The organism is Flavobacterium daejeonense DSM 17708, assembly GCF_000425425.1.
Classification (GTDB): Bacteria; Bacteroidota; Bacteroidia; order Flavobacteriales; family Flavobacteriaceae; genus Flavobacterium; species Flavobacterium daejeonense.
The window spans coordinates 1-41,617 of sequence record NZ_AUDK01000032.1 but is presented as its reverse complement, the minus strand read 5'-3'; the positions used below and the strand labels follow the sequence as shown (position 1 = coordinate 41,617).

General features: G+C 34.6%; 35 protein-coding genes and 2 pseudogenes. 19 read left to right on the top strand and 18 right to left on the bottom strand.

Annotation, left to right across the window (positions count from 1 at the left end; all coding sequences use genetic code 11):
* Window positions 1–117 (top strand): annotated as a pseudogene (locus H599_RS21485) (IS91 family transposase); the annotation flags it as partial.
* A 223-nt stretch (window positions 118–340) separates the two neighbouring features.
* Here the strand turns inward: H599_RS21485 and H599_RS0116905 are convergent.
* From H599_RS0116905 to H599_RS0116865, 8 genes are all read right to left on the bottom strand, one after another.
* Window positions 341–799, bottom strand: coding sequence for a MarR family winged helix-turn-helix transcriptional regulator (locus H599_RS0116905; RefSeq protein WP_026715212.1), 459 nt, complete (start codon window positions 797–799; stop codon window positions 341–343).
* Window positions 796–1,215 carry an SRPBCC family protein gene (locus H599_RS0116900; protein ID WP_026715211.1) on the bottom strand — a complete coding sequence of 140 codons (420 nt, stop codon included), beginning with the start codon at window positions 1,213–1,215 and terminating at the stop codon, window positions 796–798. The genes H599_RS0116905 and H599_RS0116900 overlap by 4 nt, the downstream gene beginning before the upstream one ends.
* A 567-nt stretch (window positions 1,216–1,782) precedes the next feature.
* Window positions 1,783–3,012 (bottom strand): ATP-binding cassette domain-containing protein, encoded by a 1,230-nt coding sequence (locus tag H599_RS0116895; RefSeq protein WP_026715210.1) that lies wholly within the window; start codon window positions 3,010–3,012, stop codon window positions 1,783–1,785.
* A gap of 284 nt (window positions 3,013–3,296) precedes the next feature.
* Window positions 3,297–4,067, bottom strand: a complete 771-nt coding sequence (locus H599_RS20000) for a patatin-like phospholipase family protein (RefSeq protein ID WP_051590790.1) — start codon at window positions 4,065–4,067, stop codon at window positions 3,297–3,299.
* A gap of 134 nt (window positions 4,068–4,201) precedes the next feature.
* A complete protein-coding gene (locus tag H599_RS0116885; protein ID WP_026715209.1) occupies window positions 4,202–4,639 on the bottom strand; it encodes an acyl-CoA thioesterase in 438 nt (145 codons plus the stop codon).
* 151 nt (window positions 4,640–4,790) lie between these two features.
* Window positions 4,791–6,074, bottom strand: a complete 1,284-nt coding sequence (locus tag H599_RS0116880; protein ID WP_026715208.1) for a serine hydrolase domain-containing protein — start codon at window positions 6,072–6,074, stop codon at window positions 4,791–4,793.
* 367 nt (window positions 6,075–6,441) lie between these two features.
* Window positions 6,442–6,831 (bottom strand): DUF1398 domain-containing protein, encoded by a 390-nt coding sequence (locus H599_RS0116870; RefSeq protein ID WP_026715207.1) that lies wholly within the window; start codon window positions 6,829–6,831, stop codon window positions 6,442–6,444.
* A 47-nt stretch (window positions 6,832–6,878) separates the two neighbouring features.
* On the bottom strand, window positions 6,879–7,715 hold the full coding sequence (locus tag H599_RS0116865; protein WP_026715206.1) for a mechanosensitive ion channel family protein: 837 nt from the start codon (window positions 7,713–7,715) through the stop codon (window positions 6,879–6,881).
* 305 nt (window positions 7,716–8,020) lie between these two features.
* On the opposite strand from H599_RS0116865, the gene dnaK reads away from it, so the two are divergent.
* The 13 genes from dnaK (at window position 8,021) to H599_RS0116800 (ending at window position 30,318) form a co-directional block, all read left to right on the top strand.
* The gene (dnaK, locus tag H599_RS0116860) at window positions 8,021–9,901 is read left to right on the top strand and encodes a molecular chaperone DnaK (RefSeq protein WP_026715205.1); all 1,881 of its coding nucleotides are present in this window, start codon (window positions 8,021–8,023) and stop codon (window positions 9,899–9,901) included.
* 274 nt (window positions 9,902–10,175) lie between these two features.
* Window positions 10,176–11,246: a magnesium/cobalt transporter CorA gene (gene corA, locus H599_RS0116855; protein ID WP_026715204.1), complete on the top strand. Its 1,071-nt coding sequence runs from the start codon at window positions 10,176–10,178 to the stop codon at window positions 11,244–11,246.
* Window positions 11,247–11,285: 39 nt separating this feature from the next.
* On the top strand, window positions 11,286–13,379 hold the full coding sequence (gene pta, locus H599_RS0116850) for a phosphate acetyltransferase (RefSeq protein WP_026715203.1): 2,094 nt from the start codon (window positions 11,286–11,288) through the stop codon (window positions 13,377–13,379).
* A gap of 82 nt (window positions 13,380–13,461) precedes the next feature.
* Window positions 13,462–14,646 (top strand): acetate/propionate family kinase, encoded by a 1,185-nt coding sequence (locus H599_RS0116845; protein WP_026715202.1) that lies wholly within the window; start codon window positions 13,462–13,464, stop codon window positions 14,644–14,646.
* A 101-nt stretch (window positions 14,647–14,747) separates the two neighbouring features.
* Window positions 14,748–17,492, top strand: a complete 2,745-nt coding sequence (locus tag H599_RS0116840) for a helix-turn-helix and ligand-binding sensor domain-containing protein (protein ID WP_035141833.1) — start codon at window positions 14,748–14,750, stop codon at window positions 17,490–17,492.
* 245 nt (window positions 17,493–17,737) lie between these two features.
* Window positions 17,738–20,740, top strand: a complete 3,003-nt coding sequence (locus H599_RS0116835) for a SusC/RagA family TonB-linked outer membrane protein (protein WP_026715200.1) — start codon at window positions 17,738–17,740, stop codon at window positions 20,738–20,740.
* 18 nt (window positions 20,741–20,758) lie between these two features.
* A complete protein-coding gene (locus tag H599_RS0116830; RefSeq protein WP_026715199.1) occupies window positions 20,759–22,234 on the top strand; it encodes a RagB/SusD family nutrient uptake outer membrane protein in 1,476 nt (491 codons plus the stop codon).
* Between the two features lie 17 nt (window positions 22,235–22,251).
* Window positions 22,252–23,028: a LamG domain-containing protein gene (locus H599_RS19995; RefSeq protein ID WP_081810594.1), complete on the top strand. Its 777-nt coding sequence runs from the start codon at window positions 22,252–22,254 to the stop codon at window positions 23,026–23,028.
* A 94-nt stretch (window positions 23,029–23,122) separates the two neighbouring features.
* Window positions 23,123–24,508 carry a glucoamylase family protein gene (locus H599_RS0116820; RefSeq protein ID WP_026715198.1) on the top strand — a complete coding sequence of 462 codons (1,386 nt, stop codon included), beginning with the start codon at window positions 23,123–23,125 and terminating at the stop codon, window positions 24,506–24,508.
* A 10-nt stretch (window positions 24,509–24,518) separates the two neighbouring features.
* Window positions 24,519–25,217, top strand: coding sequence for a carboxylesterase family protein (locus H599_RS0116815; protein WP_026715197.1), 699 nt, complete (start codon window positions 24,519–24,521; stop codon window positions 25,215–25,217).
* Window position 25,218: 1 nt separating this feature from the next.
* On the top strand, window positions 25,219–27,495 hold the full coding sequence (gene bglX / locus H599_RS0116810; RefSeq protein WP_026715196.1) for a beta-glucosidase BglX: 2,277 nt from the start codon (window positions 25,219–25,221) through the stop codon (window positions 27,493–27,495).
* Window positions 27,496–27,563: 68 nt separating this feature from the next.
* The gene (locus H599_RS0116805) at window positions 27,564–28,352 is read left to right on the top strand and encodes a glycerophosphodiester phosphodiesterase family protein (RefSeq protein ID WP_245600542.1); all 789 of its coding nucleotides are present in this window, start codon (window positions 27,564–27,566) and stop codon (window positions 28,350–28,352) included.
* 34 nt (window positions 28,353–28,386) lie between these two features.
* A complete protein-coding gene (locus H599_RS0116800; RefSeq protein ID WP_026715194.1) occupies window positions 28,387–30,318 on the top strand; it encodes a discoidin domain-containing protein in 1,932 nt (643 codons plus the stop codon).
* A gap of 39 nt (window positions 30,319–30,357) precedes the next feature.
* Here H599_RS0116800 and H599_RS0116795 read toward each other — a convergent pair whose 3' ends face one another.
* The 4 genes from H599_RS0116795 to H599_RS0116780 all read right to left on the bottom strand — a co-directional run bounded on the left by H599_RS0116795 (window position 30,358) and on the right by H599_RS0116780 (window position 33,885).
* The gene (locus H599_RS0116795; RefSeq protein WP_051590788.1) at window positions 30,358–31,458 is read right to left on the bottom strand and encodes a PAS domain-containing sensor histidine kinase; all 1,101 of its coding nucleotides are present in this window, start codon (window positions 31,456–31,458) and stop codon (window positions 30,358–30,360) included.
* Between the two features lie 199 nt (window positions 31,459–31,657).
* Window positions 31,658–32,518, bottom strand: a complete 861-nt coding sequence (locus H599_RS0116790; protein ID WP_026715192.1) for a hypothetical protein — start codon at window positions 32,516–32,518, stop codon at window positions 31,658–31,660.
* Between the two features lie 22 nt (window positions 32,519–32,540).
* The gene (kdsA, locus tag H599_RS0116785; protein ID WP_026715191.1) at window positions 32,541–33,359 is read right to left on the bottom strand and encodes a 3-deoxy-8-phosphooctulonate synthase; all 819 of its coding nucleotides are present in this window, start codon (window positions 33,357–33,359) and stop codon (window positions 32,541–32,543) included.
* Between the two features lie 97 nt (window positions 33,360–33,456).
* A complete protein-coding gene (locus H599_RS0116780) occupies window positions 33,457–33,885 on the bottom strand; it encodes a hypothetical protein (RefSeq protein WP_035141829.1) in 429 nt (142 codons plus the stop codon).
* A 292-nt stretch (window positions 33,886–34,177) separates the two neighbouring features.
* Here H599_RS0116780 and H599_RS0116775 point away from each other — a divergent pair, with 292 nt between their 5' ends.
* Entirely contained in the window at window positions 34,178–34,735 is a 558-nt protein-coding gene (locus tag H599_RS0116775) for a YeeE/YedE family protein (RefSeq protein ID WP_026715189.1), read from the top strand.
* 3 nt (window positions 34,736–34,738) lie between these two features.
* Window positions 34,739–35,152: a DUF6691 family protein gene (locus H599_RS0116770; RefSeq protein WP_026715188.1), complete on the top strand. Its 414-nt coding sequence runs from the start codon at window positions 34,739–34,741 to the stop codon at window positions 35,150–35,152.
* Between the two features lie 76 nt (window positions 35,153–35,228).
* Here H599_RS0116770 and H599_RS0116765 read toward each other — a convergent pair whose 3' ends face one another.
* The 6 genes from H599_RS0116765 to H599_RS0116740 form a co-directional block, all read right to left on the bottom strand.
* Entirely contained in the window at window positions 35,229–35,504 is a 276-nt protein-coding gene (locus H599_RS0116765; RefSeq protein WP_026715187.1) for an ATP-dependent Clp protease adaptor ClpS, read from the bottom strand.
* Between the two features lie 46 nt (window positions 35,505–35,550).
* Complete coding sequence (prmA, locus tag H599_RS0116760; RefSeq protein ID WP_026715186.1) at window positions 35,551–36,384, bottom strand: 50S ribosomal protein L11 methyltransferase; 834 nt, start codon at window positions 36,382–36,384, stop codon at window positions 35,551–35,553.
* Between the two features lie 107 nt (window positions 36,385–36,491).
* Complete coding sequence (tpiA, locus tag H599_RS0116755) at window positions 36,492–37,244, bottom strand: triose-phosphate isomerase (RefSeq protein WP_026715185.1); 753 nt, start codon at window positions 37,242–37,244, stop codon at window positions 36,492–36,494.
* A gap of 41 nt (window positions 37,245–37,285) precedes the next feature.
* Entirely contained in the window at window positions 37,286–37,807 is a 522-nt protein-coding gene (locus H599_RS0116750; RefSeq protein ID WP_026715184.1) for a TlpA family protein disulfide reductase, read from the bottom strand.
* Between the two features lie 275 nt (window positions 37,808–38,082).
* A complete protein-coding gene (locus H599_RS0116745; protein ID WP_026715183.1) occupies window positions 38,083–39,186 on the bottom strand; it encodes a BT_3928 family protein in 1,104 nt (367 codons plus the stop codon).
* Between the two features lie 2 nt (window positions 39,187–39,188).
* Entirely contained in the window at window positions 39,189–39,740 is a 552-nt protein-coding gene (locus tag H599_RS0116740) for a DUF1599 domain-containing protein (RefSeq protein WP_035141828.1), read from the bottom strand.
* Window positions 39,741–39,813: 73 nt separating this feature from the next.
* Between H599_RS0116740 and folP the strand changes: the two genes are divergently transcribed.
* The 3 genes and pseudogenes from folP to H599_RS19990 form a co-directional block, all read left to right on the top strand.
* A complete protein-coding gene (gene folP / locus H599_RS0116735; protein WP_026715181.1) occupies window positions 39,814–40,638 on the top strand; it encodes a dihydropteroate synthase in 825 nt (274 codons plus the stop codon).
* 1 nt (window position 40,639) lies between these two features.
* On the top strand, window positions 40,640–41,278 hold the full coding sequence (locus H599_RS0116730) for a hypothetical protein (protein ID WP_245600541.1): 639 nt from the start codon (window positions 40,640–40,642) through the stop codon (window positions 41,276–41,278).
* A gap of 117 nt (window positions 41,279–41,395) precedes the next feature.
* Window positions 41,396–41,617, top strand: a pseudogene (locus tag H599_RS19990) (IS5/IS1182 family transposase); the annotation flags it as partial.

The window sequence follows — 41,617 nt, the reverse complement described above, 5'->3', positions numbered from 1 at the left end:
CCTAAATGTCCCTGTTGTAAAATAGGCAATTTACACCGAATAGCGGTTTTTGACCAGCGCGGTCCGCCTGCTTGGTATCTTGGCAGTAGCCAAAATTCCAGTCCCTATGAAAGTTAATTTTATGGGTAAGGGAACTTGTGTCCATAAGTGAAGGAAAACACGCCAAAAAACCACCCCAAATACACCACAAAAAAAAGAGGACACTTAATCCTCTTGCTATTCTCTCTCAAAACTTTTCGATAAATCCATAGTGCTGGCGGAATTTCAGCGGTTCCGTTCAACACGAGTTTCATTGTTCGGCTTACAGCCGCAACGAAACTCTAGCTGTTAGGTGCAGTTTTTATTTTTTCTGTTCGAGTAAAGTTAATAATTGTTCGTTAAAGATTTTTGTCTTTTCGTCAAGAGCTGCAAAAAAAGTCTTATCAAATGATTCAACTGTCTTTACTGCCTTTTTGATAATTTTCTTTCCATTTTCAGTAAGTCCAACTGTTTTGGCTCTTGTATCAGTCAAATGTTCTTGTCTTTGTAAAAGCCCTTTTGTTTGTAATGTTCTTAAAACTGTTGAAGTTGTCATTGGGTCAATTTTTGTATGCGAAGACAATAAAATTTGCGTAACTTCTTGTTTGTGCAAAGTCAACCAATGAATACTTGCCAATAAAACAAATTGTGAATGTGTCAATTCGTAAGGTTCTAATGCTTTTTTGATTTCTCTTTGCCATAGATTTGTCACTTGCCACAATAAAAAACCTGAACTTTCTTCTGGTTTTTCTACGCTGAATGTATTGTCATTTTTTTTCATAAATTTTTTGCAGTTTCTATTTGTGTTTGCATATCTTCTGGCAGTGTATTAACAATTTTTTGTGCTACAATTTTTATCCATAAAAAACTCAAAAGTCCTTTTACTGTCATTGTTGTTGTCAGTTTTAGTCCTTCTGTTGTTTCTTCAAAAGTGTGTTCTCCATACATTTTAGCCAAAGGAAATTTAGTAAAGTCTGTGAAACTTTTATTTTCGGACGCTTCTACTATTCCAATTTTAAGTTTTGGTCCGCCTTTTGGTTGAAACATAAAATGATTTCCTTTTTCAAACTTGCCTTCTAATTTTGCAAATTCAACTCCGTCGTCCCAGGTATGCCAATTATTGACATCTGCAAAGAGTTTCCACATTTGTTCTTTGGTGACTTCTTTTGTTACGATTGAATGAGATTTTGTCCACATATTTTCTTGAAATTAATGATTAAATAAATTTATAAGCGCAAATATAATAAGTGTACTTATAATATGCAATTTTATTTTTAATTCAAGTAAATTCTATTGGATTATTATGTGGCAGCGTGTCGCTCTAAAATTGTACCTAACGTTATGCCCGCTAAAAGAAGTGCCTTCCTTCAGTGGCTTTTAAAATATAAAATAATTTTTACAAAATTGACTATTGTTAGCAGAAAAGCACAAAGGCATTTTTTTTAGCGGGCTGTTGGGTGCAGTTACTGTTTCTAGCCTTTTGCTGAAATCAGTAGCGTATTATTTAACAAATATAAAAATAATAGATGTATTACAAATCATCAAAAGGACTTTTTATTTGTTGAATACTTTTCGTGTTTAATCGGTTTCAATAGCAATAGCAATTTCAATAACAATAGTAAATTTTCAAGTTTGCAGTACTGCACGTCAAAAAAAAGAAATTCTGAAACATTCCGACGTTTAGAAACAGAATAAAAAAAATCCGTTTAAAAGTTAGACTGTACACAAATCGGATTAGTATTAAAAAATTATAACAGAACAGCCTTATTTGATAACGCCAATAGAACCTTCCTCGGAAGGAATTAATTCGAGAATGGAATTGGGGGCCAAATTCGGTTCGATGCGGTGTGAAACATAAACAATGGTCATGTTCGATTCCTGCTTGAGTAAATTAATCAATTGGCACACCAGGGCTACGCTTTCGTCGTCTAAGCCTTCTACGGGTTCGTCCAAAATTACCAACGGCGGGTGTTTTAATACGGAGCGAACAATCATTGCCAGACGTTGTTGTCCTACCGAAAGGCGTTTGAACATCTTGTTTTTAAGGTGTTTCATCCCAATTAAATCCAGCCATTCGTCGGCAATTTTTTTATGTAGTGTCGTTGGCAGATCATACAATCCGATGGAATCAAAAAAACCGGAAAGTATCATTTGTTCCAAAGTGTGATTTCGGGTAAACAAACTCGTCATATTGGTAGCAAAATAACCGATGTTTTTCTTGATGTCCCAAACGCTTTCACCACTTCCTTTTTTGCGCCCAAAAAGGTATAAATCCTGTCCGTAACCTTTGGGATTATCACCGTTTATCAGTGATAAAAGCGTGCTTTTTCCGGAACCGTTTGGGCCTATTAATTGCCAGAATTCACCCTGGTTGATAGTCCAGTTGATGTTTTTGACAATGGGACGTTCCTGATAACTTACCGAAACATTGTTCATTTGAATCAAAATTTTTTCGGTTTGTTCAAAAGCATGCGGCGGATGCGGAATTCCGGACTGACTTATGATTTTGTTTTCGTGCGCTTCGTGTGAAATATTTTCCAATACAAAAGCATCCGAATTGATTTGTCGGTTATTGGAAATAAAAGGCAGTAAATCGGCTGAGCGATTGATGAGTTGGATAATGGTAATATGTGAGGCCATTTCTTCCAGTGCTTTTGCCAACTCAACTCTGGAGGCCTGATCCAAATGATCCATCGGATTGTCAAAAATGATAAAATCCGGTTTTTGGTCAATGCAGTATTGCAGGAATTTCTTTTTGCGCTGTCCGGAAGAAAAAGTACTCAGTTTCCGGTTAGAATCAATAGCTGTTAATTCGATGTATTGAAATTCTTTTTGGATAAACTGATCGATGGCGATATCCGAAAATAAAATTCCTTTTAAGGTGTTGAATGGAGTTAATTCATCTTTGGCATTTCCGGAAAGAATGTTTTCTATAAATTCTTTTTTATTGATTTGATTGGAAAGTAAAATGTTCCAAGGGGTAGCAGTTTGCATTAAAAGGTGTCTTTTTTATTGACTGCAAAGATAGGAAGTTTTAAGTTTTAAGTTATGAGTTATGAGTTATGAGTTATGAGTTGTGAGTTGGAAAGCAGTGCTCAGATAACAGATAACAGATAACAGATAACAGATAACAGATAACAGATACCAGATAACAGATACCAGATAAAAGATAAAAGATAAAAGATAAAAGATAAAAGATAACAGAAATAGATTACTTAACTGGCTCTAAGTTTCAACCCACAACTCAAAACTGACAACAGCCAACTGGCAACAATCAACTAAAATTGAATATCAAGTGCTTTTATTTTATGTTCCAATGTCAATGCGTATTGATAACTGTATCGGAAGATTTCGTCGGCATTTTTAAGGTTATAAAGACTGAATTGGGTCATGTTTGGCGGTTCGAAATACAAATGACAGCTGTGTGTTTTTTGTTCAACCGAACTTTTCATGGCCAAATGAAAACAGCGATCCAGAATATTGTTCATGTTTACTTTTTCGACTTCTTTTTTGATGGAATTCACATAACTGCCAATGATTACATCACATTGACCTAAAAGTGGTTCGATAGGGAAATTGTTCATCACACCGCCATCTACATACAAAGTGTCATTGAAATGTACGGGTTGAAATAATAACGGCATACAGGAAGAAGCCATAATAGCATGGGACAGGTTTCCGGAAGTGAAATAAACCAATTCGCCTTTTAAAATATCAGTTGCGGTAATATACAAAGGAATGTCTAAATCTTCGAAGGAATTATGCGGAAAACAGTCCAGATAAATGTCATGAAAGCCTTTCATGGCAAAAAGTCCCTGTCGTTTAATTAACAAATTAGAAAAACTAAAAATTTGACCTTTTTTCAGAATATTCAAAATCTCAGTTGCCGTATAACCGGCTGCATAAAAAGCGCCTGCAATGGCACCCGCACTGGTTCCGGAAACAATAGAAGCTTTGATATCAAATTCTTCTAAGGCTTTTAATAATCCTAAGTGGGCAATTCCTCTTGCGCCGCCACCGGAAAATACAATCCCAATTTTAGTTTTCATTTTTTGGTTTAAGGTTAAGAGTTAAAAGTTAGGCGTTTAATGTTTGTTTTAGCTTATTGAATTACTATTGCTATTGTAATTGACTATTGCTATTGTAATTGACTATTGCTATTGTTATTGAATTTTGCCATTGCCTAAGATTCAATAAAATCTTCGCTTTTAGGAATACTCAATAACGCATTAATGGCAATTTCCGGAACAGGATCGATGAGTTTGCGTAATTTGGTATCCATCCAGGCGCCATCGACCGTAAGTGTGGCACAAAGCAAATTGTCTTCGGTGCGAAATTCATGCGCAATCGACCAGCGCGAAGCATCGGCACGCATTTTAGCAATGGTAGTATGGATATAAACGGAATTTCCCTGAGTGATTTCTTTTCTAAAAACACATTCTTCTCTAAAAAGTACCGGACCAAAATGCATTTTTTGGAACACTTTTAGATTCAGTCCCAGACTGTCTAAGATTTCCATACGGTGTTGGGCGGCACAATCATAATACACACTGTGACGAACGTGAAAATTAGGGTCTAAATCAGCCCAGCGAAAAGTAAGGTGTTTGCTGAAAGAAGTCATATTTTGTTTTAAATAAAGTAACTTCCTGTAAATTTAGGGAATTCTAAATTATATAAAAGTAGACAACCTTATTTTTTAACAAGCTATTAAAGAATAAAAAAGCGGTTCCTAATTTTTTAGTAACCGCTTTTGAAGTTGTTTTTTTGATGCATTAATCATCGATAGCCTGTTCGGCCAAGAGTTGGAATTTCCAACCTGTATTATCAGATGTTTTTTGTGTTTGTTTCAGAATAATTCCAATCAAATCCTCTTTTGGGTCGGCAAAATATTGGGTGTTGAAATAACCGCCCCAGTTGAAAGTTCCTGTGCTGCCTTGTCCGCCCAAATCTTCGCCCATTTGGTTGAGAATTCTGAAACCTAATCCATGCCCGGCATCGGTTTTGCCCCAAATTTCACCTATTTGATTGCTCAGCATAAACTGAATGGTTGTTCTGCTCAATAAGCGAACACCGTTTAATTCGCCTTTATTTAGGAACATTTGCAGGAAAGTTGCATAATCTTTGACAGTACTGGAAAGTCCGGCACCTCCTGAGAAAAAGCTTTTGGCTCCTTTAATAGGATAATTGACATCATAAAAAGTATTGGGAAACGAAATCCATTTATCGTTTTCTTTAGTTTGAATGGTAACCAATCGGTTCGCTTTGGACTGAGGTAGGTAAAAATAGGTGTCATTCATGCCTAAAGGTTCAAAAATATGGGTTCGGTAATATTCATCCATTGGCATTCCTGACATCAATTCAATAAAATAACCAATGACATCCAAGCCTTCACTGTAAGTGAATTTTTCGCCGGGATTGTGGTGCAACGGAAGTTTGGCTAATTTTTTAACGCTTTCGCCAATGGTGATTTTATCTGTTGTAAATAAATCGGTTACGCCGGCATCTTTGTATATTTTTTTAAAACGCGCATTACTGTCAATTTGACCATAGCCAATTCCGGAAGTGTGGGTGATAAGGTCGCGAATGGTAATTTCTCTTTTGGCGGCTTTCGTAGTATATTTTCCGTCAGGATAAACCGAATCTAAAACCTGCGGATTTTTGAATTCGGGAATGTATTTCGAAATGGGGTCATCCAATTTGAATTTGCCTTCTTCCCAAAGCATCATCACAGCGGTTGTAGTAATGGCTTTCGTTTGGGATGCAATTCTGAAAATAGCATCGGTATTGAGTTTTTTAGAACTGGCATTATCGGCCATTCCAAAAGCTTTCAGATACACAATTTTGCCATGGCGGGCAATTAAGGCTACCGCTCCCGGAATTTCCGAATCAGCAACAGCTTTGTTAAGCATATTGTCGATACGCGCCAGTCTTTCGTCTGACATGCCAGCGCTGGCAGGAGTAGCTTCAATGAGTTTTGGGGAATTTTTAATGGATTTAGTTTGAGCGTAATTGCTAAAACTGGAAATCGTAAAAAGTAAAATAAAAAGGTTTTTCATGGTTGGTTTTTTTAGATTTAATCTGTGCTAAATCTGTTTGGTTTGTTTTATTAATTTTCTTTTTTGCTTGATCAAAAAAAAACAAAAAAATATTCATGCTTTAATACTGCTTTTTCGGTATTCATGAATCTTTGATTTCAAGTCTTACGCTTCCTTGTCGGTCAAATTAGTTTTCGAATGCTAAAAGAAAAAAAACTCGTCCCGAAGTGTCGGGACTCAGACAGCTTTTCTTTTTACGCATTCTTCAAACATTTGACACTCGACTGCGGAAGCTAAGGGCACTCGAACATTAACGGTTTAATTTTAATCTGAGGAAATCTGTTAGATCCGCTTTATCTGTGTTTTGATTTTTAACAATAAAATGTTATTACTCTGGGATTTTTTCAATCAGAATAGGATTTTTGGCGCTGTCATAATAAGTACAGGTCATTTCGATGATATCTACACGCCATTTGGCAATACCGCAAATGGCGGCATGCTGACAAAAAGTAGGATAATCGGTTTGTCCGTCCTGATGCATGACCAGAAATTCGATAAAACGTTCTTTGTTAGCTGATGGAGCTACTGCAATGGCATCATATTTTTTTTCGGTGCTTACACTAAAGTCGTTCGTGCCAATATAAGCCACGCTGCCGTCAGTAACAATGGTGTCATAACCTTTTACGCCTAATTGGATTAAATCCTGAATGTAATTGGGAAAATCAGCTCCTGATTTTACTTTGGCGTGAGCCGCTTTGATTTGTTCTATGGTAAACATGTTTGTTTTTTGTAGGTTTTCAAATTTAATGTAAAAAGAGGTATTGTTTATTTTTTAATAGTAATTTCTCTTTGTGGAAAAGGAATTGAAATTCCTTCCTGATCAAAACGTTTTTTGATGCTTTGCAATAAATCGCAGTACAAAATAAAACCGTCGCTGTGATTTTTGGTCCAGGCCCAGGCTTTCAGATTTACACTGGAATCGGCCAGGGCGATGACTCTGGCAACCACAAGAGGGGTGTTGTTCAAAATATTTTCAGGAGTTCGGGTGTCAATAAACAGCGGATGTTTGGCTACTTCTTCCTGCATAATAGCAAGCGCTTTTTCGATGTCGTCTTCGTAGCCAATTCCTATTTCGATGCCTTTGCAGCATTTGGTATCCTGCATATTGGTGTTTTGAATAATTCCGTTACTGATGACCGAATTTGGAATAATAATCCGATTGTTTTCAACATCTCTTAAAACCACCTGTCTCAAATTGATGTCTTCTACAATTCCGGTATAATCATTTATGGTAATACGGTCGTTGATGCGAAAAGGTTTGAAAATGACCAAAAAAATTCCACTCATGATATTGCTCAATGCCTGTTGTGAGGCCAAACCGGCGATTAAAGAAATAACTCCGGCACCAGCCAATAGTGAATGTCCGATGATTTTGAATTCGGGAATTTGAATTAGTGCAAAAGATATCCCCAGTATGTAAATAATGGTAATGATAAGGTGTTTTAAGAATTTGAATCCGGTAACATCAAAATCTTTGTGTTCAAGTCCTTTGTACATAAATCGTTTCAGGATTCTGTCAACAATGGCGCCCAAGACGAATGTACATACTAAAATCAGGATTATGGTGATAAGCAGTTTTAAGTCGGTTTTAAAGTTGAGCATGGGGCGATTTTTTTTTAGATTTTAAAAATAAGAAAATGTGATGAAATTTTCAGCTGATTTTTTGTTTAGTGAATTTTAATTTTTAGTTCTGATTGCTATTGAGATAGGGCTACATTAATAATATGACAGTCTGAAATTGGGTTTTGCACTTCTGTCAGCGTATTAAAAATGTCATCTTGTCAGTAGTTTTTGTGTCAATTTTAATTATTTATGTCAATTTACCGCAGGCTTTTATATTGGCACAAAGATTGACTTATGCAGCATGAGTTATAAACTAGTATATTAAAATTTAAATATAAATAAAAATGGGTAAAATAATCGGAATTGATTTAGGTACGACCAACTCTTGTGTTTCTGTAATGGAAGGTAGTGAGGCAGTTGTTATTCCTAATGCAGAAGGAAAAAGAACTACACCATCTATCATCGCTTTTGTTGAGGGTGGAGAAATTAAAGTGGGTGATCCTGCAAAAAGACAAGCAGTAACTAATCCAACTAAGACTATTGCTTCTATCAAACGTTTTATGGGACACACTTTTGCTGAAACAGAAGCTGAAGCAAAAAGAGTTCCTTACAAAGTAGTAAAAGGTGACAACAATACACCACGTGTGGATATTGACGGTCGTTTATATACTGCTCAGGAATTGTCAGCTATGACACTTCAAAAAATGAAAAAGACTGCTGAAGACTATTTAGGTCAAACAGTAACTGAGGCAGTTATTACTGTTCCTGCTTATTTTAACGATGCACAACGTCAGGCTACAAAAGAGGCTGGTGAAATTGCTGGTTTAAAAGTTATGCGTATCATCAATGAGCCTACTGCTGCTGCATTGGCTTACGGATTAGATAAAAAAGGAACAGATCAAAAAATTGCTGTTTACGATTTAGGTGGAGGTACTTTTGATATCTCTGTTTTGGAATTAGGTGACGGAGTTTTCGAAGTATTATCTACAAATGGAGATACTCACTTAGGAGGTGATGATTTTGACCAGGTTATCATTGACTGGTTAGCTGACGAATTCAAAGCTGAAGAAGGAATTGACTTGCGTCAAGATCCAATGTCGTTGCAACGTATTAAAGAAGCTGCTGAAAAAGCTAAGATTGAACTATCATCTTCTGCTGAAACTGAAATTAACCTGCCATACGTTACAGCTACGGCTTCAGGACCAAAACACTTAGTGAAAAAATTATCTCGTTCTCAATTTGAGAAATTAGCTGATTCTTTAGTAAAACGTTCTATGGAGCCTGTTGCTAAAGCATTAAAAGATGCTGGTTTATCAGTTTCTGATATCGACGAAGTAATCTTAGTAGGAGGTTCTACTCGTATTCCAAGAATCGTTGAAGAAGTGGAGAAATTCTTCGGTAAAAAAGCTTCTAAAGGAGTTAACCCTGATGAGGTTGTAGCTATCGGTGCTGCTATCCAAGGTGGTGTACTTTCCGGAGATGTAAAAGATGTATTGTTACTTGACGTTACTCCATTATCTTTAGGTATCGAAACTATGGGTGGTGTAATGACTGTTCTTATCGAGGCAAACACTACTATCCCAACTAAAAAATCTCAAGTATTCTCTACTGCTGCTGATTCTCAACCATCTGTTGAAATCCACGTATTACAAGGAGCCAGAGCAATGGCTGCGGATAACAAAACAATTGGTCGTTTCCACTTAGATGGTATTCCACCAGCACCAAGAGGAGTTCCTCAAATCGAGGTTTCTTTTGATATTGATGCTAATGGTATTATCAAAGTTTCTGCTACAGATAAAGGAACTGGAAAATCTCACGATATCCGTATCGAAGCTTCTTCTGGTTTAACTGCTGAAGAAATCGAACAAATGAAAAAAGATGCTGAAGCTAACGCTGATGCTGACAGACAAGCTAAAGAAAGAGCTGAAAAACTGAACGAAGCTGACAGTACTATCTTCCAAACTGAATCTCAATTGAAAGAGTTAGGAGATAAAATTTCAGATGAAAACAAAACAGCTATTGAATATGCTTTAACTGAATTGAGAATGGCTCACCAATCTCAAGACTTAGACGCTATTCAAAAAGGTTTAGACAACGTAAACGCTGCTTGGAAAAAAGCAACTGAAGCTATGTACGCTCAAGGAGAGCAAGGTCAGGCAGCTGCTGCTGAGCCACAAGCTGAAGGTGATAACGTTCAGGACGTAGATTACGAAGAAGTGAAATAAGTATTAAGACCCAAGGCTTTAGCCGAACGGAGCATAGCTAAATTAGTACTAAGTATTAAGAAAACCGTTCCTGAAAAGGAGCGGTTTTTTTTATGTCTTATTTTATCGAAAAGGAAGTTGTAAAGTTGGAAAAAAAGCCTAAAACATGATTTATCTCATAAAATGAACAGGAATTTCAAATTACTTTTGTCAGTGTTAATCTATGTTTTTAAATTGTTAAGTTGTTATTCTGTGCCAAAAGTTTTTCGTAATATTACTGTTAAATGATTTTTGTATGAGAAAAATAAAATATAAAAAAACCAGAAAAGTACAATTGAATCAGCTGGAATATACCGGAAAACATAAGCGTTCAGAATCGGAAATGCAGTTGTTTGTCTATGACGAGTCCTCTTTAAAAGAGAATCCTAATATTGTGCTTTCCGATTTTCAGCACAGCATTGATTTGACTAAAAACAACTGGTTGAATTTACACGGTTTGAATGATATTAGTATTGTTGAAGGAATTGGTGATTTTTTTGATATTGGAAATTTTTTGCTTTCAGATATTTTAAATACAACGCGGCGAACAAAATTAGAAGAAACAGCTACCAGTTTGTTTTTTAATATAAAATCCATTTTACCAACAGAGAATTCAGATAATATAACGGTAGAACAAATTAGTTTTTTGTTAAAAGAAGGCGTTTTAATTTCATTTCAGGAAAAACGAAGTGATTTTTTTACGCATATCCGGGAACGCATTCGAACTAAAGTAGGTGTGATTCGGACTAAAAAAATCGATTATTTGTTGTATTTGCTTTTGGATGCCGTTATCGAGAATTTTTACATTACCATTGAAAACGAAGAAGACAAAGTCGAAGAATTATTGGTGCTGGCTAAATCCAGTGACAATCCGGATATTTTGGTGCGAATAGAAAAACACCGCGACAATTTTAATTTTTTAAAGCGCTCCATTGTTCCGTTGAGGGATTCTTTAACCGGAATTAAAAGTTTGCAGGAAGATATTATTTGCAATGTTATCGAAGACGATTCTTATGTGTATTTTTCCAGATTACATCAAAAAAGTTTAGAACTTCTGGAACAAATCGAATCGGATATGGGGATGCTGGAAACCGCTTCAAATTTCTTTTTTTCGTCCCAGGGACACAAAATGAATCAGATTATGAAAACCCTGACGATTGTTTCGGCCACTTTTATTCCGCTAACTTTTATTGCAGGTATTTACGGGATGAATTTTGAAAATATGCCGGAATTAAAATTCCAAAACGGTTATTTTATTGTTTTAGGAGTTATGTTTTTGTTGGTTTTGGTCATGGTGGCTTATTTTAAAAAGATAAAATGGTTTTAAAAAGATAAAAGAAGAATCAGAAATTAAAATATAAAAATAATGAACAAAGCTATTTATATCGCAACTTCCGAAAGTAGTAGCGGAAAATCTATTATTACTTTAGGTTTAATGAGTATGCTGATTGGTAAAACGGCAAAAGTGGGCTATTTCAGACCCATTATTGAAGATTTTGAAGATGGAAAATTAGACAATCATATCGAAACCGTGATTTCTTATTTTGGTTTGGATATCAAATTTGAAGACGCTTATGCCATTACCAAAAGTCAGCTTATTAAAAAGAAAAATAAGGGAAAAATAGGCGATGTTTTGGATTTGATTATCGAAAAATTCAAACATTTAGAGGAACGTTTTGATTTTGTTTTGGTGGAAGGAACCAGTTTTAGCGGGGAAGGAACTGCTATTGAATTGGATATGAATGTTTTGATTGCTAAAAACCTGAGGATTCCTGCCATTATTGTCGGTTCGGGAGTGGGGAAAACTTTAGAAGAATTCCTCGATGGAGAATATTTAGCTTATGATTCGTTTAAAAATAAAGAAGTAGAAGTTTTGGCTTTTATTGCTAATAAAATTCAACCTGAAAATTTACAATTAGCCGAAGAAGGTTTACGCAGTGTTTTACCCAAAGAAGTTTTGGTGAGCGCTATTCCGGTGGTTTCCAGTTTGAATAATCCTACGGTTAAAGAAATCGTGGAAGAATTGGATGCCAAAGTGCTTTTTGGAAAAGATTATCTGAATAACGAAGTGGGCAATTATAGTGTGGGCGCCATGCAGCTGCGTAATTATTTGTTGCATTTGAAAGAAAATGCTTTGGTAATCACTCCGGGAGACCGTGCGGATATTATTTTAGGGGCTTTGCAGGCTAATGAATCAGCTAATTATCCAACTATTTCCGGGATTGTTTTAACTGGAAATATTTTGCCGGAAGATACCATTTTAAAATTAATTGACGGTTTGCATAGTGTGGTTCCGGTTATTTCGGTTGAAGGAGGAACCTATCGAATTACCAATCAAATTGGTTCCATTCAATCTAAAATATATGCCGGGAATAAACACAAAATTGAAACTTCCATCAGCACTTTCGAAAAATATGTGAATCTGGATGAATTAGCCAATAAATTAAGTGCTTTTGAGGCCGAAGGAATGACGCCAAAAATGTTTCAGTATAATTTGGTTAAAAGAGCCAAACAACATCGCAAACATATTGTGTTACCTGAAGGAAATGACGATCGGATTATTATTGCCACTTCGCGACTTTTGGCAATGGATGTGGTGGATATTTCGATTATTGGAAATAAAAAACAAATCGAACAGAAAGTTGCCGAACTGGGAATTGTATTCGATTTTTCGAAAGTAAATATTATTGTGCCAATCGAATCGGAATTTTATGATGATTATGTAAATACCTATTATGATCTTCGAAAAAGCAAGAATGTTTCGATGGCAATGGCGAGAGATTTAATGGAAGATGTGTCTTATTTTGGAACTATGATGGTGTATAAAGGCCATGCGGACGGAATGGTTTCGGGAGCTGCTCATACCACCCAGCATACCATTTTACCGGCATTGCAGTTTATTAAAACCAAACCGAATTCGAGTGTTGTTTCGTCCATCTTTTTTATGTGTCTGGAAGACCGTGTTTCTATTTTTGGAGATTGTGCAATCAACCCAAATCCAACAGCGGAACAATTAGCTGAAATTGCCATTTCTTCTGCTGATTCCAGTTTGGCTTTCGGAATAGAACCCAAAGTGGCGATGTTGTCGTATTCATCAGGTTCATCCGGAAAAGGAGATGAAGTAGAAAAAGTGCGCACCGCCACCGAAATTGTCAAACAAAAACGTCCTGATTTGAAAATTGAAGGACCCATTCAGTATGATGCAGCGGTAGATATGGGTGTTGGAAAAAGTAAAATGCCAAATTCAGAAGTAGCAGGGCAGGCAAGTGTGTTGATTTTCCCGGATTTAAATACCGGAAATAATACCTATAAAGCAGTACAGCGGGAAACCGGAGCTTTGGCTATTGGTCCAATGTTGCAGGGATTGAACAAACCGGTAAATGACTTAAGTCGAGGTTGTACAGTTGATGATATTATCAATACCGTTGTGATTACGGCCATTCAGGCACAGGGATTATAAAAAAGTTTAATCGTTTAACTGTTTAATTGGTTTGCATTAAACGGTTAAACAATTAAACTGTTGAACAATTAAACGATTAAAAATGAAGATAGTTATCATAAATTCAGGGAGTTCCTCTATAAAATACCAATTGATTGATATACCGTCCAAAGAAGTAATTTGTAGCGGTATGATTGACAGAATTGGTTTGGAAACTTCGAATTTTAGTTATAAAACCAATAAAGATGCTTTGGAGGAAATTTTGCCTATTCCCAATCACAAAATTGGTTTAGAGAAAATAGCACAATTATTACTCGATGAAAATATAGGAGTAATAAAAAGTACAGAAGAAATTGACGCGGTGGGGCATCGTGTGGTTCACGGTGGTGCCAGTTTTTCGGATACGGTTTTGATTACCGAAGAAGTCAAAGAAAAAATCAAACAGCTTTTTGAACTGGCTCCATTGCATAATCCGGCTAATTTAGAAGGAATTATTGTAGCGGAAGAAGTTTTTCCTGCTGCGAAACAAATCGCGGTTTTTGATACGGCTTTTCATCAAACGATGCCCGAAGTTGCTTATCGTTATGCCATTCCTAATTATTTGCTGACAGAAAACAAAATAAGAGCTTATGGCTTTCACGGAACTTCTCATAAATATGTTTCTGAAAAAGCGATTGCTTTTTTAGAGAAAAACAGCAAAATAATTACAGTTCATTTAGGAAATGGTTGCAGTATTACCGCTGTAAAAGACGGAAAAAGTGTCGATCACAGTATGGGGTTTGGCCCTATGAACGGTTTGATTATGGGAACCCGTTGCGGAGATATTGACCAATCGGTGATTTTTTATATGGTTAATACCTTAGGTTATAAATTGAACGAAGTCAATACGGTTTTGCAAAAACAAAGCGGAATGCTGGGACTTACCGGCTATAGTGATTTAAGAGATATTGAAGCGAATGCTCAAAAAGGTGATGTCAATTGTCAATTGGCACTGGATATGAATGTCTATCGCATTAAAAAATACATCGGAGCTTATGCGGCGGCAATGAACGGCGTAGATGCTATTGTGTTTACAGCCGGAATTGGCGAAAATTCGACTTATATCCGAAAATCAGTTTGTACGGATATGGAATTTTTAGGAATCGAATTGGATGACGCAAAAAATGCAATTCGTTCTAAAGAAATCAGAGCAATCAATACCGATAATTCCAAAACTAAAATTCTGGTAATTCCTACCAATGAAGAGCTTGAAATTGCTAATCAGGTGTATGAATTAATTTTAGCTTAGCTTTTTTTCAGATTTAATAGTAAAGGCTTCTCGAAAGAGAGGCTTTTTTTTGTATTTATCTATCATAAATCTAATTATATTTGGGTATAAAACCATGTATTTTGAAAACAAACCTACTTAAATTACTATTTCTGTTTTGTTTATCCTCATCATTTTATGCGCAGGAGTTGCTCCCTTTTGTAGAAAATTATACGAAATTAAATTACGAAGGAGACAATCAAACCTGGAGTGTGGCTCAGGGAGAGGATGACGCAATGTATTTTGCCAATAATCATTATTTGCTGAGATATGATGGGGTAAAATGGGAGAAAAATATGTTACCAAATAAAACTGTTATACGATCCATTATGGTGAAAGGCAACAGGATTTATTCGGGTTCGTATAAAGAATTTGGTTACTGGGTAAGAAAAAATGCGAAAATGGATTACGTCTCAATTTCTAATAATAAACTGATTTTTAGTGACCGTGATAACGAAGAAATCTGGAAGATATTTGAATTTAATAACAAAATCTATTTCCAGTCGTTTAATGCGCTTTTTCAATTTGACGGCAAGAGAATAAAGAGTTTTAAATTTCCTTTTTTGGCTTCATATTGTTTTGTGATTAATAATCAATTGTTGGTGGCAGCAGTAGATAAAGGAATTTATGAATTTAAGGATTCTCAGTTTTTCAAAATACAAAGGTGGTCGTTATTAGAGAATAATGTGATTCATTCGATTGAAAAGCATCAAAATAAGATTTATTTTTTTACGAAGAAAAAAGGGATTTATGTTGACGAAAATGGTGTTTTAACTGCCTGGAAATACCCACTAAATGAAATTTTAAAAGGAGCCAGTATTAATGTTGCCAAGTTTATTAAAAATAACCGATTAGTAGTAGGAACGGCTAATAGAGGGGTTTATATTTTTGATTTAAATACCGGTTCTTATCGAAATATCAACAGGAATAATGTATTGATGAACAGCTCAATTTTGAGCATAGCCTTAGATAAAGAGAACGATTTATGGCTAGGTTTAGACAATGGAATTGCTCATGTGGAAGTCAATTCTCCGGTGTCTATTTTTCATGATAATTCCGGGACTTTGGGTTCAGTATATTCTGTAGTTAAAACAGATAAAGGTTATTTAATGGCTTCTAATTATGGTGTTTTTAAATATGAAGGGGATGTTTTTTCTTTTATTCCTAATTCTCAGGGACAATCGTGGAATATCAGTAAAATTGATAATAAATATTTGATTGGACACGACGAAGGTACTTTTGTTTACGAGAATGGTACTTTTTCTAAATTAAACGGTGTAAACGGAGGTTGGAATTTAATAAAAAGCAGTATTAATAATTCTTATTTGCAGGCAAGTTACAGCGGTGTTTATGTTTATGATGATTTGCAAAATTCAGATCATAAAGTGATGATTCCGGGACTTTTAAAACCTATTAAATATATCGCTCAAAACAGAAAAAATGAAATTTGGGCGGCAGATAATTACAGAGGTTTGTATCGGGTAGTTTATAATGATGCTTATGAACCTCTTAAAATTGAAAATATCACACAGAAGAGTAAAATTACGAATGACTTTGGTGTCAAAATTTTTGAATTTAGAAACGAAATACTTTATCTGATTAATAATACCTGGTACACCTATAATTCAATTGCTGATAAATTGGTTAAAAATGAGTTTTTTAATACGCATTTTTTAAACGTTTCAGATATTGTTAAAATCGATGAAGATCATTTTGTGATACTTCAGGATGGTTTACTGTATCAGGTTTACGCTAACGAAAATAAATTTGTAAAAAACCTTTTTCAGGAGAAATATTATAAAGGAAAGATTATCAATGGTAATTTGAAAATTTTTGAATCCAATGGAAATTATTTATTAAATCTGGATGATGGTTTTGTTTCTTTTAAATTTAAAAACAAAGCTAATTTAAATCCTCAGTTAAAAATTGAAGCTTTTGACAAAGGTGTTTATGTAGCTAATAATTCGAAGATTCCATATAATTCAGAGTTAAGTATTAATGTGATTTCGGGTAAATATGGGGTCGAGAAGCCTAATATATTTTACAAACTTGATAAATCCGTTGGTTTTATTCCGGTTAAGGAAGGGAAAATTCTTTTGAATAATTTGGAAAGCGGTATTCATAATTTTGTGGTTTATAATTATAGCGGAAGTAATTATGCTGAAGTTGCTTCTTTTAATTTTGAGGTTGCAAAACCCTGGTATTTTTCTTTTTGGATGATTGTGGTTTATATATTAGTGATTGTGGCTGTTTTGTATTTGTATTATAAGTGGAATAAGATGCGTTATCTCCAAAAAATGAAATTGAGAGAAGAAGAATTGAAGCATCAGAAAAAAATTCTTGAAATGGAATTAAAGGCTGAAAACGAATTGAATATTCAGGAATATGAAAAACATATTTTAGAATTAGAAGTTTTGTCTAAATCTTCAGAGGTTGCCGGAAAATCTCTTTCGATTGCCAAACAAAGTGAAATGATTGAAAATATTCAACGCATTTTAGAAACAGAAAGAGATTTCAATAAGTTGAAAAGTGAAATTAAGAAAGTAATTAAAATAAATGAGGTTTATAAACACGAATGGGAAATTTTTGAAACTAATTTGAATCAAATTCATAATGAATTTATTACTAAAGTATCCAAGAAATATCCGCATTTAACTTCAAAGGATGTAAAATTGTGTGTTTATCTAAAAATGAACCTTTCTTCTAAGGAAATAGCTCCGTTAATGAATATTTCCTTTAGAGGTGTTGAATTGCACAGGTATCGTTTACGCAAAAAATTAAACTTATCTCAGGATGATAACCTGTCTAATTTTTTATTAAGTATATAAAAATAAACTACTTTTTTTATACATTTTATATTTTTAATAGTCTTTTTTTGGTTGATTCCGGTACATCATTACTACATCATAACAATATGCTAAAGGATCTTTCGTTTGGTTTTATCTTGTTTGTTTTCAGTATTTTATGTTTGTTTTTTGATGTAATGATGTGGCTGTGTAGTAGTGTGATTTGATGTGTTCTACGGTTGTAATTGTTTAATTTGGCTTAACTAACTTTAACATTTATTAACCATATGAAAAATTTAATTTTTAGCTTTTTAGCACTCCTATTGCTTCCGGCTTATATGTCCGGACAGGTACAGGCAATTAAAGGAAAAGTAGTTGACAGTAGTGGATTGGGACTTCCCGGAGCCAATGTCATTGCTGCCGAGTCCAAAACTTCTACTGTAACAGATTTTGATGGGAACTTCACAATTAATGCTAAGGCTGGGGAAATCTTAAAAATTTCGATGATAGGTCTTGAAACAGCTTCTATACCTGCAACGGATACACCAATGACAGTTACTTTAAAAGAAGCAGCAGATACTATTTTAAAAGAAGTTGTTGTTATTGGGTATGGAACAGCCAAGAAAAGGGATTTAACAGGATCTATTGTTAAAGTAGAAGGCAAGCAAGTAGCGGATAAACCAAATGCGAATCCAGTTTCATCAATTCAGGGTAAAGTAGCTGGTTTGTCTGTTGTGAATACCGGTAAACCAGGAGAAGATCCTGATGTTAGAATTAGAGGTACTGTAAGTAGATACCAAACGAAACCATTATATGTGGTGGATGGAATTTTAAATGATAATATCAGTTTTATCAATCCAAATGATATTGAATCGATGGAAGTTTTAAAAGATCCTTCTTCTCTGGCTATTTTTGGTGTTCGAGGCGCGAATGGTGTTATTATCATTACTACCAAAAAAGCTAAAAGTGGTGTCACTACAGTAAATTTGAGTTCTTCCATAGGAATTAAAACGATACCTAATAAACCTTCAATGACTAATGCTTCTCAATTCAAAATGTTGTATGATGAGCAAAGAGTTAACGAAGGGGCTTCGCCTTATGCTTATTACGATAAATTTAGCGCCAATACAAATTGGGTAAATACTATTGAAAATAATAGTGCTAATCAATTTATTCATAATATAAGTATCTCTAACGGAACCGAAAAGAATAAATTTTATTTAGGTGCGGGTTATCATGCAGAAGAAGGTTTGATTGAAAATGAAAAATTTAAAAAATTCACTTTCAATATCAATGACGAAGTTCAAATTACTGATGGAATAAAAGTAGGGATTGGTTTTAATGGATATGATGCCAGAATGCCTCAATTGCATGATTTTATATCTTCTTTGAATGCCACTCCAATTGTAGCTCCTTATAACAGCGAATTTGGATTGTACAATCAATTGCCAATTGAAATTGGTGGTGCTCAAATAGGGAATCCTTTAGCAAATGTTGAGGGGAAAAAATATACTCAGTTGAATAGAGATTCCAGATATGTTGGAAATGTTTTTGCTGAGTTTAAACTTTTTTCAGGTTTGAAATTCCGTGCAGCCTATTTAGCCGATTTAGGATACAGTAAAGGAAGAGGATATACTCCGGTATTTAATATTTATGTAGGAGAAACAGGAGAAACAACATTGTATGCCGGAAATGCATTGACTAATGTAAACCAATTCAAAAGCGATACTCAAAAAACGCAACAAGACTATTTGTTTACCTATGAGAAGTCTTTTGGAAACCATAATTTAACTGCTTTAGCAGGTTATACCAGATATCAGGAAGGATACGAGTCTGTTAGTGGTACAGTAAAACAATACGTAAATGGTGATCCAATACCTTATGATAAAAGATGGTGGTATCTAAATACTTATCCTTTTGGTGATCCAACGACACGTTTGTCAAATTCAGATCAATGGGACAGAGCCACCGTTTCTTATCTAGGTCGTGTTTTATACAATTATGATGGAAAATATATTTTGAATGCTTCTTTTAGACGTGATGGTTCTTCGGAAATTAGCGAAGCAAACAGATTTCAAAATTTTTGGTCGGTAGGTGCTGCCTGGGATGTAGCCAAAGAAAAATTCATGGAAAATCAAACAATTTTTGATCAACTTAAAGTGAAAGGCTCTTATGGTATTTTAGGGAATCAATATTCAGGAGTTCATTATCCGTCACAACCTAATTATACTACGGGTTCTTCGGCCGTTTTTGGGGAATCCTTAGTGCCGGCTTATGTTTTAGCCTATAGAAACAATCCAAATTTAGAGTGGGAAACAGTGACTTCTTATGAAGCAGGATTTGAATTATCAACCTTAAAAAACAGGTTAAAATTTGAAACAACCTATTATAATAAAACCACTGATAACTTATTGACATTTGTGGATTTGGGAAGTGAAAAATTTTATACCAATGCAGGAGAAATTTCGAATAAAGGATTTGAGTTTTCAGGTTCCTGGAACGATAAAATAAATGATGATTTTACTTATTCTGTTAGCGGAAATTTAGCAACACTTAAGAATAAAGTAAAATCAGTTTATATTGAAGGTTTTGAAGTGTTTGACGGACCATCTATTTTAACCGCCGGTGCTCCGATTGGTTCTTTTTACGGTTATAAAGTAGAAGGCGTTTATCAATCTTATGCCGATATTATAGCTTCTGCTCCCAGTACTCTTGGGAACTATGCTCCGGGAGATTTAAAATTCAAAGACGTAAATGGTGATGGACAGATTACTACAGATGACAGAACTATTATTGGAAATCCAAGTCCTGATTTTACTTATGGATTTTCAGGAAATATTACCTATAAAAATTTTAGTTTTTCTATAGATTTTCAAGGAGTTTATGGAAATGAAATTTATAGAGACTGGGGTAATGGATCCACTTTTGCTCAATTCAATTACAGAACAGCCCGATTAGACAGATGGAATGGAGCAGGTACTTCGAATTGGGAACCAAGACTTAATGACGGATCAGGATATAATAAACTGAATTCAACTTATATGATTGAAGATGGCAGTTATTTAAGGCTAAGAAATATTCAACTGGGATATAATTTTGATGCTCAATTATTAAAAAGAATAAACATTCAAGGATTAAGAGTTTATGTTAATGCACAGAACTTGGTAACATGGGCTAATAATTCCGGTTTTACACCAGAAGCAGGCGGAACACCAACCTCTTTTGGTAGAGATACAGGAGGATATCCAATCCCGACAATCATGACATTAGGATTGAATGTGACTTTTTAAAATTTAAAATAAAGAAAAATGAAAAATTATAAATATACCATCAAATTATCACTTTTTGCTTTGTTAGCAGTAACAGTTTTAAATTCATGTAATGATGATGAATTTTTAGACAGAAAGCCATTAGGAACTGCAACAGAAGGTGATTTAACAGCAGGAGGATACGAAGAAAAAGCATTTGGTTTATATGGAAAAATCAGAACTCAGGAAGGAGTTACTAATTGGGACAGATATTGGTTCCAAAGTATTCGTTCTGATGACGCTCAAAAAGGGAGTACAGCAACCGATGCTGCAACCAGAGGGAATGTTATGGATAAGTTTCAATATTCTCCGGCAGAGTTTGCTGCTTATTGGGACGGACATTATAGTTTGATTTTTGCCTGTAACGATTTAATTGTAGATATTGATGAATCGGGTTTAACAGATGAGGGAACGATGATTAATAAAGCCGAAGCTATGGCAATCAGAGGATTTGCTTTTTTTGATTTGCGCAGAGATTATGGTGAAGTACCAATTATTTTAAAGAAAATTGTTGTTCCAAGTGATGGTATTAAAGCCAAATCGACTGTTGCAGAAGTTGATGCCCAAATTATTAGTGATTTAGAATTTGCTGCTTCCAAGTTACCGGATAGTTGGCCAGCTTATCCGGGGAGAGCTACTAAAGGCTTTGCGAATGCTCTATTGGCAAAATTATATTTGTATCAGGGTAATTGGACTAAATCTTTAGAAAAAAGCGAATTAGTTATCAATTCTGAACAATATGTGTTGGATAACTCCTATGTTACCTTATTTTCTGAAGCGGGTGATAATTCAAAAGAATCCATTTTTGAAGTTCAGTTTTTAAGAGAAGCCGGAGTAAATTATTCTAACAATTATTGGGAATCTCAAGGAGTGCGTGGCTCAAGTACCTGGGATTTAGGTTGGGGATTTAATGTTCCTACTCAAAATTTAGTAGATGCCTATGAAACAGGTGATCCTCGTAAAGATGCTACAATTCTTTATTCAGGTCAAAATGATGGTTTTGGCTTAACGGTTCCAGACAGCCCGCCATTGGCTCAACCGTATTGGAATAAAAAAGCGTATACAACTCCAAGTATCAGACAAAGTTACGGAGAAAATAAAAATCATTGGAAAAACATTAAAATTTTGAGATATGCCGATGTAATATTAATGGCTGCTGAAGCGGCAAATGAATCAGGAAACACAACCAAAGCATCCGATTATTTAGAAATGATTAGAGCCAGAGCAAGAGGTACAGGTACTGTTTTACCTAAAGTAACAGATTTGAGCCAGACAGGTTTAAGAACAGCTATAAAGCACGAAAGAAGAATTGAACTTGCCATGGAAAATGAACGATTTTATGATTTGGTAAGATGGGGTGATGCTCCGGCAGTTTTAGGTGGTTTGGGATATCAGGCTAAAAACCAATATTATCCAATTCCGCAAACGGCTATTGATCAATCTGGAGGGATATTAGTTCAAAATCCTAATTACTAATTTTTAAAGTTAAAATCATGAATATTAATAAATCAATTATAAAGAGAAGCTTTGGGATACTGCTTATTTCATTAGCATTTATTGGATGTCAGGATATGGAAAGACCGGAATTAGGAGATTATCCAACTGACGTGGGCAATTATACACCTCTGGATGGAGAAACCCTTTTTGCAGAGTTTAATAATACATATTATCTTAATTCTATAAACGGAGCACCAGCTACTAAAGTTGGAAATTCCAGTTTAGGAGAGCCCAAAGTAGGAGAGTACTCTTTTATGGGAGCTACAGATTCTTACATAACCTATCCGGTGAAAGGCTTGTTTGGAACTAATGAGTTAACAGTTGGATTTTGGTATAAAGTGAATGCAGCGCCTGATAGATCAGGATTAGTTGTAGTTGGAAATCCTTCAATTACGGGAGATGACGGACGAAAATATGGTTTTCGTTTGTTCAGAGAAGGAAACGGATCTTCTCAAACCATAAAATTGAATGCAGGTATTGGAACAGGTGAATCATGGAATGATGGAGGAGTATTAACTGTAGATAATAATTGGGTTTATATTACGCTTACTATTTCTGAAACTGAATCTAAAATTTATTTCAACGGCGTTCTTCAAAGAACAAGTACATTCTCCAGTCCGGTAAATTTTACAGGATGTGTTGATTTTCTAATTGGTTCCGGTGGTCCTACTTTTTCTTATTGGGGACATAAGTCGGATAATAGTTTGTATGATGAAATAAAAGTTTTTAATAAAGTTCTTACTCAAACTGAAATAGTCAGTCTGATGAATTAATACTTTTTTAATAGAAAATTATATGCATCTGGGGATAAATTAATATCCGGATATATTTTTCTATCACTTTAATTATCACATAAGTAAAAAAAAAATGAAAAGCAGTTTATATATAGTCCTTTTTTTGAGTGTTTTTGGAGCCTGTTCTTCTTCTTCACCAGAGAAGACGAAGAATGAGGAAACAACAACTCCAATAAATCCCGTAAATCCATTAACCGATACCGAAGCATTGGACCTAGTTCAAAAGGATGCAATTAAGTATTTCTGGGATTATGCTGATTCCAATTCAAAATTAGCCCGGGAAAGATACCTTATCGGAGATCCTGGTTTCGAATCGAATATTATTACTACAGGAGGTTCCGGATTTGGATTGATGAGTATCATTGTTGGGGTAGAAAGGGGTTTTTTACCAAGAGCCGAAGCCGTTTCCAGATTAGCAACAGCCTTAAATTTTCTTGAAAAAGCCGATCGTTTTCACGGAGCATGGCCACACTGGATGGATAATGCATCCGGAAAAGTAATTCCGTTTGGAACAAAAGATAACGGAGGAGATTTAGTGGAAACTTCTTTTGTTTGCCAGGCTTTGATTACTATTAGAGAGTATTTTAAAGATGGGAATGCAGCTGAAAGAGATTTAGCCGCCAAGGCTGACGAACTTTGGAGAGGAGTAGAATGGGATTGGTACACCAAAGGCGAGGATGCTCTTTACTGGCATTGGTCGCCTAATTACGGTTGGGAAATGAATTTTAAGCTGGAAGGGTATAATGAATGTTTGATTACTTATATCATGGCAGCTTCTTCCCCTACACATCCTATTTCAGCTGATGCTTATCATAAAGGCTGGGCCAGAAGCGGTGCTATTGTAAATGGAGGTTATCAATACGGAATTCCCGTCATTTTTAATTATAATGGAGCTACCGGAAATGTAGGACCAATGTTTTGGTCGCATTACTCTTATTTGGGGCTAGATCCAAACGGTTTGAAAGATAAATATGCAGATTATGGTGTTTTGACCCAAAATCATGCTAAAATTATGATTCAGCACAGTATTGCAAATCCACATAATTGGAAAGATTATTCAGATAAATGTTGGGGGCTGACAGCCAGTTATACCCGAAATGCCGACGGAACAACGGGCTATACTGCACATCAGCCTAATAATGACACCGGAGTAATTTCGCCCACAGCGGCTTTGTCATCATTTCCTTTTGCACCGGTTGAAGCTATGAAATTTTTACATTATCTGTACGATGAACATAAAGCGCAATACGTTGGAATTGCTGGTCCTTACGATGCTTTTTCCCCTCAGTATAATTGGGTGACGCCTCGTTATCTGGCAATTGATCAGGGAACAATTGCTCCAATGATTGAAAATTATCGAACAGGATTATTGTGGAAATTATTTATGAGTGCAACCGAAGTCAAACAAGGTTTAAACAAGTTAGGTTTTGAATCCGGTAAATACAATTTGATTCCATAAATATCCATATATGAAAAAACACAGTTATTTATTTTTTATCATTTTTTCTCACTTTGCCTTTGCTCAAATTCAAACAAAAGGCACATTTAAAACAGAAATTATTCAAAAAAAGGAATTGAATTATGCTTTATATGTACCTAAAGAAGTCAAAGAGAATAAACCGTTGATTGTTTTTCTTCACGGTTCGGGAGAAAAAGGAACTGATATTGAAAAAGTAAAAGTCCATGGGCCATTTAAATATTTAAAAAATAATTCAATTGATGCTTATGTCTTGGCGCCTCAGTGTCCGGAAAATGAATATTGGAATTCGGAGGTATTGTATTATTTGATTTTAAAAATTCAAAAAGAGAATAAAATTGATTCTCATCGAATTTATTTAACCGGACTCAGTATGGGAGCTTGGGGAGCATGGAATTTAGCTTTTGCCCATCCTGAAATGTTTGCCGCTTTGGTGCCCATTGCAGGTTTTGTTGATCGAATTCCAATGATTGAAAATTGTAAATTAAAAGATATTCCGATTCGGATTTTTCATGGTTTATTGGATGATGTGGTAGATGTCAATTATTCGATTTCAATTTATAAAAAGCTTCAAAAATGTAATTCTAATATTCAATTGACCATTTTTGATGATTCCAATCACGACAGTTGGACCAGAGTTTATGATGCTCCAGAGGTTTACGAATGGATGTTAAAACAAAAAATTAAATAAAATGAGAAACAAAATAACATTATTCTTTTTAGTATGTTCTTTTTTAAGCTTTGGACAAAAAATTAAACCTAAAGCCGAATTTGTTAATGACTTAATTTCAAAAATGACTTTGGATGAAAAAATAGGTCAGCTTAATTTACCCACTTCAGGAGATATTACAACTGGTCAGGCAAGCAGTTCTGATATTGCTAAAAATATTGCTGAAGGCAAAGTAGGTGGTTTGTTTAATATCAAATCGGTAGAGAAAATTAAGGAAGTACAGCGAATTGCCGTAGAGAAAAGTAGATTAAAAATTCCGCTTCTTTTTGGAATGGATGTTATTCATGGTTACGAAACAACTTTTCCTATTCCATTGGGATTATCGTGTAGCTGGGATATGAAATTAATAGAAAAAAGTGCTCAAATTGCCGCTCAGGAAGCGAGTGCTGACGGTATCAACTGGACATTTTCACCTATGGTTGATATTTCCCGTGATCCGCGTTGGGGAAGAATTTCTGAAGGATCCGGAGAAGACCCTTATTTAGGAAGTCAGGTGGCTAAAGCTATGGTTAATGGCTATCAGCAAAATGATTTGTCTAAAAATAATACTCTTATGGCCTGTGTAAAACATTTTGCTCTATATGGCGCTCCGGATGGAGGCAGAGATTACAATACGGTTGACATGAGCAGAATCAAAATGTACAATGATTATTTTCCGCCTTACAAAGCTGCTGTTGATGCTGGTGTAGGTTCGGTGATGGCATCTTTTAATGAAGTAGATGGGATTCCTGCTACCGGAAACAAATGGTTGATGACAGATGTTTTAAGAAAGCAATGGGGTTTTAAAGGTTTTGTAGTTACTGATTATACCGGAATTCCCGAAATGATCGCCCACGGAATGGGGGATTTACAAACTGTTTCTGCTTTAGCTTTGAATGCCGGAATTGAAATGGATATGGTAGGAGAAGGATTTTTAACGACGTTGAAAAAATCTTTGGCAGAAAACAAAGTGACTTTGGCACAAATTAATAACGCGGTAAGACTTATTTTGGAAGCCAAATATGACTTAGGATTGTTCCAGAATCCATATAAATATTGTGATGTAAAAAGAGCTAGAACGGAGGTTTACACCACGGCAAACAGAACAGAAGCCCGCAAAATTTCGGCTCAATCTCTGGTTTTATTAAAAAATATGAATCAAATTTTACCATTAAAAAAATCAGCAACTGTGGCTGTTATTGGTCCTTTGGCGGATGCCAAAGAAAATATGGCAGGAACCTGGAGTGTGGCTACTAATATGGATAAATCGATTTCATTAATTGCAGGAATTAAAGAAGTAGTAGGTAATAATGCAAAAGTTCTTTATGCCAAAGGAAGTAATTTAGATTATGATGCCGTTTTTGAAGAGAAAGCGACAATGTTTGGCAAAACCCTTCACAGAGATAACAGAACCCAAGAAGAATTAACTAACGAAGCTTTAAAAGTGGCTAATCAGGCCGATGTAATTATTGCCGCTTTAGGAGAATCGGCGGAGATGAGCGGGGAAAGCAGCAGTAGAACTAATCTTGAAATTCCACAGGCGCAAAAAGATTTATTACAGGAATTACTAAAAACAGGCAAGCCGGTTGTGTTGGTTTTATTTACCGGAAGACCTTTGGTATTGGTTCAGGAAAATGAAACGGTACCGGCTATTTTAAATGCCTGGTTTGCCGGAAGTGAAGCTGGTTATGCCATTGCGGATGTTTTATACGGAAATGAAAATCCATCAGGAAAATTAACGACTAGCTTTCCAAGAAGCGTTGGTCAGGTGCCTATTTATTACAATCAAAAAAATACCGGAAGACCTTTGATGAATAAGGAAGGTAAATTTGAAAAATTCAGGTCTAATTATATCGATGAAAGAAATGAGCCTTTGTATCCATTTGGGTATGGATTGAGCTATACTAATTTTGATTATTCAAACTTGAAAATTTCATCTGATAAAATGAATTTTGACGAAAAATTAAAAGTAAGTATTGATGTTGCCAATACAGGGAATTATGACGGAAAAGAAATAGTGCAATTGTACATTAGAGATTTGGTAGGTTCCGTGACAAGACCGCTAAAAGAATTAAAAGGATTCCAAAAAATATTCCTTAAAAAAGGGGAGGTGCAAACAGTGAGTTTTGAGATTTCAGTTGAAGATTTAAAATTCTATAATTCTGATTTACAATTTGTAGCCGAACCGGGACAGTTTGAAGTTTTTGTTGGAAAAGATTCTGCTGTAGAAAACAAAGTAAGTTTCGGGTTAGTTAAATAGTTGGTTTATTAATTGGTTAAAAGCTCTTCTTTTGAAGGGCTTTTTCTCCCAAAGAAAGAAGTATTAGTATGATGAATTTTTTGAGAAAAGCGGTTTGTAGTGTTATTTTTTTGTTGTATTTACTTATTTCCTCCTGTGGTGTGAAAATGAATGCCGTTGTGGCGCATCGCGGAGCATGGAAAAAAAATAATTTACCCGAAAATTCAATTGCCGCTTTAAGACATGCCATCGATTTAAAACTCGCAGGCTCTGAATTTGATGTCTGGAGAACAGCTGATGATTCGCTGGTTATTAATCACGATGCTCATTATAATAAATTACTTATTGAGGAAACCAATTATGCCAGTTTAATAAAATTTAAACTGGTTAACGGAGAGCAGCTGCCTACTTTGAACGAATATATCAAAGAAGGGAAAAGAAATAATAAAAAAACCCTTTTAGTTTGCGAAATAAAACCTTCCGCGATTAGCAAAGAAAGAGGAAAAATAACCGCCCTGAAAGTGGTAGAAACCATTAAAAAACTCAAAGCTGAAAAAATTACAGTTTACATTAGTTTTGATTATGATATTTTAAAACAAATCAGAAGTGTGGATACTAAAGCTTCTTTGCAATATTTAGAAGGAAATAAATCTCCTAAAGAAATCAAAGCTGACCAAATTAATGGCATTGATTATCATTATTCGGTTTTTAAAAAACATCCGGAATGGATTAAAGAAGCTAAAGAAAATAATATTATTCTAAATGTCTGGACGGTAAACGATACTGCTGAAATGGATTGGATAATAGCGCATCAATTCAATTTTATTACTACTAATGAGCCGGAGTTATTAATTGAAAGAGTACAATCGGAAAAATAATTTTTTTTGGGCTTTTTTTAAAACTTACATTAACATGAAAAAAAACGAAAAACTATTTTCCTTAGTTGTTTTATTTTTTTTGCTGTTTGGTGTCAATAATATTTTGGCGCAACAAACAGTAAATTCGAACAAAACTGAGTGGTTTGATCCCGAAAAACCGGCAACTACTTTTTGTAATCCAATAAACATCGGTTACAATTATACGACTTATAATCATAACGGAATTTCAGTTTCGAGACGTTCCAGTGCCGATCCGGTTATCATTACCTATAAAGGCGAATATTATTTATTTGCGACTAATCAGGCAGGATTTTTTTGGAGCAAAGATATGTCCGATTGGAATTTTGTTTACGGAAGTTTTCAAAGACAACCCGGAGATGACGACCAGTGTGCTCCGGCAGCCTGGGTGGTAAATGATACTTTGTTTTATGTGGGTTCTACCTGGAAACGAGATCATCCTATCTGGAAAACGGCTAATCCAAAATCCGGAAGATGGACTCGTCATGTAAATCAGGCGATGTTGCCCACATGGGATCCCGCTATTTTTCAGGATGATGATAAAAAAGTGTATATGTATTATGGATCCAGTGGAAAATTACCTTTGGTAGGCGTTGAGGTTGATTACAAAACCTGGTTGCCAAAAGGGAATCAGGCAGATTATGCAAAATTATATGAAGCAACAGAGGTTGAGGATATTCAGCATCCGTATGGAGAGGCTAAGGCGGTCGTTGGTTTAGATCCTTCGCAACATGGATGGGAGCGTTTTGGACCTAATAATGATATGGAACCCGCGCCTTGGGGAAATTTTATAGAAGGAGCTTGGATGACTAAGCATAATGGTAAATATTACATGCAATATGGCGCACCGGCAACGGAATTTAAAGGTTATGCTAACGGCGTTCATGTTGGGAATCATCCTCTTGGCCCTTTTGTTTATCAAAAACACAATCCGATGTCGTATAAACCGGGCGGATTTGTAATAGGAGCGGGACACGGAAATACTTTTGCTGATAATTACGGAAATTATTGGAATACCGGAACCTGTAAAATTTCCATTAAAGATCGTTTTGAACGTCGTATTGACATGTTTCCTGCCGGATATGATAAAGATGATATTATGTATTCTATTACCGCCTATGGTGATTTTCCGATTGTGCTGCCAACAAATCAGCGTGATCAGACTAGCGGAGCGTCTTCAGGCTGGATGTTGCTTTCTTATAAAAAACCGGTAAGCGTTTCTTCTTTTGAAGAATGTATGGAAGTTGAAACTAACAGAATGGATAATGGCGGAAAAAAAGTATTCGAGAGATTTTGTTACAATTCTGAAAATTTAACCGACGAAAATATTCAAACGTATTGGTCGGCTAAAACGGCTAATCCCGGGGAATGGCTTCAAATGGATTTAGGACGACCAATGGAAATTAACGCTTTACAAATTAATTATGCCGATCATAAAGCCACACAATACAATAAAGCGATGGATATTTATTATCAGTATAAAATTTATATGTCAGATGACGCTCAAAATTGGACTTTGGTGGTGGATAAATCAAAAAATGATAAAGATGTACCTCATGATTATGTAGAATTAAGCAAACCATTTAAAGCACGTTTTATAAAAATGGTTAATGTTCATAATGCTTCCGGACTGTTTGCTATTTCTGATTTCAGGGTTTTTGGAAATGGTTTGGCAAATAAGCCAAAAGCCGTTTCTTCGTTTAAGGTTGATCGAAATCAATCAGATTCAAGGAATGCGATGATTTCTTGGAAAAAACAAAATGACGCTGTTGGTTATACAATTTATTACGGAATTGCCCCGGATAAATTATATAATAATATTATGGTTTATGGAGATAATTCGTATGATTTTAGAGGTTTAGATAAAGGAACAACTTATTATTTTACTATTGAAGCTTTTAATGAAAATGGTATTGGTAAAAAAAACAAAATCAAGGCAGTTAAATAATTGATGAATTAAGGATAATTCTTGTTTTTGTTCAAAAAATTAACTCTTAAAAGTTATAGTAAAAGTTGCCCCTTCATTTATTGTACTGTCAAGTGTAATTTGACCGCCTAAAGTTGTAATTTGATTGTAAACAAGATATAATCCAATTCCGTTGCTGTCGTTATGATTGCTAAACTTTTGATGCAAACCAAAGACTTTATCTTTCACTTTACTCATGTCAAATCCGATTCCGTTGTCAGAAATAATCAATTGTGTTTTACCGTTATTTATTTCTGAACGAATAGAAATTGAGGCTAAAGTATTTGGTTTAGCATACTTTATGGAGTTGGTAATCAAATTCAAAAAGATACTTTTGAGATAAGATTTATTGAAATTAATTTTTTGAACTTCTGAAAAATCAACGCTAATAGAAGCTTCTGAGTTTTGAATTAAAGAATTGATAGAGAGAAAAACTTCATCCAAAGTGTCTTTTAAATCAATTTCTTCCAACTGTGTTTCACTGTGATTTTGGGCGTTTAAAAGCTTGATGTATTCGTTTAAATTTTCTTTTAAAGTATCTGCTGTGGTTTTAAGAATATTGATAAATTCCAGCGTTTCTTCATTTTTAATATCTTCGGTTTCCATCAAATCAAAAATCGCCAGCATATTGTTTACCGGTGATCGTAAATCATGTGCAGTCGAATAACTCAGTTGTTTGAATTCGTTGTTGATTTCGGTGAGTTTTTTGAGATGTAGTTTTCGTTCTTTTTCTAATTCTTTTTTGTGAGTAATATTTTTTGCAACGGCATAGATAAGTTGCTCTTCTTCAATAGGAATGGATGTCCATAAAAGCCATACAATTTGTCCGCTTTTGGTTAAATACCTGTTTTCAAAATCGAATAAAGGAATTCGGATTCTGAGTTCATTTCGTGCCGTATTAGTTCTTTCTTTATCACTTTGGTAAACAAAATCATTAATAGGGCGTGCAAATAATTCTTCTTCGCTGTATTCTAAAACTTTAGAAACCGCCGGATTGATTCTTTTGAAATAACCATCGTATCCGGCCACACAAAATAAATCATGAGAACTGTCAAAAAAATTTTCGAAGTTATTAAAAGCATCAAGAGGATTGAGAATGGCTTTTTCTTTGTTTTTAGTCATAAATATTTACTACAACAGGCTTATTACAAGTAAATAGGTTTGCAAGAGATTTGGGGAATCTTTAAACAAAAATAAATTTTTTTTGGAACTGAGCAGTATTTATTTGTCTTTAGTATTGTTTTTTAGGATAAAAAAAGAGGTTTGTAATAAAAATAACAAACCTCTGTATAGTTAAAAAAAAAGTCTTGAAAGAATTGAATTATATTTTAAAAATTCCTCCAAATGCTATAATTTGTTGGAAAAAGAAGAAATCCTGAGCCGCTTTGTCTGTTGGACTTTGTGTGGTTCGGATGTCCAGCATGTTGATGTAACCGCCTTTTAATTCTCCCTGAAGGTAAAAATGTTTAAAGAAGGTAAAATTTAAACCTGCTTTTGCCGAAAATCCATATCCGGAAACGTGAAAATCATCATGACGTTCTTTTCCTAGTAAAGTAGTATTCGTTCGAGGATATAAAAGACCAGCACCCAGACCTTCTGTTAAGTTAATTTGCACTTTATCGATATTAGGAAGATTCAGTAAAGAAGAAATGTCGTCAAATCTTGAAACCTCGGTATGAACGTAATTTAAACCGTCTGTGTGTTCGTATTTTAAGAAAGTTCCATCTGTAAAATCAACGGGAGTATTATTGTAAACACCGTTATGAACTGATCCAGCTTCGGTTAGTGGTAAATTAATTTCTCCGGTAACATTAGCTGTTTGATTTTGTGTCATCACATATTTCATGTGATCCACACCTACAGTTACGCTGTAATGGTCGCTAAAGAAATATCCCAAACGGAAATTGGTTTGTGGGATAGTCATTCGGGAAGGATTAATATAATCAATATGCCAACCTTTTGGTTTATCGTGGGCTTTCATATTTTCTACGGTAAAATTATAACCGTCACCTTTAAAAGTAACATCTGATTTAGTATAACTTTCGCGGTTTCCTCCCCAGCTAATAAAGAATTTTCCTTTGTTGTGGGCGGTATATTTGTCCTGAACTTTTATTTCTTCCTGTGCGCTCAGATTGTTCACAAATAAAAAAGCAACAAAGGCAGCAGTAATTAATTTTTTCACGATTTATTTATAGAATTAAAGATTAAAATGCGTTAACTGTTTTTCTGATAGCGACTAATTTTGTCATTAGATTTTCAAAATAATCTAAGTGCAACATATTAGCCCCATCACTTTTGGCATTAGCCGGGTCAAAATGTGTTTCGATAAAAATTCCATCTACGCCAACTGCAATTCCGGCTTTGGCAATAGTTTCAATCATATCCGGACGACCTCCGGTAACTCCGGCAGTTTGATTAGGTTGTTGTAACGAATGGGTAACATCCAGTACGGTTGATGCATATTGTTGCATGGTAGGAATCCCTCTGAAATCTACAATCATATCCTGATAACCAAACATCGTTCCGCGATCCGTAACCATCACATTTTGATTGTTGCAGTCCAATACTTTTTGTACGGCGTGTTTCATACTTTCCGGACTCATAAATTGTCCTTTTTTCAAATTCACGGTTTTTCCGGTATTCGCAGCCGCCACTACCAAATCCGTTTGACGTACTAAGAAGGCCGGAATTTGTAAAACATCAACATATTGAGCTGCTTTATCAGCATCTTCATTGGTGTGGATGTCCGTTACTGTTGGAATATGAAAAGTTTCAGAAACTTTTCGAAGAATTTTCAAGGCTTTTTCATCGCCAATTCCTGAAAAGCTGTCAATTCGGGAACGATTGGCTTTTTTGAAAGAACCTTTAAAAACATAAGGAATTTGTAATTTATCAGTAATGCCAACAATTTTTTCGGCAATACGCAAAGCCATTTCTTCTCCTTCAATGGCGCAAGGACCTGAAAGCAAAAAGAAATTACCGCTTTCGGTATGCTTAATTTGGGGAATATTTTGTATGTTCATAGGTGATTTTTTGAAGTTGCAAAGGTAGTTATGATTTGCGACTTGACGTTTTAAAATTCTATTTTTTTGATATTGAAATTCTGAAGAAAAAAGATTTTTACGGGTTGATTTTTTTAATGCTTAATCCCATTGGACACATTAAAAACCCTTTTTCGTAAATATTCAGATATAAGGTAATTGGTTTTTTTTGACCTTCCCATCGAATTTCATACATATTTAAAAAACCCGCTCCCATAGAAGTTCTTTTGGAAGGAAAAGGACAGCAGGTTTCTATTTTCGTATAGGTGATTTTTTCCCCTTTTGGGCCTGCCAGCGCGTTTAGAAAACGCTCTTCGTTTAACTGTTCGTTGTTTGTGTTGTAGTAAAATATATTGATAGGGTAGTCTTTGTTGTAACCGTATTTTTTGTCTTTACTGTATTCGGTAATGATAAAGGTGTTCTCTCTGGAAAGTTTAGGGATAGGCGCGTTATTATTTACATTTTTCAAGGTTGATTTTGTGCTGATACAGGAACTGCTTAAAAACATTAAAACTAATACAGTAATTAATTTTTTAGTGATTATAAACAGTACAAGCTTTTTATTTTCTTGTAATTTTTTACGCAAATTAGATATAACTAATGATTTCATAAAATTAAATTAATTTCGAAATAGAGAGAATCTGTGGTATTTAATTGTCTTACAAAGATATTGAGAACTTCAAAGTTTAGCGTACTTTTTTGCTTTTTTTTGAATTGAAATGGTCTTTTTTGCCTTATGTAAACATTTCTCACACTCAATTGAAAACTTAGTGCTTAACTTTGCAAAAAAATAATAGAATATGGAATTAATTTATCATACCTGGTCTTGGTATATTTCAGGTTTTTTAATTGGTTTAGTGATGCTAAGCTTAATTTTTTTCGGGAAAAATTTCGGAATGTCTTCCAATTTGAGAACCTTGTGTAGTTTGGCGGGAGCCGGAAAAAAAGTACTTTTTTTTGATTGGGATTGGAAATCACAACGTTGGAATCTGGCGGTGGTAGCCGGAGCGATGTTAGGCGGTTTTGTAGCTACACATTATTTGAGTGATGTTTCGAATGTTGCTATTAATCCAAAGACTATTGAGCAGCTGCAAGCCATGAATATCGATGCACCAAATGGAAAATTAATGCCCGATGCCCTTTTTTCTAATCAGGTTTTTGAATCTCCAAAGTCAATTTTTATTTTAATTATTGCGGGAATAATGATAGGTTTTGGTTCCCGTTATGCCGGAGGATGTACTTCAGGTCATGCTATTTCAGGCTTGAGTAATTTACAGCTTCCTTCCTTAAAAGCCGTTATTGGATTTTTTATCGGCGGATTGATTATGGTTCATTTTATTTTACCCTTAATTCTATAAAGTATGAAATTGATAAAGTTTATTTTAGTTGGGTTTATTTTCGGAATTGTTTTAACCAAAGCCGAGGCCGTATCCTGGTATCGCATTTATGAAATGTTTCAGTTTCAGTCTTTCCACATGTACGGTATCATTATGGTTGCAGTGTTAACGGGACTTATTGGAATTCAGATCATTAAAAAATATAATTTAAAAGATTTTTCGGGTGCTCCAATTTGTATTCCGGATAAAGAGCCTGCAACGGTACGTTATATTGCGGGAGGGATCATTTTTGGTTTAGGATGGGCTTTGGCCGGATCCTGTCCGGGACCGATATTTATTCTGGTTGGATCCGGTTTTACCAGTATGATTTTAGTTTTACTGGGAGCTTTGATAGGAACTTTTATTTACGGCGTTTTTAAAGATAAATTACCTCATTAATTCGTTTTTCAGTTATAAAAAAAAGCATTTTCTAAATTTCAGAAAATGCTTTTTTTTATGGGTAAAATTATTTTAATTAGATGATTTCAGCGCTCAAACCGGCTTCTAAAAGTTGCGTACATTGTGGTTTTAATTTATCCATTGGACCTGTTTTTACAGTACATTTTCCATTGTAATGAACAATTAAAGAACATTGTTCGGCTTGTTCAGGAGTGTGTTCACAAACGCGCATTAAGGTTTCAATTACATGATCAAAAGTATTTACATCGTCATTATAAAGTACAATTTCATTGTTTTTTGTAATGATTTCCTGAACGCTTATCCTTTCTCTAATTTTTTCTTTCGTATTCATTGAAATTGCTTTTAATACTTTTAAATGTTTGATTTTTAACAGAGTACTAATTTACGTATTTTAGAGAAACCCAGTTGTTTCTTTCGAATTTTTTAACATAAGTCAAGCCTTTTTCGGTACAGGCAGCATCAATAAAAGGAATGTCTTCATTGTAGAAACCACTTAGTAATAAAGTTCCTTTTGGATTTAAACAGTTCACATAAGCCAGCATATCATTCAACAAAATGTTTCTGTTGATATTGGCAATAATCAAATCGTATTTTTTATCTTTTAACAAAGAAGCATCGCCTTCGTAAACACTAATATTTGTACAATTGTTGCGCTCGGCATTTTCAATCGAGTTCAAATAACACCAGTTGTCAATATCAATCGCATCAATAGGTTGTGCGCCTTTCATTTCGGCAAGAATAGCCAAAATTGCTGTTCCGCAACCCATATCCAGAGTTTTCATTCCGGTAACATCCATTTCTAAAAGATGTTGAATCATCATGTGTGTGGTTTCATGATGTCCGGTACCAAAACTCATTTTAGGTTCGATCAGAATATCAAATTCAGCATTCGTTTTTGGGTGAAATGGAGCTCTCACATGACATCTTCCGTCCACATCAATAGGTTCGAAGTTTTTTTCCCATTCTTCATTCCAGTTTACCTGTTCAATTTCTTCGTAAGTGTAATCAATTTCAAATTCTTCCGAATGGAGTATGTGTACGTTTTCCAAAATCATTTCGTCCCATAAATCTTTTTGTACAAAGGCTGAAATTCCGGTTTCGGTTTCGGTAAAACTTTCAAAGGCTAATTCGCCCAATTCGGCAATTAAAATTTCCGAACCCAGTTCTTTTGGTTCAATGCTAAAATGGTAGGCGATATAAATATTTGACATAAAATTTAATTTTTTGCAAAGGTAGTATTTCTCTTTGATGAAATTAGAAAAATAAAAAAAGCGATAAAATGAATTATCGCTTTCTTAAAATGGTATAAATGTTATTTTTAGATAGCTGTAACGATAGCTACAAAATCATCCGCTTTTAAAGCAGCTCCTCCAATTAAACCTCCGTCAACATCCGGTTTAGAGAAAATTTCTTTAGCATTTTCAGGTTTAACAGAACCTCCGTAAAGAATAGTTACATTTTCAGCCACTTCTTTTCCATACGCTTTAAGAACCGTTTCTCTGATAAATTCGTGCATTTCCTGAGCTTGCTCCGGAGAAGCAGTTTCTCCTGTACCAATAGCCCAAACTGGTTCGTAAGCTAAAACGATTTTATCCCATGATTTAGCATCAGTCTGGAACAAACCGTCTTTTAATTGGTTTTCAACTACGTTGAAATGATTTCCTGACTGACGGTCTTTTAATTCTTCACCAAAGCAAAAAATAACGGTCATATCGTGTTTTAAAGCTGTGTTTACTTTATCTGCAATTAATGCATCTGTTTCGTGGAAGATTGCTCTGCGCTCAGAGTGTCCAAGGATTACAGTGTTTACTCCAACAGAAGTCAGCATATCAGCAGAAATTTCTCCTGTGAAAGCTCCGCTCTCTGTTTGGTGAACGTTTTGTGCCGAAACACTGATGTTTGTTCCTTTTAATTGATTTACAGCAGCTGCCAAATTTACAAATGTTGGCGCAACAATAACCTGAGCTCTGGTTTCAGAAGGTACTTTTGAGATTAATTCATCTAATAATGTGCTGGTTTGTGCTGCGTTTTTGTGCATTTTCCAGTTTCCTGCTACAATTTTTTTTCTCATTTTGATAAGTATTGTATTTAAATTTTGTTTGTTTATAATTCTTAAATTGTTTCTTTTTCTAATTGTTTTAAAGTCGAATTCACTTTTTCAAAATCGGTTTCAACAGCGCGATAAATGACTATTTTTCCGGTTTTGTCAACAACTATTGTTCTTGGAATCCAGTCCAGATCTATGGCTTTGGCAAATACGCCTTTCATTTGATCTTTTGCCATAAAATGGGAGCCTTCCAATTCGTATTTTTCTATTCCGTATTTCCAGGAATTGGCGCTGTCATCCATGGAAATAAAAACAAAGTTGGTTTCAGGATATGATTCCTGTAAGCTTTTCATTTTTGGAATGTCTTTGATACAATCGCGACACCAGCTGGCCCAAATTTTAATCACCAAATTTTTTCCTTTGTTTTGGGCTAAAATATTTTCGAAAGTAATCGGATTTCCCTCAGTGTTTAGAACGGTTGCCGTTAATGCTTTTTTAGAAAATTTTGTTTTTTGTTCATTGGATTTCGAACAGGAAACACCTGTCAAAAGAAGTAAAATAACGATTGCTGTACCTAATTTTTTCATTGTTCCAAAGTTAAAATAAACAATTTGATTGCTGTTTACGGAATGTTTTTTTTTGAAAATTATTAAATAAAATAACAAATACAGCTTTTAGAGTTATAAAAAACCGAAAGAAAACGTAATAGTTAGACTGATTTTTTTGAAATAAAATCATTGAAATTTCAAATTTGTCTTAAAAACGAACTATTAAATAGTCTTTTTTGACTGTTTTGGAGCTGTAAAATAAATAAAAAAACTCCTAAATGAACCGGAATCGTCAATTTAGGAGTTTCTCTTTTTTATAATTTCAATTTTTTAATATCGTTGTAATGTACTTTTTGTTTGATAGTTCCTTGGTTTAAAACAACAATACTTGGATTCGCTCTTTCTATCGTTTTTAAAGCAATAGCATCGCAGGTATAAAATTCAAATTTCAGTTTGTATTTTTTCTGAGCTTTTGCAATTTCTTCTTCTGAAGAATTAGTCATACCAATTACTTTATAACCTTTTGCCTGAGCCGTTTGATTTAGTTTTTCTAAGTCCTGCATTCCGTCTTCGTCGGCTTTAGTTAAATCATAACTAACAAACATTAGCAATTTAGATTCCTGTAAAAGTTCGTCTTTATAATCTGAACCGTCTTTAATCATTGTAAAATCATGAATAGGAGGAATGTAGCCTTCGCTGATTACTTTGTCTTTTCGATCCACAAATTCAGCTCCTTCCGGAAGATTCATCAGGTCGTTTTCGGTAAATTCTTTTTCGACTCCGTTTACTTTATAAATAAAAGTCATTTGTACTACCGGCATTGGAGCGCCTTCCGGAATTTCCATTCCTTTTTGAATGTTTGTACCCACTTTGTAAGGTCGGAAATCAATTATAGGCAAATGATTCAAAACGTGATAAGCCAGAAAAATTGCAGTTACTAATCCTAAAGAAGTAACTAAATTTTGCACTCCTTTATGATTGAATAAAGGTCTTACTAATTTTTTATTGGCAAATAAAATGAAGATAAAAAACAACAAAATAACGTCTTTGGAAAAGGATTGCCAAGGTGTAAGATGCAAAGCATCACCAAAGCATCCGCAATCTTTAACCACATCAAAATAAGCGGAATAAAAAGTCAGGAAAGTGAAAAATAAAATCATGAGCAACAAACTCCAAATGGTAAATTTGGATTTGTAACCAATGAGCAGCATAATTCCTAAAAGCACTTCGACAATCACTAAAAATAGGGCTAATGTCAAAGCAAAAGGTTCTAAAAAGGGAAGATTAAAAACCGGTTCGCTAAAATATTCTGCTAATTTATAAGAAAAACCTACCGGATCGTTTAACTTAATTAATCCTGAAATGATAAATAAAATTCCAACAAATAGTCTGGAAAACTGAGTGATGGCGTTTTTCATAATTATTTTTGTTTTTTAGCAAATCCCATTAATATTAAAGCAAAAACGGCATAATTAATCATGTCCTGATAATTAGCGTCAATTCCTTCAGAAACGATTGTTTTTCCTTCATTATCTTCAATTTGTTTCACGCGAAGTAATTTTTGCAAAATCAAATCAGTAAGAGAACTTACGCGCATTTCTCTCCAGGCTTCGCCATAATCATGGTTTTTAGCTTCCATTAAATCTTTGGTCAATTGCACTTTGGCATCGTACAATTGTGTTGCTTTTGCCACATCTAAATCCGGCTGTTCAACAACGCCCAAATCTAATTGTATTAAAGCCATGATCGCATAATTGATAATTCCGATGAATTCTCCGGATTCGTCTTCGTCAATTTTTCGAATTTCATTTTCCTGTAAACTCCGGATTCTTTGGGCTTTTATAAAAATTTGATCAGTTAAGGAAGGCAATCTTAAAATGCGCCAGGCACTTCCGTAATCCTGCATTTTGTTAAGAAATAACGAACGGCAAATTGCAATTACCTGATCAAATTCTTGAGAAGTATTCTTCATTATTGATGTATATTTGTCTAAAATTTTCTCAAAAGTAGGGAAAAGGATTCAACTTTAAAACAAAGATTTGAAAATGACAATTAATTGCAAAGGGCAGCTCATCGATTTATCGCAGCCAAAAGTAATGGGGATTTTAAATATTACGCCCAATTCATTTTTTGACGGAGGAAGGTATTCCAACGAAGGAGAAATTATTGCGAAAGTTGAAAAAATGCTGGCTGAAGGCGCTACTTTTATCGATTTAGGGGCTTATTCGAGTAAACCCGGCGCCGAATTTGTTTCGGAAGAAGAAGAGCTGAACCGAATTGTTCCGGTTGTGCAATTGTTAGTAAAACGTTTTCCGGATATTTTGTTGTCAATTGATACTTTTAGAAGTATAGTGGCCAGTGCCTGTATAGAAAACGGCGCTGCTATAATTAATGATATTTCAGCCGGGAATTTGGATGAAAAAATGATGGAAGTAATTGCTCAATATCAGGTTCCTTATATTATGATGCACATGCGCGGAACTCCGCAAACCATGCAAAGTCTTACGGAATATGACGATATGGTTAAGGAAATGATGTTTTATTTTTCAAAAAAAATAGCTCAGGCCAGAAGTTTAAGAATAAACGATTTGATTGTAGATCCGGGCTTTGGTTTTGCCAAAACTATGGAACAAAATTTTGAATTAATGCAAAAACTGGAATTATTTCATAATTTAGAATTGCCATTGCTGGTTGGGATTTCCAGAAAATCAATGATTCATAAAAGCTTAGGAATTAGTGCCGACGAAGCTTTGAACGGAACTACTTTTTTAAATACGGTGGCTTTGACCAAAGGCGCTCAAATTTTGAGAGTTCATGATGTAAAAGAGGCAGTGGAATGTGTGAAATTGTTCGAAAAACTGAATGCTTAAAATGATGAAATATCTTAGTCTTATTATCGTTTTTTTGCTCGTTTCCTGCGGAAATAAAGAAGATATTCAATTGCCAAAATCCGATACAACTGTAGTGAGTGATGTCCAGGATCATTCACCGATTTATATTTTTTTCAGAGTTAATGAAAAAGATACGCTGGCAGAAGTGAATCGAAAAAACAGCATTAGTACGACCAATTGGATTTTTAATATTGATAAGCGTTTGCCTTTAAAATTAGTCATTCCTGAAGTCATAAAAATGCAGGATAAAAAACGCAATGAAAAAGTACATAAAAATGAACAAGCTGAGAATTTCTATTCTTATGCGGATACTGTAAAAGAAAATTTGGCTTTTTTAGCTTTTACCAAAGTGTATTATAAGATGGGAAAACCTAAAAACAATGACTTTGTTATTTATTTTAAAAAAGGCAGTGATAGGGTTTCTTTAAATGGGAAATATGTAAAAAAAGCCGATTTGTTACAAGAGTTTTTTAGCATTCAGTTTATTTTGAAACCGCGAATTGTTACCCAATTTGATAAGAATATGTCCTACGGAGAATACATTGAAAATAAAATCTTGTTGCGAAAATTTGATTTGTATAATGTAAATCCTATTGCTCCTTACGAGTTTGTTAATTAGTTATCCCTTATAAAACAAATAACTACCTGATTGTTATTTTATTACTATAAAATTTAGCTAGAAAGAGATGGTAATAATTGCCGAAAAAGGTATATTCGAGTATAAAAAAGTGGCAATATGTTAGGCAAAATAAAACCCGATTTACAACAAAATTTATTCAAAACTAGACTCACAGACCTTATCAACCTTGGACATCCATTGGTAAAATTATCCCAAGAGATTTCTTGGGATAAAATGGAGGTTGAGTTCGAAAATTTATATTCGACTCAAGGAAGACCCTCAATACCGATTCGTAAAATAGCAGGAATGTTGCTCTTGAAAGAGATGTTTAAAGAAAGT

Excerpts from the sequence above, each read along its gene's own strand:
- H599_RS0116905 (WP_026715212.1), bottom strand. The coding sequence starts at position 799 with ATGAAAAAAAATGACAATACATTCAGCGTAGAAAAACCAGAAGAAAGT.
- H599_RS0116900 (WP_026715211.1), bottom strand. The coding sequence starts at position 1,215 with ATGTGGACAAAATCTCATTCAATCGTAACAAAAGAAGTCACCAAAGAA.
- H599_RS0116895 (WP_026715210.1), bottom strand. The coding sequence starts at position 3,012 with ATGCAAACTGCTACCCCTTGGAACATTTTACTTTCCAATCAAATCAAT.
- H599_RS20000 (WP_051590790.1), bottom strand. The coding sequence starts at position 4,067 with ATGAAAACTAAAATTGGGATTGTATTTTCCGGTGGCGGCGCAAGAGGA.
- H599_RS0116885 (WP_026715209.1), bottom strand. The coding sequence starts at position 4,639 with ATGACTTCTTTCAGCAAACACCTTACTTTTCGCTGGGCTGATTTAGAC.
- H599_RS0116880 (WP_026715208.1), bottom strand. The coding sequence starts at position 6,074 with ATGAAAAACCTTTTTATTTTACTTTTTACGATTTCCAGTTTTAGCAAT.
- H599_RS0116870 (WP_026715207.1), bottom strand. The coding sequence starts at position 6,831 with ATGTTTACCATAGAACAAATCAAAGCGGCTCACGCCAAAGTAAAATCA.
- H599_RS0116865 (WP_026715206.1), bottom strand. The coding sequence starts at position 7,715 with ATGCTCAACTTTAAAACCGACTTAAAACTGCTTATCACCATAATCCTG.
- dnaK (WP_026715205.1), top strand. The coding sequence starts at position 8,021 with ATGGGTAAAATAATCGGAATTGATTTAGGTACGACCAACTCTTGTGTT.
- corA (WP_026715204.1), top strand. The coding sequence starts at position 10,176 with ATGAGAAAAATAAAATATAAAAAAACCAGAAAAGTACAATTGAATCAG.
- pta (WP_026715203.1), top strand. The coding sequence starts at position 11,286 with ATGAACAAAGCTATTTATATCGCAACTTCCGAAAGTAGTAGCGGAAAA.
- H599_RS0116845 (WP_026715202.1), top strand. The coding sequence starts at position 13,462 with ATGAAGATAGTTATCATAAATTCAGGGAGTTCCTCTATAAAATACCAA.
- H599_RS0116835 (WP_026715200.1), top strand. The coding sequence starts at position 17,738 with ATGAAAAATTTAATTTTTAGCTTTTTAGCACTCCTATTGCTTCCGGCT.
- H599_RS0116830 (WP_026715199.1), top strand. The coding sequence starts at position 20,759 with ATGAAAAATTATAAATATACCATCAAATTATCACTTTTTGCTTTGTTA.
- H599_RS19995 (WP_081810594.1), top strand. The coding sequence starts at position 22,252 with ATGAATATTAATAAATCAATTATAAAGAGAAGCTTTGGGATACTGCTT.
- H599_RS0116820 (WP_026715198.1), top strand. The coding sequence starts at position 23,123 with ATGAAAAGCAGTTTATATATAGTCCTTTTTTTGAGTGTTTTTGGAGCC.
- H599_RS0116815 (WP_026715197.1), top strand. The coding sequence starts at position 24,519 with ATGAAAAAACACAGTTATTTATTTTTTATCATTTTTTCTCACTTTGCC.
- bglX (WP_026715196.1), top strand. The coding sequence starts at position 25,219 with ATGAGAAACAAAATAACATTATTCTTTTTAGTATGTTCTTTTTTAAGC.
- H599_RS0116805 (WP_245600542.1), top strand. The coding sequence starts at position 27,564 with ATGATGAATTTTTTGAGAAAAGCGGTTTGTAGTGTTATTTTTTTGTTG.
- H599_RS0116800 (WP_026715194.1), top strand. The coding sequence starts at position 28,387 with ATGAAAAAAAACGAAAAACTATTTTCCTTAGTTGTTTTATTTTTTTTG.
- H599_RS0116795 (WP_051590788.1), bottom strand. The coding sequence starts at position 31,458 with ATGACTAAAAACAAAGAAAAAGCCATTCTCAATCCTCTTGATGCTTTT.
- kdsA (WP_026715191.1), bottom strand. The coding sequence starts at position 33,359 with ATGAACATACAAAATATTCCCCAAATTAAGCATACCGAAAGCGGTAAT.
- H599_RS0116780 (WP_035141829.1), bottom strand. The coding sequence starts at position 33,885 with ATGTTTTTAAGCAGTTCCTGTATCAGCACAAAATCAACCTTGAAAAAT.
- H599_RS0116775 (WP_026715189.1), top strand. The coding sequence starts at position 34,178 with ATGGAATTAATTTATCATACCTGGTCTTGGTATATTTCAGGTTTTTTA.
- H599_RS0116770 (WP_026715188.1), top strand. The coding sequence starts at position 34,739 with ATGAAATTGATAAAGTTTATTTTAGTTGGGTTTATTTTCGGAATTGTT.
- H599_RS0116765 (WP_026715187.1), bottom strand. The coding sequence starts at position 35,504 with ATGAATACGAAAGAAAAAATTAGAGAAAGGATAAGCGTTCAGGAAATC.
- prmA (WP_026715186.1), bottom strand. The coding sequence starts at position 36,384 with ATGTCAAATATTTATATCGCCTACCATTTTAGCATTGAACCAAAAGAA.
- tpiA (WP_026715185.1), bottom strand. The coding sequence starts at position 37,244 with ATGAGAAAAAAAATTGTAGCAGGAAACTGGAAAATGCACAAAAACGCA.
- H599_RS0116750 (WP_026715184.1), bottom strand. The coding sequence starts at position 37,807 with ATGAAAAAATTAGGTACAGCAATCGTTATTTTACTTCTTTTGACAGGT.
- H599_RS0116745 (WP_026715183.1), bottom strand. The coding sequence starts at position 39,186 with ATGAAAAACGCCATCACTCAGTTTTCCAGACTATTTGTTGGAATTTTA.
- H599_RS0116740 (WP_035141828.1), bottom strand. The coding sequence starts at position 39,740 with ATGAAGAATACTTCTCAAGAATTTGATCAGGTAATTGCAATTTGCCGT.
- folP (WP_026715181.1), top strand. The coding sequence starts at position 39,814 with ATGACAATTAATTGCAAAGGGCAGCTCATCGATTTATCGCAGCCAAAA.
- H599_RS0116730 (WP_245600541.1), top strand. The coding sequence starts at position 40,640 with ATGATGAAATATCTTAGTCTTATTATCGTTTTTTTGCTCGTTTCCTGC.